The sequence below is a fragment of the Streptomyces sp. NPDC055099 genome (genome assembly GCF_053607685.1).
Window position 1 is genome coordinate 1 of sequence record NZ_JBSGUA010000021.1, and the last position, 54,047, is coordinate 54,047.

The window sequence follows — 54,047 nt, forward strand, 5'->3', positions numbered from 1 at the left end:
TCACACCCAAGTACCGGCGCGGCCCGTTCACCGACGAGATCCTGACGCGCTGCGAAGAGATCATGCGAGCCGTGTGCGCCGACTTCGAAACCGAGCTGGTGGAGTTCAACGGCGAGCGCGATCACGTCCACCTCCTCGTGCACTACCCGCCCAAGGTCGCCGTCTCCCGGCTGGTCGGCTCCCTCAAAGGCGTCTCCGCCCGCCGGCTCCGCCAGGAGTTCCCCGGCCACATCCGCAAATACCTGTGGGGCGCCCACTTCTGGTCCCCGTCCTACTTCGCCGCGTCCTGCGGCGGCGCACCCCTCGCGATCATCAAGGAGTACATCGAGAACCAGAAACGCCCCGGCTGAGGCCCACAGTGCAGACCCGTGCACCCGCGCGGGTCACCCCTATCTTGAGAAGCGCTTCCTCCCGGCCCTGAAGGCCCGGGGTTCCGCGCTAGATCAAGGCTGAAGGACGCCGCCATTCGGCCGCTACGGCGGAGTCATCGGCCCCGGATGTAACCGCACCCGCCGCGGCATCCTCACCACCCGAGCCACCCGCATCCCCCCGGAGTCACCCGCCCCGAAGTGGCCTTCACCCGCCCGCAGATGGACAACTACTGTGTCTCCTGCCCGGCCCAGACCACCGACCGGCTCCTGACCCTCAGGCCGCCACCACCGAGCAACTCCGCGACCCATAGGCCGAGATGGAGCCTGCCATCCCCTGCCGCCGAGCGCCGCGCACCTCCGTATCCCCCACACCTTGAGGAGCTCCCGCATGGACCAGCACCAGATCCTCGTCCTGGACGCCACCGGCAGCGACCGGCACGCGGAGGACGCCGAGTTACGCTCGCGCGGACCGGCCGCCCGCGTCGACGTCCTGGGGGTCGAGGCATGGGCCGTGACCGACCCGGCCCTGCTCAAACAGCTCCTGACCGATCCGCGGGTCTCCAAGGATCCCCGGCAGCACTGGCCACTGTTCCCCGACAAGATCCTCGGCACCTGGCCGCTCGCGCTGTGGGTGGCCGTCGACAACATGTTCACCGCCTTCGGAGGCGACCACCGGCGCCTGCGGCGTCTGGTCAGCCCGGCCTTCACCGCGCGCCGCATCGCCGCCCTGCAGCCGCGCATCGAGGCGATATCCCACACGCTGCTCGACGAGTTCGCCACCATCCCCGCCGGAGAAGCCACCGACCTGCGCGACCGTTTCGCCTATCCGCTTCCCATCCGGGTCATCAGCGAACTCATGGGGCTTCCCGACCACTCCCAGCCGGACTTCCGCCGTACCGTCGACGGCGTCTTCGACACCACGCTGAGCCCCGATCAGGCCGCCGACAACACCAAGGAGCTGTACGCGATCCTGGCGGACATGGTCGCGGCCAAGCGCGCCGAGCCCGGCGAGGACATGACCTCCGTACTCATCGCCACCCGCGACGACGCCGAGGGCGGGGACGGTTCCGCGCTGACCGAGCAGGAACTCCTCGACACCCTCCTCCTCGTGATCAGCGCGGGCTACGAGACCACCGTCAACCTCCTTGACCAGGCCATCGCGGCGCTGCTCAGCCACCCCGAACAGCTCGCCCTGATCCGTGAGGGCAAGAGCACGTGGACGGACGTCGTCGAGGAGACGCTGCGCTATGAGGCGCCCGTCGCACACCTGCCCATGCGGTTCGCGGTCGAGGACATCACGCTGGCGCAGGGCCTCACCATCCGTCAGGGCGAGGCCATCCTCGCCTCCTACGCGGCGGCGGGCCGGCACCCCGACCTCCACGGCCCGAGCGCCGACACCTTCGACCTGACCCGGGTCAGCAAGAGCCACCTCGCCTTCGGCCATGGCGTCCACGTCTGCCTCGGTGCCGCCCTGGCACGGATGGAGGCCGAGACCGCGCTGCGGGCGCTGTTCACCCGCTACCCGGATCTCGCCCTGGCCGCCCCCGCGTCCGCGCTGCGCCCCGGGGAGTCATTCATCTCCAACGGGCATCGGGAACTGCCGGTCATCCTCCGCCCCGCCGACAAGAACTGACGAACGATTCAGCCTCGGGTTCGGCATTTGGGGGAATGGGCGTGTCTGGAGTCCGGTCAGGGCGTTGACCAGCGCAGGCGCCAAAGAAGCGGGGTGCTCCGGCCGCGTGATGTCTGTTGAGGCTGGCTTGGCGCCTATTGCCTGATCGACCCCAAGGAGAAAGAAGTATGTCTGCCATGAAGAAGACGATGAGCGTGGTGCTGGCCACCGGTGGCCTCGTGATGGGCGCTGCTGGCCTGGCATCCGCTGACGCCGGTGCCCAGGGTGCTGCCGTGGGCTCGCCGGGCGTGCTCTCGGGCAACCAGGCTCAGGTCCCGATCCACATCCCGGTCAACGTGTGCGGCAACACCGTCGACGTCATCGGCCTGCTCAACCCGGCGTTCGGCAACACCTGCGTCAACCGCTGACCAGCCGCGTAACACCGTAAGAGCCCGCCGGCTCGACACGGCCCGAGCGAGCGTGCCACCGACCCTCCTTTTCGGTGGCACGCTCGCTTGTCTGTCTGCCGGCTCTCCCACGCCGGCTCACCCGACGCCGATCGAAGTGACCTCATAGACCGCGGCCGAGCTCATGGACAGGCCGCGGCAGGTGAGCTGGCACGGTGGTGTGCGGTGGGAGTGCACCTCGACGTCGATGGCCGCCGGGTGGGGCGGGCGGCCGGTGAAGCGGATGCGCCAGTGGTTGTCCTCGCGGGCCGTGTCGACGACCTCGTAGTCGTGCCGGCCCGCCGGGCCGAAGCGTTCCAGTACGGCTGAGAGAGCGGCCTGCTGCGGCGGGAAGAGGTCCGTGTAGCCGCGCAGATGCCGCGCGTCGATGCGGTCGGCCAAGTGCTCCTCGATCACCTCCACCGATGAGGCGGCGTCGAGATTGCCGTAGTAGACACCGTCGGGAGCCACGACGACGTTGGCCGCGAACCTGTCGCCACCGACATGGGTGCATTCCCACACCAGGTGTGGCCATCGCTCGCCCAGAGCAGCTGCCACCGGGCGGCCGCGCACGGCGCAGCAGGTGTCGTGCTGGCCGTGGGCGCAGACGAGGACGACGGGTGGGCAGCCGAGCTCTCCGGGAGTGTCGAGGGCATCGGCGATGTCCGACAGGTCCCGGTCGTGGCTCCAGGTGCCCCATCTCTGGCGGTGGGCACCGGAGTTCTCGTGGCGCAGCACCGCCCAGCGTTTCGGACCGTCGTGGTTGCGGCGCCCGGGACGCCTGATGAGCAGTACCCGTGCCCGTACCGCCTGGGCGGCGGAGAACACGAGATCCTTGGTGGAAGGGTCGAGGTCGAGGCCGTCGAAGCCGTTGGGCGGCCAGCCGCCCCGGTGCTCGATGAGGACCCAGACGGAGCCGTACGGTGCGGTGCCCGCGAGTGCATCGGCGCGTTTACGCGCGGCCTCAGCGCAGAAGAAGCGTTCTGCCGCTGTCACCGGGGCCACGTCACTGTTCCGCGGGCACCAGTACGCCCGCGCGCAGCAGTCTCTCGACGAGCTCGACGCCGAGAGCATCGGCGGTGCGGACCTCGCCGTCGAGCAGGCGGGCCACCGACGGCAGATCGGTTTCCGGGAAGTCCAGCCAGCCCACGCGCGTGACCAGACGCCGGCCCTCCAGCCGCGCTTCCAGCTCCCCGCGAAGCCTCACCCGTGAACGGGGTCCGAGGCCGTCGACGGCTTTGAGCTGGGCCAGCGGTCCCAGCGCCGCGGGCCGTCCCTGGCCCCGGCGGGTGCGGTGGAACAGGGGAGCGGGATCGGCCTTGGTGAGGGCGGCGACGAGGCGTTCACGGACGACGTCGATCTCGCCGTCCGGCCCGTTCACGCCCAGCGGCAAGGTGGCGCGCATGTGGGGGTCCTCGCGCAGTATCGCCAGCGCGGCCTGGGCGAGCTGTTCGGCCAGGGCGTGACGCGTCCAGCCGTGGATTCCCAGCGTCAGGTGGATCGAGACCTCACCCTGCGCCTGGGCGGCGTGCAGCCAGCCCCGCGGCAGGTAGAGGACGTCTCCGGGCTCCAGGACGGTGTCGATGCAGGGGACGCTCTTCGCCGCCTCGGCGACGGCGTCGCGGCGGTCGGTCCAGGGCTGATCGCGCAGCGGGTCGGGATGGACCGGCTCGCGGACCAGCCAGCGCTTGGTGCCCTCGATCTGCAGGACGAACACGTCGTGTACGTCGTAGTGGTCGTCGAAGCCGCGGTTCTGCGGCGGAGTGACGTAGGCGTTGGCCTGCACCGGATGGCCCAGCTCCGTGCTCAGCCGTGCGCTGAAGTCCGCGACCGGACCCCATGTGCGCTGCAGAGCTTGCAGGACCAGGGTGGCGCCGTCGGCGAACATGCGCCACAGAGCTGTGTCGTCCAGTTGGTCGCCGATGGTGGCGCCCACACCGGCGGGTGAGGTGAAGGACGACTCGGGGAGCGTGGCCCCGTCCTTGGCGACGCGGAGAAAGGGCGTACGCAGCCCGCGACGCGAGGTCAGTTCGTCCACGGCTTCCGCGGAGAACAGGTCGGAGAAGTCGCTCGCACGGCGGGTGAGCAGCGCGGTGCGCGCCCAGACGTCACGGGCGAACTCGTCCTGACGCAGGCCGGTCAGCCGTGTCTCCAGGAGTGACTTCAGGGATGGCTTCTGGGGTGGCTTCAGGACGCCGACACCTTCTGTGGCGTCGGCGTCCTGAAGCTCGGTCGCGGGGATGCTCAAGAGCCGCCGGCTCCGCCGTCGGCACCTCCGTCATGAACGCCCGGCGTGCCCGCGGCACCACCGTCCGCGGGACCCTCGGCCCCACCGTCAGCGCCACCGTCATGGACGCCCGGGGTACCGGCCGCACCGCCGTCCGCAGGGCCCTCGGCCCCACCATCGGCACCTCCGTCGTGGACGCCCGGCGTGCCCGCCGCACCGCCGTCCGCGGGACCCTCGGCCCCACCGTCAGCGCCACCGTCGTGGACGCCCGGCGTGCCCGCCGCACCGCCGTCCGCGGGACCCTCGTTCTGGTTCGGATCCTGCTCGGGGTTGGTCATCGTTCCTCCTGAGAATCGAACGGCTGGGATCGGGCACACCCTAGAGAGCCCTCTCTGCTGTCTCCAAGCAGAGCCCTCTCTGCTTTCACCAAGCTCGCTCACGCAATTCCGGTCGGCAACCTGAAGGAAGGACAGGACGGCCGGTTGGCGGGCCCCACACAGCACCGGCTCCGGGTAATGATTGCCACGTGGCGACGGACAAGAAGCAGTACACCGAAGACGGCCATTTCATCGTCATCAAAGGACGACGCTGGCGGGCCACCGACCCTCATCTGCCCGACGACGTCGAAAAGCGCCTGACGCACCACCTCATGGCGGCCCGCAGGGCTGTCGCCGCCGCGGGCGAGGACGAGGACGCACGGAAAGCGGCGCGCGCCCGCGTGCAGCTCGCCAAGACTGGGCTGGGGGAACGCGGCACCGCCTGGTGGGAGCAGTCCCCCGCCGAGCGGCGTGAGCGCTGGGAGGACTGCCTGCGCCGGCTGGAGGCAGACGGCAATTCCTGACTCAGGCCACGCGGAGGCGCCCTCCCTCGTTCTTGTGCGTATCAGGGGCGGCTTTCCACCTTCCAGTCGCCGCGGATCAGTGTGCGTACCCTCTCGCCGGCGAGCATCTCGTGCGGAAAGCCGGGTGTGGTGAGCGTCGACTACATCGTGCGGCTGGAGCAGGGACGCGGGCTGCGCCCCTCGGTGGACGTGGTGGAGGCGCTGTCCCGGGCACTTCGTCTGGCCCCTGATGAACGCGGCTACCTCTTCGACCTGACCCGACAGCGCCGCCGCGACACCGACAAGCCCGCCACCGTTGCCGCGCCACCGCTGACCCGGCTGGTCGCCGACCTGTCGCCGCTGCCGACCATGGTGATGAACCGCCGCTACGACATCCTGGCCTGGAACGCCGAAATGGCCCGGCTGTTGCTGGAAATCGACACCCTGCCGCCGGAGCGGCGCAATGCGATGTGGCTGTGCCTGGTGCGTCCGGAGATGCGGGAGTTCTACGTCGACCGCGAACGTGTCGTACGGGAGGGAATCGCCCACCTGCGCACTGCGTGGGCCGCGCATCCGGAGGATCAGGTGCTGGCCGACCTCATCTCCGAGTGCATGGCTCGCGACGAGGAATTCGCGCGGTTGTGGGCCGCGCGGGACGTGAAGGTCACCGGCCGCGGCAGCAAGGTGATGCGGCATCCCGTCGTCGGCGAGATCGCGGTGCATTTCGAGACGCTGCTGCCGCTCCAGGACCCGGACCAGCAGTTGGTGATCTACCGCGCCGCGGACGAGGAGAGCCGGTTGGCGCTGGACCGGGTTGTCGACTGCGGGGGCCTGGAGGACTGGTAGTCCCGGAGGACTGGGAGGGCTCGGAGGGCCGGGAGGACTGGGAGGGCTGAGGCCTGGGTGGAGACCAGGCTCAGCTCTATCCCTTCTATCCCTGCAGGCAGCCTCGCGTCACCCCGAGGGCTCGTCCGGCACCGGCTCTTCCGCGTGGCTCTCCAGGGCCCGGGACTCGCCGCGCCTGGCGGTGCCCCCTTCGTTCGTGTCGGGGACGTCGGACGTCTTGTCGCTGTCGCCGCCTTCGGCCTCCGCGGCGGCCTTGCCCACGTCGAGATCCCAGGCGTCCGGCTCACCCGTCGCCTGCTGGTCGGGGGTGTCCCTGGGTATGGGCGTGCTGCCGTCCTCGCCGGGGGAAGCCGGAATCCGATCGCTCACTGTGTCTCCTCCTTGGCCCTTCGGGTCCTGGCCCGAGCAAGTACCCGCAGACTGCGCGACGACACAACCCCGATTGGAGCACCCGCAACCGGGTAACCGGGAGTCACTTGGACGCCTTCGCAGTGTCACATGGTGGGAGAACCATGAGCGAGCGCACAGAGGGTCAGGCGACGGCGCGCGTGACGCCTGAGACAGTGACGCCTGAGACCAGCTCACCCGCACTGCACACTGCGCGCACCGCCCGCGCGTTGGCGCGCCACCGCGGCCATTCCCTGCGGTGGCTGGCGATCGGTGTCGTCGGTACCGCTGTGTGCGTGGTCGCGGCCTGGATGGGCGCATCCCGGGGCATCGAGTGGGTCGAAGGCGTGGGTGGTCGGCTGGCCACCGGCGGTGTCGTGTGCATCGGGGTGGGTGCGGGCGGCCTGTATGCCAATGCCCGGATGCGGCATTTCCTGAAGGCAGGCCCGTGGCTCTCCCGGCGCGCCCATCAGTTCCCGCCCCACCGCTGGAAGGGTGCCGGGGTCGTCCTGCGTGACTCGTCCGGCGAGTTGTGCCCGCTGCTCGTCCTCGCGACCCGGAAGCGGGCCCGGCAAGCCGTCGGGGAGCAAGACGGCTCGGTGTGGTGGTGCCCGGGCCCCGGAGGCCGCGGCGTCCTCGTCCACCCGGATGGGGACGAACTGCTGTACGCGCGGCCGCCCTTCACCTCCTGGGGCCGCAGAACGCGTATCGAGGACGCGCAGAAGGCGGGACTCGGCGCGTAGCCTCTCCGCGCCTCACCCCGGGCAGGCACGGAGTAATACGTACGGCCTGTCGCCCAACTCCGCGTGCCTGAGGGTGACTTGACGGGGTATCGGAGGATGCATGCAGCGAAATCTCTTCGATCCCGAGAATCTCATCCAACCCGCGTCGGCCCCCGGGCTCACGCAGGACAACGCCATGGCGGTGCGCTACGCCGTCAAGGGCGAGGCACGAGCTCGGCAGGGGACGATGGTCGCCTGGCGGGGCTCGCTGGAGTTCGAGCGGCAGGGCCAGGGCGTGGGCAACTTCCTCAAGCGCGCCGTGACCGGCGAGGGACTGGCCCTGATGACGATCAGCGGTGAGGGCGAGGCGTGGTTCGCTTCCGACGCGGCGCACTGTTTCCTGGTCGATGTGGACGAGGACCGCGGCCTCACCGTCAACGGCAAGAACGTCTTGTGCTTCGATGCCTCGCTGAACTACGACATCACCACGGTCAAGGGCGCCGGAATGGCAGGCGGCGGCCTGTTCAACTGCACGTTCACCGGCACCGGCCGCCTGGCATTGACCAGTGCGGGCATCCCGCTGGTTCTGCCTGTCACCCCGGACGCGCCCGTCTACGTGGACACCGACGCCGTCGTCGCCTGGAGCCCCCCGCTGCGCGCGTCGCTGCACCGTTCCCAGAGCGTCGGCTCGATGGTGAAGGGCGGCTCGGGCGAGGCCGTGCAGTTGAAGCTGGAGGGGGAAGGCATCGCGGTGGTCAACCCCGGCGAGCCCAAGCCTGCCCCGCCGTCCTGACGCAGTGAAGGTGGAGGGGGGCCGCCTCAAAAGGCGGCCCCCCTCGGCATGGCGTCAGGCGGCTCTTTTGTGCCCGGAGCCGGGACGGTGCCCGGATCTTCGTGGCTTCTGCCCATACAGAGGTGCGCCGGGCCCCGTAGAGACTGCCCGACAAGGGCCGCGGCTTGTCCCGGCGACGGGGTCCGCGTCCAAGGGCGAAGGGCACACCTACGGAGGACCGCACCATGAGCGCGCAGCAGCACCAGCAGTATGACGAGATCGGTGAGGCGTACGACGGGTTCAAGGCCCTGCCGCTCGAGCAGTACGCCGTAGTGCCCAGCTTCCTGGCGATGGTCGGCGAGGTGCGGGGCAAGGCGGTCCTCGACCTGGCCTCCGGCACCGGCTTCTACAGCCGGGAGTTCAAGCGGCGCGGCGCCACCGATGTCCTCGGCATCGACATCTCCGGTGAAATGGTCTCCGTGGCACAGCAGTTGGAGGAGCGCGATCCGCTGGGGGTGCGCTACGAGGTCGGTGACGTGGCCGAACTGCGGCCGCCCGGCCGCCGCTTCGACATCGCACTGGCCGTCCAGTTGCTCAACTACGCCTCGGACATCGCCACGACGGAACGCATGTGCCGCAACATCCACCGGAGCATGAAGCCGGGCGGCGAGCTGTTCTTGCTCAACCAGTCGCCCGACTTCCGCTTCGACGGGCCGGGCCCCGACAAGTACGGCTTCCGCACCGAACTCACCGGTGCGGAAGTGGAGACGGGGCGGCAGGTGCGGACCACGGCACTGCTCGACCCGGAACCGGTCTCGTTCATCGCCAACCTGCCGCGCCGCGAGGTCTACGAGAAATGCCTTCAGGCGGCCGGCTTCAGCGACCTGGCCTGGGTGTCCCTGACAGTCACGGAAGCCGGCCTGCGCGAGTGCGGCGCGGACTACTGGGCGGACTTCCACGCCAACCCTCCGCTGGAGACGCTGCGCTGCCGCGCCTGACGACCGGATGAGCAGAGGACCGGACGGCGGGGCGGCGGTTCAGGCCACGAGCAGGCGCAGGCCGAGTTCTGCCGCGTCGAGGGCGACGAGGTCGCGGTTGCGCTCGGCCCACCGGCCTGAGGCGAGGTCCTCGCGGAGACTGTCGACCGCCCGCTGCTCGGCCTCCGGGCCGACGCGGGTCCACACCGACACCGCCCGGCGCACATGTTCCTCCAGATACGCCTCGGGCCGGCGCCAGTACGCCTCGAAGAAGCCGTCGGCGCAGTCCCAGGGGACGAGCACCGGCTCCGCGCGGCCTCCGATGGCATGAGTCAGGTCGGCGAGCGAAGGCCAGTCGGAGAGGAGGCCGGCGAATTCGGGCAGGTAGTCGCGGGTGAGCCAGAACCGCTGACGCCAGCCGGTGACACTGGCGTCGTAGGTGAACACCACGACGCGGCGGGCCACGCGCCGCATCTCGCGCAGCCCCGCGATCGGGTCCTGCCAGTGATGCACGGTGCTGAAGGCCATCGCGGCGTCGAAGGACTGGTCCTCGAACGGCAGGCTCTCCGCGGCGGCGGCCACGCACGGCGCGGCGCCCGCGGGACGCTGTGCCCGCATGACCGCCGACGGTTCGACGGCGGTGACATCGCGGTCGGAGGGCTCGTACGAGCCGGTGCCGGCCCCGACGTTCAGTACCGTCCGCGCGTCGCCGAGCGCGTCCCAGACCCGCGCGGCGATGCGCGGCTCGGTACGCCGCGTCGCCGGGTAGGCGGACCCGATGGTGTCGTACAACTGCGGCCCGAACGCCTTCAGTTGTTCCTCGGGTGTCGTCCTGATCCCCATGGCGCGTGCCTCCAGTTCCCCGTCGATGGCCGTCAGCATGGCGGCAGCGCGGTCGCGCTGTTCCAGGAGCAGGCCGCGCAGTCGGCGCAGGCGCGCGATCGTGTCGGTGGCCGGGTCGTCGACCAGGTCCGCGATCTCGCGCAGTCCGAAGCCGAGCCGCCGGTAGGCGAGCACCTCCCGCAGTCGCTCCACGTCGGCCGCCGAATAGGTCCGGTAACCGGCCCCGGTCCGCGCGGACGGCTGCACGAGCCTGATCTCGTCGTAGTGATGCAGGGTGCGGACGTCACGCCGGCCAGATCCGCCACGCGCCCCACCGTCAGATGTTCTTCCACGGCACCGACCCTGCGGCATGACGCCACGTGAGGGTCAAGCACGTCCCGCCGAAAGGGCACCGCGACACAAAAGAGGGTGGGCCCCGACCGTCCCAGGTCGGGGCCCACCCTCGGGCACCTACGCCACCGCCCGTGGCGTCGTGCCGCTCTGTGCCGCCTTCAGGCATGTGCTGCTGTCAGGCATGTGCTGCTGTCAGGCTCGGGTCACCACCGGTACCAGCGGCCCCTGCGGCCGCCCCGTGCGGCGGGCTTCAGCACGAAGCCGAGCAGCCACACGACCAGCACGATGACCGCGATCCACCACAGCGCCTTCAACGCGAAACCCGCACCGAAGAGAAGCAGAGCCAGAAGAAGCACCAGAATCAGGGGAACCATTGTTATCAACCTCCAGTCCCTCTGGTGCTCCCAGATCTTCTCCGCAAACGCATAAAAGTTGCGTTTTCCACACAAAATGAAGGGCACGCGCCCGCAGTGCGGAGTACCCCCTTCCGCCACGGTCATGCGCACAGCCGTGACACCGGAGGGCCGCGTGATCCGATCGCGGTGATGATGTTTGCCGGGCGGCTGAGCGGCCAGGCGAACTGACAGCACATGATGTCGATGCCAAGGAGCGTGAGCGGAGCATGGCCACCAACGAGAAGGCCAAGGCAAAGTTCGAGCAGGCAACCGGTGCCGCCGCGGCGGCCGCCGGACGCGCCACGGGCAACGAAAGCCTTGCCGCCAAGGGCCGCGCCCAGCAGATGAAGGGCGACGCGCGCCAGGCCAAGGAGAAGACCAAGGACATGGGCAAGCACTGACGCGCCCACGCCAGAGATCGCCGTTGGGGCGGCCCCACACCTATGGGGGCCGCCCCAACGGCATGCCGTGCCGTGCCGTGCCCTGTCAGGTCAGGTCAGGTCAGGTCAGCCGCACGCTCGCTCACCAGTCGTGCACGGTTCCGTCCTGAAGCCTGTTGACCGGCAGATACGCCGCTTCGTAGGGGTGCGCGACCGCCAGCTCCTCGTCCAGTTCCACACCGATGCCGGGGGCCTCCCCCGGGTGCAGATGGCCGTCCGTGAACGTGTAGGCGTGCCGGAAGACTTCGTCGGTGAGGCGGGTGTGGCCGGAGTACTCCTGGATCCCGAAGTTGTGCACGGCGAGGTCCAGGTGCAGGGCTGCCGCCATTCCTACCGGGGAGATGTCCTCGGGGCCGTGCACCGCGGTCTTGATCTGGTACTGCGCGGCGAAGTCGAAGAGCTTGCGCAGGGGCGTGACGCCTCCGAAGTGGGTGACCGCGGAGCGCACGTAGTCGATCAGCTGCTCGGTGATCAGGGCCTGGTAGTCGTACACCGTGTTGAAGACCTCGCCGATGGCCAGCGGTGTCGAGGTGCGCCGCCGCACCAGACGCAGCGCCTCCTGATTCTCGGCCGGTGTGCAGTCCTCCAGCCAGAACGGCCGATACGGTTCCAGGTCCTTGCCGAGCCGGGCCGCCTGTACGGGGGTGAGCCGGTGGTGCGCGTCGTGCAGCAGCGGGAGTTCGGCGCCGAACTCCGCGCGCACCGCCTCGAAGACGGTGGGCGTGTGGCGCAGGTAGGCGTCGGTGTCCCAGTCCTCCACCAGAGGGCGGGCCTGCTGGTGCTGGACGGCTTCGCCGCCGTCGTCGGTGCCGTGCACGCCGTACACGGCCTTCAGGCCGGGGATGCCCGACTGGATGCGCACGGCGGGGTAGCCCTCGGCGAGTCTGGCCCTTACGGAGTCCAGGAGTTCGGGGATGTCGCGGCCGTTCGCGTGCCCGTAGGTACGGATGCGTTCGCGGCTCGCGCCGCCCAGGAGCTGATAGAGCGGCAGGCCCGCGGCCTTGGCCTTGATGTCCCACAGGGCGACGTCGACGGCGGCGATCGCGGCCATGGTGACGGGCCCGCGCCGCCAGTACGCCCCGCGGTACAGGTACTGCCAGGTGTCCTCGATCCGGTGTGCGTCGCGTCCGGTCAGGAGGGGCAGGACGTGGTCGTCGAGGTAGCTGACGACGGCGAGTTCACGGCCGTTGAGGGTGGCGTCGCCGAGTCCGGTGATGCCCTCGTCGGTGGTCAGCTTCAGGGTGACGAAGTTGCGGTCCGGCCTGGTGACGATGACTTTCGCGTCGACGATCTTCATGTGCGGACTCTTTCCGGCGGGTGGGAGTTGGGCGCTCAAGGTGGATCGAGCCGTTCTCAACGTCGATCGAACCGTTCTTGAGCCCCTCGCGCACGAAAAGGTCAGCACTCGTGCCCCGTCGCAGAAATTCCTTGCGACTGCGGCACGCCGCCCAGCGAGGTGGCGGCCGAGCGCGTCCGTCCGGTGGTCGCTCTCAGGACCGAGGAGTTGCCCGCTCCCATGACTCCGGCTGCCAGAGCCCCGCGCGCCGCAGCGACTGCGAGCAGTGCAGGTATATCTCGTCTATCTCGACCACGATCGCCAGCCGGGGCCGCTGACCCTTGACGGTCATCGAGTCGAAGAACGGGGCGTCCGTCAGGATGCGGGCGCGGCCGTTGATGCGCAGGATGTCGCCGCTGCCCGGCACCAGGTGCAGCAGGCCCACGTGCGGGTTCCGCAGGATGTTGCGGAAGCTGTCGCCGCGACGGTTGCCGGGCCGGTCGGGCAGGACGACGGTGCGCGCGTCGAGCGCCTGGACGAAACCCGGTGCGTCGCCTCGCGGGGACGTGTCGCAGTTGCCTTCCGCGTCCGACGTGGAGACGAGGCAGAACGGGGAGCGGGCCAAGATGCCCAGGTCACCCTCGGTCAGCTCGTCGTGGACCTTGTCGATGACGATCGGGTACGGCTCGCCGAGCAGCTCGGTCAGCTCGTCTTCCGAGCCGAGCTCCTGCCAGGCGTACGGCGCCGTGGCGCTACCGCTCAGGGGCGGAACGGCTGCGGGTGTCACGGCGTCGGGCACGGGTTTCCTCAAAGGTCGGCGGGCTGGCGGACGGACCGAAGATCCAACCAGTAAGGCGCACCTTACTTGAACGCAATTCCGCGGCTGAAAGTGGACCGACGGGCCGGTGCTCGCTCTGCCGCACGACGCGTTGACGGGGCGGCCATGGACGGCGCGCTCACCACGCCGCCCCCGCACCGACACCTGATCGCGTCGAAGCAGGCATGAATCCGCTCGGCCCTGCCTACTTTCTCCCTATGGGAAATGTGTCGCATGAACCCGTCGCGCCGGACGGCGCGAATCCACTGCGCCGACTCTCACTGGAGCAGCTACGGCGGCGTACGAGCATGAAGTGGCGGACCTACCCCGACGACGTGCTGCCGCTGTGGGTGGCCGAGATGGACGTCCCGTTGGCGGAGCCGGTCGCCGAGGCGATCACCGAGGCCGTGCGGCTCGGTGACACCGGCTATCCCGCCGGGACGGCCTACGCCGAGGCGCTGGCCGAGTTCGCCCTCAAGCGGTGGGCCTGGGACGGACCCGCCATCGAGCGTACGGCGATCGTGCCCGACGTGATGCTCGGCGCCGTCGAGATGCTCAAGCTGGTCTCCTCGCCCGGCGACCCCGTCATCGTCAACTCCCCCGTCTATCCGCCCTTCTACCAGTTCGTCGGCAACCTCGACCGGCCCGTCGTCGAGGCGCCGCTCGGCCCGGACCTGCGGGTCGACTTCGCCGTGCTGGAGGATGTGTTCCGGCGTGCGGTACGACGTGCCGCGCGGCCGGTGTATCTGCTGTGCAGCCCGCACAACCCGACAGGCACCGTGCACACCGCCGCCGAGTTGACGCGGATCGCGCACTTGGCGCGGGAGCACGGCGTACGCGTCGTGGTGGACGAGATCCATGCGCCGGTCGTGGCGGCCGGGGCGTCCTTCGCGCCCTTCCTGAGCGTGCCCGGAGCGGAGAACGGGCTGTCGTTGATGTCCGCGTCGAAGGCCTGGAACCTGGCCGGCATCAAGGCCGCCCTCGCCATCGCGGGACCCGAGGCCGCCGACGACCTCGCCCGCATGCCCGAAGAGGTCAGCCATGGCCCCAGCCATCTGGGCATCATCGCCCACACGGCAGCCCTGCGCGACGGAGGTGACTGGCTAGACGCCCTGCTCTCGGGCCTCGACGAGAACCGCCGGCTGCTGGCCGACCTGTTGGCGGAGCACCTGCCGTCCGTTGGTTACACGCCCGCGCAGGGCACCTTCCTGGCTTGGCTGGACTGCCGGGAGTTGGGCCTGGGCGATGACCCGGCCGAGGTTTTCCTGCGGCGCGGCCGCGTCGCCCTGAATTCCGGCAACACCTTTGGGACCGGCGGTCAGGGTTTCGTCCGTCTCAACCTGGCGGCCTCACCTGAGGTGCTCACCGAGGCGGTCCGGCGGATGGGCTCGGCGGTCACCTGAGGAACGGCGTCGCAGGTGATGCAACTGCCAATTCCCGCATGCCACATAGGTGCATACCTTTCGACTCATCACCCAGCACAATTTCGAACGCGGTATCGACTTGAGTGTGGGTGAGGGTCAGTTTTCCTTTGAGGTGTTTCGTCGGCGGACTCCAGAACGTAGCCTTCATGGCCCCACACATGAGTTACTGCAGTTGCAAGTTGGGCAGCCAACATTCAGGGGCACATCAGATGTGCCCCACATCAGGAGTGCTCAGTCGTGAGCACGATCCGCCATCCGCACGACCGCGTGCGCTCACGAAGAGGTCACTGTCATGTCAGACGTTCAGCCGGAAACCGCCGGAGTACAGGCCCAGTACGCCACCCGCGTGGCCGAGGATCTGGAGAGCAACCGCAAGGAACAAGAGCGCGTCGGGGCCGAGCTGGCAGCATTGCAGGCGCAGCTCCAGACGCTGGAGGACGACCACGCGGTGTTGCTGAGCATGCAGCAGGCGCTCGGCGCCTCCGGAACGCCGACGGCCACCGCGAAGGCGGCGGCGAGCCGCGCGTCAACCGGCAAGAAGGCTGTACCCGCCCCACGGGCAAGTGCGAACAATTCCGGTGCGGCCCGAACGAAGAAGCCCGCGGCCGCCAAGGCCAAGAGCACCGAGAAGGCCAAGGACAAGGCGGCCAAGAGCGCGCCCAAGGCAACCGCGAAGAAGTCCGCCGAAACGACGGCTGGGCCCACGCTGGTCGAGCTGATCGGCAACCACCTCAGCCGCCAGAAGGAGCCGCGCTCCGCCGCCGAGATCACCGGCGCGCTCTCCCAGGAGCTCCCGGACCGCACCATCAAGACCACCGTGGTGCGCACCACGGTGGAGGGTCTGGTCGCCAAGGGCCGTGCTCAGCGCACCAAGCAGGGTTCCTCGGTCTTCTACACCGCGGTGGCCCCGGCGGACGCGGCAGCCGCATCGCAGCCGGAGGGCGCCGAGGGCTGAGTCAGCTCCCGGCGCGGGCCCGCGCACGGCGACGTACGAGATCGGTCGCCGCGTCCGGCCAAGCGGCGTGCTCGAAGACGAAGCCCTCTTCGAGCAGCCGGCCCGGGATCACTCGGCGGCTCTTGAGGAGCAGTTCCGTGTCCGTGCGGATCACGAAGGCGCCGATCTCCGCCATCCACCTGGTGGCGGGAAGTCCCCACCGGACACCTGCCGCGGCCCGCAGCGCACGCATGAACGCGCGGTGCGGGAGTGGGCCGGGCGCGGCCAGGTTCACCGGGCCCGTGATGTCGTCGCGGGCGATCAGGAACTCCACCGCGCGCACGAAGTCCTGGTCGTGGATCCAGGAGAGGTACTGGGCTCCGCCCGCGACCGGCCCGCCCAGACCCAGCCTCGTCATCCGCAGCAGGACGTCGAAGACACCGCCCCGGTCGGGGCTCATCACCATGGCCGCGCGCAGAGCGACCTTGCGGGTGTGCGGGGTGTCGGCGTCCTGCTGGGCGCGCTCCCAGTTCTTGGCGATCCGGACGCTGTACTCCCAGTAGTCCGGGACGCCGGTCTCCGTACCGCCGATGACACCGGTCGCCTCGTCGTGCGGTGCGTCATGACGGTGCGCGTAGATGGTGGCGGTGCTCATCTGCAGCCAGAGCGCGGGCGGCTTGGCGGCTGCGGCGATGGCCGCGCCGACGGCTTCGGCGGACTGCACCCGCGAGTCCATCATGTCGCGCAGATTGGCCTCGGTGTAGCGACAGCTCACACTGCGCCCCGCCAGGTTGACCACGACATCACTGCCGTCGATTTCCGCGGTCCAGGGACCCGGTGTCCGCGCGTCCCAGCCCACGTGATGCTCACGCACGGGATTCCTGGTCAGTACGACGACCTCATGCCCCGCGGCGGTCATCGCCCGCTCCAGGACAGCTCCGACCTGCCCGGTCCCTCCGGCCAACACGACCTTCATCGGACTTCCCCCCTCGCTCGGTGAGCACTCCGCGAGCCTGAGCCTAGACCTGGCTCCAGCAGGCGCTGATGTGCGGGCCGGGGTCAGGGGCAACGAGCAAGACGCCCCGCCCGCGGGCTGGCTCACGGTCCGGCTCGCGCGCCTTGATCGACTTTCGCGGCGCGCATAGGCTCCCATGACCATGGAGATGGGGGAGCCGGGCCGCGGTCGCAGGCCGTGGCGCGAGCGGCCGTCCTGGCAACGTGCGTTCACGGCGTCACTGGCCACGGCAGCGGGGCTGGCCGCTCTGGGCGCCCTGCTGATCGTCCTGCCGGGCATGGTGGTCGACCACGACCTGGCCGGGGCGAGCGTGGCCGCGCAAGACCGGCTGAAGGCCGTGAACGACGTCCGTACGACCCTCCTGCAGGCCGTGGGCGGCATGGTCCTGCTGTTCGGCGCATACGCCACCTGGCGGCAACTGCGCGTCAGCCAGGACGGTTTGCGTGCCACCCAGGAAGGCCATGTCACCGACCGGTTCAGCACGGCCGTCGATCAGCTCGGCAGTGACAAGCTGCAAACACGCATCGGCGGACTCCACGCGCTGTGGCGGATCGCGGAGCACTCCGCCCGCGACCGGGAGGCTGTCATCTCCATCCAGGCCGCGTACTTGCGCACGCATCTGCCCTGGCCGCCCGCTGGACCGGAAGCTCCGCGGGCCGACGCGCCCATCAATGACGTGGTGCCGCTGGAGGTCCGCGCCGCCGACGCCCAGGTGGCGCTGACCGGGCTCGGCGTGTTGTTGCTGCAGCCCCGGGAGCATTCCTGGCTCAATCTCAGTGTCACGGACCTGCGCCGAGCCGACTGCGACGGGCTGTGGCTGCATGAGGTCAACCTCGACCGTTCCTGCATGGAGGCGGCAGGCCTGTACCACGCCAACCTGACGCAGGCGTCCCTCGTCGCGGTCAACCTGCGGCACGCCGACCTCACGACGGCGATCCTGCGCCGGGCCCGCTGCGTACTTGCCGATCTACGGGGCGCGCGCCTGGTCGAAACCGACCTGCGTGACGCGGACTTCACGGGAGCCGACCTACGCGAGGCGAACCTGCGCAAGGCCGACGCGGGCCACGCTGTCTTCCGTGGGGCCGACCTGCGGCTGGCCGACCTACGTGGCTCCGACCTGAGCACGGCCGACTTGCGACAGACACGGCTGACCGGTGCGATGGCCAGCGAACTCACGCGCTGGCCCGTCGGTTTCGACCACTGTGGCGCAGGCGTGATGGTCGCCGAGGATCCCGGGCCCGAGCCTCCTCCCCTGCTTCAGCCCCCGGGGATAACCACGCAGCACCCGCCCCTGCGGTCCATGACGTGAGCGAACCCCCGAAGCGTGGCCTCATGGCTCCCGCGTACAGAGTCAGGCCCGGACTCCGGCCCGGTCTGCTGTCGGCAGAACCTTCGTAGGGCGGGGCGCGGGGCCTGGGAGGCTGGGGTGATGGAGAAGCAAGTGGCTGTGCGGCGGCTCGATTTGGGGTACATCGTTCGACCGGCGGCGGAGGCCGGAACGGAGCGGCCGCGCGTGGAGCCCGTACTCGGATATCTGGTGCGGCACGAGCACGGGCTGCTCCTCTTCGACACCGGTGTCGGCGCCGCCGATCCCGGAACCGAGAGCCACTACCGGCCCCGGCGCAGACCGCTCGACGCCGCGCTCGCGGAGGCGGGCGTCGCCCCCGCCGATGTCTCCGTGGTGGTGAACTGCCATCTGCACTTCGACCACTGCGGCGGCAACCCACTGTTCGCCGGCACCCCCATCGTGGTGCAGGCGACGGAGCTGGCCGATGCCCGCAGAGATGGCTACACCATCGACGCGCTCGTCGACTTCCCCGGCGCCGCCTACAGGGAGCTCACCGGTGAAGCGGAGCTGTGGCCCGGCGTCTGGATCGTCCCCACCCCCGGCCATACCGAGGGGCATCAATCGCTGGTGATCCGGCGAGCCGACGGAACCGTCGTCCTGGCCGGCCAGGCACACGATTTCGCCTCCGACTTCGCCTCGGAACACATGGCTCACCGGGCGATCCGGGACGGCCTTGAGCCACCCCTGCCTGCCTACCGGCCCTGGATGGAACGGCTCACCGCATTCGACCCGCGCAGAGTGCTCTTCGCGCACGACTGCTCGGTGTGGGAGCCGACGTGAACCGCACACCGCGCCGTACAGCAGACCTCAGTGCTGGATCAGGCCGCCGACCGGGACAGGAGCGACGTGACCGGTGGCGGGCCGGGTCAGCGCCAAGGCGAGGCCGATGTCGACCAGCGATGACCGGCGCAGGCCGGCGACCTCGGGGATCGGGGTCCAGACCGACTCGGCGATCGCGCCGTTCGGTTCGGGGCGGAGTTGACCCGCGGTGATGCGCGCCTCGTAGAAGATGCCCAGGTTCTGATGATCCGGCCCGCCGGGGATCCGGCGCTCGGCCGCGGGGATGATTCGTGAGTCCACGCCCAGCAAGCTCTCCACCACCGCCTGGCAGCCGGTCTCCTCGGCGATCTCCCGGATGACCGCGTCGAACGGGTCCTCGCCGTGCTCGACCCGGCCGCCCGGAAGCGTCCACGTGGACTCACCATGAGGAGATACGTGACGGGCGAGCAGCACTCGTCCGTCCTCGACGCACACCGCGTATGCCGCCAGCCTGAAACTCATCCCTGCCATCCTTCCCGCCGGCCGCCTCTCGACGCCCACCCCGATGAGTTCCTGCCGCGCCACAGGTCTTCCCCTGACAGACACTGGGATCGAGCAAAGGAACAGCCGTGAACGATGATGTCTGGTCGATGGTCCACGCGGAGCGTGCGGCGCTGGTCGAGGATCTCACGCGCCTCGACGACAAGCAGTGGGATCATCCCTCCCTGTGCGCGGGGTGGACCGTGCACGACGTGGTCGCCCACCTGGTCGACACGGCTCGCACCACGCGCCTGGGTTTCGTGGGCGGCATGATCCGTGCGCGTTTCGACTTCGACCGGCAGAACACACGCGGGGTGCGGCGCGAGCGCGGCGCCACACCGCAGGAGACCTTGGAACGCCTGCGGCAGGTGGCCACGCGTACATCGGCGCCTCCGGCGCCCCTCGACACCCGGCTCGTCGAGGAGGTCGTCCACGGCGAGGACATTCGTCGCCCCCTGGGGCTCACCCACACCTACCTGCCGGAGGCCGTCATCAGATCACTGCGCCTCCAGGCTCGTACGTCGACGTCCTTCGGCGGGGCCAAGGAGAAGGTCGCCGGGCTGCAACTGGCACCCACCGACGCCGACTTGACACTCGGCGAAGGACCGCAGGTGCACGGAACCGCCCTCGCCCTGCTGCTGGCCATCTCCGGACGCAGGGAAGCACTGGCCGAGCTGGACGGCCCGGGCACCGCCACGCTGAGGGCAGCTGCCTGACCGCTGCCGTCCGCGAGCTGCTTCTACAGAGTCGGCGGGCCCTGTTCGACGCGGCGCAGTACAGGCTCGAACCGGTCGAGTCCGTCGCTGGTCTGAATCTGCCGCTCGTCCCACCAGGTGACTCCCGCCTCGGCCAGCGGGCCGATCAGGTCACGGGCCTTGGCCGCGTTCCCGCCCGGCGACGCGCCGCCGAGAACGATGTCGAAGGGCGTGCCGGACCGGTCCTCGCGCTGCTTCTCCAAGAACGCCACCAAGTCGTGGACCTGACTGATCGGCGGCACATGTCCGTGCTTGGCATCGGTGAACAGCGGGACCGCGCCGTCCCAGCGCGCGGCCCTGCGCATGGGCGGACGGTTCGGCCAGAAACCGGCGACCCAGATCGGCGGCCGGGGGCGTTGCGCCGTGGCCGGCAGCAGGGTCACGTCGCGTGCCTGGTAGTGGCGTCCGTCGTGGTGCACCGGCTCGCCCGACCAGTAGCGCCGCAACAGGTCCAGGCCCTCGTCGAGGCGCTCGGCAAGCACCTTCGGGTCAGTGGTGTCGCCGAAGCTCGCGTACTCGTCCTCGACGGGTCCGCCGAGGCCCGCGCCGAAGGTGACCCGCCCTCCGCTCAGGACGTCCAGGGTCGCCACCTGCCGGGCCAGCTGCTGCGGGCGCCGCCGCGCGACCGGCGTGACCAGCGTGCCCAGCCTGATCCGGGAGGTCGCGAGCGCGGCGGCGGTCAGCAGCATCCACGGGTCGCCGAAGGGCCTGCCCGCATGCTTGCGATGCAGCACGTGATCCCAGACGAACAGCCCGTCCCACCCCGCTTGTTCCGCCGCCACGGCCAACTTCGCCACGGTCCTGGGATCTGCGAAGTCACCGAAGTTCGGGATGTTCACCGAGAAGCGCATCCCCGCATCCTGCTCCAGGACACCACGACCGGCAACCGCGCGTGCGTCTCGCACCCGCGTCAGGAAAAGGCGTCCGCGAAGGCGGCGGTGGGCAGCGGCGGGAGGGTGTTTTCCCAGGCGATGTGAACTCCCAGCTCTACCTCCAGGAAGTCGAGGAAGGCGACGTCGGCTGCCTCCTCACCGGTGTAGGTGAACCCGGGTACCTGCTGCTCCGTCGCGGCTCCCCCCGGGCCCGCCGCCTCCCAAGGCTCGTAGTCGCTCAGCACCCGGCCGTCGCGAGCATGGCCTACCCGCTGCATGCCTGCGCCGGAGCTGAAGACGGTGTAGGCCCGGGTGCCCCGCGAGAGTGCTCCCAGGTGGTTGCGCGAGCGAGAGGTGAAGCTCTCGATGGCGTACGCCCAGCCCGGGACGGCCCCGGCCCGCACGATCACGTCCGGGTGCGACAGGAACCCGGCCTCGGTCAGCCGGGTCACCAGGTCTTCGTCCTCCCAGTCGAGGAATTCCAGGTCGCTGAGATGGCCGTCCTCCGGCCGCACCGACAACTCTGCGACCGCCAGGTCGGTCAGCTCGTGGATGTGGTGTGGCTTCGCTCCGATCCGCACCAGCAGTTCCCGCGGCGTGATGCCCTGGCACAGGGTGAAGGTGTAGCTCCCGTCGTACCCGTTCGCTATCCAGCGCAGTCCGTTGCCCACGTCTTGTCCTTCCGGCGGTTGATGACCCGTCACACAAGCTCGGCGAGCCGGTTCACCTGGTCGGGGTCGAGGCCGTAGCAGTAGAGCATGACCTCGTCGGCGCCCAGGTCGGCGTAGCGGGCGATGGCTTCGCGGATGGCGGGCGCGGTGGTGCACAGGCCGGCGACCATGCGGTCCGGTGTGCCGGTGAAGGCGTAGTAGGCGTGCATGTTCCTACGGGCGTCCTCGATCACCTCGTCCGGGCCGAGCGCGACGTTGATCTGGGCGACGATGCGCGGTTCGCCCTCGCGGTCGTACTGCTTCCAGAACTTGCGGGCGGTGTCGAACAGACCGCCTGCCCAGGCGGGCGGCGCGGCGGCGAGGAAGCCGTCGCCCCAGCGTGCGACGCGTTCGATCGCGGCGGGCTTGAAGCCGCCGAAGAGGACCTCGGGGCCGCCCGGCCTGGCGGGCGCGGGGCCGATCGGACCGATGCCGGCTCCGTACGGTTCGCCGGACCACAGGCGGCGCATGACCGCCATCTGCTCGTCGAGGCGTCGGCCGCGCGTGTGGAGGTCGATGCCGGTGACCTGGTGGTCGTCGTCGCGGCCACCGACGCCGAGGCCGAGGACCAGGCGCCCGCCGGACATCTGGTCCAGGGTGGCGGCCTGCTTGGCGAGGAGGGCGGTGTCGCGCAGCGGGGCGAGCAGGACCTCGGTCTGGACGCGGATGCGCGAGGTGGCGCCCGCGAGGAGAGCGAGGGCGACCAGGGGCTCGGGGTTGTCGTAGACGAGCCGGTCGAGCAGGCCGAGGGTGCTGAAGGGGCCCGCGTCGGCGCGCTGGGCCCAGGTGAGCAAGTTGGCGGGGTCGCCGATGGGCAGACCGATACCGACGTTCATGACGGAAGCCTCCGGAGGAAGGGTCGACAAAGAAACTGCCGCCTCCCCTGCACCTCAGCGAGGTGGGACGCTCCCGCTCTGCGGCGTGCTTCTGGGGAACGTCTCGTCGAAGTGGGTTCACTCTAGGGGCCGGTGGTGGGTGGGCCAAGCGAATTATGGAGACGAAGACCAAGACAGGGCCAGCCTCCATAATCCGCTTCACGCACCCCTGGCGAGCCGAACTCAGCGGCGGATGTCCGCGCCGGGGCCGAGCGGCAGGCCAAGGCCGTAGAAGAGGCCCAGGACCGCGAGCCAGGCGATCAGGAACGGGACCACGAACACCGAGAGTCTCGACAGGACCGTGCCGAGCTGCGCCCCTGGTTCGTAGCGGCGCAGGATGGTCAGCATCAGGAAGACGTACGGATTGAGCGGCGTGATCATCTGGGTCGCCGAGTCACCGATCCTGAACGCCGCCTGCGTGACGGCGGGTTCCATGCCGATGAGCATGAACGCGGGGACGAAGACCGGCGCGACCAGGGACCACAGGGCCGAGCCCGAGGTGACGAACAGGTTCAGGACGCAGACCAGGAGGACGAACAGGACCAGGCCCGTGAAGCCGGTCAGGCCCGCGGATTCAAGGAGGTTGGCGCCGTTGACCGCGAGCAGGGTTCCGACGTTGGACCAGTCGAAGACGCCGATGACCTGGGATATCACCAGGATCAGGACGATGTAGCCGGACATTCCGGTGATGGACTCGGCCATCATGCGGGGCGCGTCGTCGGCGCGCTTGAGTGTGCCGACGGTGCGGCCGTAGACGATGCCTGCCAGGACGAACGCGACGAACAGCAGAGGCACGATGCCGTTGAGGACCGGCGAGGGGACCAGTGCCCCGCCCTCGCCGCGCAGCGGTGAGCCCGGCAGCAGCCAGCAGGTGACCACGACGGCCGCGTACAGCAGGACGGCGATGCCCGAGCGCAGCAGGCCGGTGCGCTGCCTTGCGCTGACGGTGACCGTGACGGCGGGTTGTGGGGTGGCCTCGCCGCCCTCACTCCCCTCGCTCTGCGTCTCCGCCTCCGGGTCCGGTTGCGGCAGCCGGGGTTCCAGGACGCGGGAGATCAGGAAGCCGCCGATCAGGGCGAGGATGCAGCTGGCCGCGGCGGTGTAGAAGTAGTTGATGAGGATGTGGGTGGGGGCGCTCTCGCCGCCCGGCACGACCGCGGCGGCCTGCTGCGTGATGCCGGTGTAGAGCGCGTCGAGCGCGCCGATGGAGAAGCCCGCCGCGTAGCCCGCGCAGACGCAGGCGAAGCCGCCGATGAGGCCCGCGATGGGGTTGCGGCCCGCGTTCTTGAAGGCGAGTGCGGCAAGGGGCGGGATCACCAGGATCGCGACGTCGCTCATCAGGTGCGCCTGGCAGGACACGAAGGCGACCAGGTAGGGCAGCAGTCGCCTGGGGGCGCGCGCGATGGAGGCGCGTACGGCTGTCTCCAGGAGGCCCGTCTTCTCGGCCACGCCGACCGCGGCCATCATCAGCAGGACGGTGCCGAGCGAGGGGAAGCCGGTGAAGTTCGGGATGAAGTTTTCCAGCAGCCAGCGCACGCCCTCGCCGCTGAACAGGCCCTTGACCGCGAGGGTCTTGTCCTCACCGGGCACGGTGACGGCGGTGTCGGCGGCGGCGAGGACCGTCGAGACCGTGCCGATGATCAGGAACAGGCCGAGGAAGAGCAGCACGGGGTGCGGCAGCCTGTTGCCCGCGCGCTCGATGCCGTTCAGGACCTTGTCGAGCACGGAGCGCTGCGGCGCTCCGCCCGCCGGAGTCTTCGTGGGGGTGGCCGAGGTGCTCATCCGGCTGCTCCTTGCGATGGCGCGCCGCCGGCCGCGGGCACGGTCCGCGCCAGGCCGAGGGGGTCCTTGCGTACGGCGCCGCGCTGGGCGACGAGCACGATGCGGGCGGGGTCGGCGAGGACGGAGATGTCCGCGAGCGGATCGCCGTCGCACATCACCAGGTCACCGTGTTTGCCCGGTTCGAGGGTGCCGATCTCCGCGGCCAGGCCCAGGAGTTCGGCGGCGCTGCGGGTGCCCGCCTCGATGGCTTGTTCCGGGGTCATGCCCAGGGAGACGAGGTGGGAGAGCTCGCGCAGGTTGCGGCCGTGCGGCACCATCGCGGCGTCGGTGCCCATCGCGATCCGTACGCCGTCGGCGATGGCCGCCGCGATGTTCTCCCGGGTGATGCCGGACCAGCGGACCTTCTTCTCGTAGTGGAAGGGCTGCATGGTCGAGCGGTCGATGCCGTCGAACACCGTCGAGAGGGTCGGCACCACGAACGTGCCGTTCTCCCCTGCCAGTTCGCGGGCCTGCGCGGTGAGGCCGTAGCTGTGCTCGACGCTGCTCACGCCGCCGCGGATCGCGTTCATGATGCCCGCGGTGCCCTGGGCGTGGGCCGCCACGGGGCGGCCGCCGTGCCGGGCCACCTCGTCGACGACCGTGCGGATCTCCTCGACGGTCAGGCCCTCGTCGTCGGGCTGGTCGTAGGGGCTGCTCATGCCGCCGGTCGCACAGACCTTGATCACGTCGGCGCCGGAGCGGAGCAGGCGGCGCACCGCGACCCGCACCTCGTCGGGGGTGTCGGCGATCTCGCCCACCCCGGCGCTGGGGTCGAAGCCGCACTCCGTGTGGAAGTCCGCGTGGCCGCCGGTGTGGCTGAGGATGCGGACCGCCGTGTGCAGCCGGGGGCCGTTGGTGAGGCCCGCGGCGACCGCGTCCCGGTAGCCGGCCGGCAGCCCGCCCAGGTCACGGGCGGTGGTGATGCCCGCCTCCAGGGTGATCCGCAGGCGTTCGGCGGTGCGGAAGGTCTCCAGGGTCTGGTCGCTCTCGTGGCGGCGGACCATCTGCCGGGGCGATTCGATGGCGAGGTGGACATGGGTGTCGATGAAGCCCGGCAGGACCGTGCGTCCCGCCGCGTCCACGGTGCGGGCCCGGGCGGGCGCCTGCGGTGCGGTGGCGGCGGGGCCCGCGTGGACGATCGTGCCGTCCTCGTCGATGTCGATGACGGCGTCCGTGACGGGCGCCGCGCCGGTGCCGTCCACGAGGCGGGCTCGGATGATGCGCAAGGAGGAGAACTGTGCGTGGCTCATGGCCGACGATCCTCGGTATCAGGGATCACGACTATGTAAAATCGCCGGAATCCTTCAGCACGACGCCTTCTACGCAGGATTCGGCACACCTCATGGACACGCGGGAGAAGCACACCACGCCGGGCCCGGACACCCAGGGCGCGCAGCGCACGCACGCCCTGGACGAACTCGACCTCGCCGTCGTGCACGGCCTGCAGATCCAGCCCCGAGTGCCCTGGGTGCGGTTGGGCGAGGTCCTTGAGGTCGACGCGGTGACCGTCGCCCGCCGCTGGGAGCGCATGGTGAACGCGGGCGTGGCCTGGGTCGACGGTTACCTCTCGCCCGGCCACGACGAGGGTGTCTACGCCCAGATCGAGATCGACATGCACGGGCGCCTGAGCGAGGACACCATCGGCCGGCTCGCCCGCGATCCGCAGGTGCTGAGCCTCAAGCAGACGTCGGGCGGGCGTGATCTGCTCGCGATCGTCGGTGCCGCCGATCTCGACGGTCTCGCCCGGCTCACCGGCGACCGAGTGTCGCAGTTGCCCGGCGTGCGCGCCGTACGCAGCCACGTCATCACCGCGGCCCCCTTCGAGGGAGCCTCCTGGCGGCTGCGCAGCCTCACCCGCCGGCAGCGCGCCGCCCTGACCGTGGACCGGCCGGCGATGCCCGACGAACCTCTGCGGCCCCTGGACCGCCGGATCGCTCTGGCGCTCGGCGTCGACGGCCGGATGCCGCTGACGGAACTGGCCGCGGCCGTGGGCGCCTCCGCCGCCACCGTCCGGCGCAGGCTCCGCGTCCTGATCGGTACGGGGCGGCTCTCGCTGCGTTGCGCGCTGGCCAGGCCGCTGACCGGTTTCCCGGTCTCGGTCGTCTACTTCGGGTCGGTGCCCGCCCAGCATCTCGACGAGACGGTGAGCGCGCTGCGCACCCTGCCCGGTCTGCGCATGTGCAGCATCACCGCGGGCGCGCACAACCTGGTGCTGGACATCTGGCTGCCGACGCTGTCCGAGGTCCACACCACCGAGGCGCTGCTCAACAGCCGCCTGGCGCACCTGGATCTGCGCATCACGGAGCGCGCCGTGGTGCTGCGCACGGTCAAGCATGTGGGGCGGGTCCTTGACCGCAGAGGGCACAGCGTGGGGTCGGCTCCGCTCAACTACTGGGACATATAAGGGCGTTCGTGCCCGCCGTGCTGGTACCGGTCGTAGTGTTCGTACGCCTCACGGGCGTCGGGGACGAAGTCCTCGTGGCGCACCAAGTCAGCCAGTTCGCGCTCCGTCATCCAGGCGTGCCACGCGACCTCCGAGGGATCTGGTCGCACCGGCTCCGTGACCACGACCTCGTGCAGGCCGAGCCAGTACGGGCTGATCACCCCCGCGCAGCAGAACTTGAGCACGAACCGTGGCTGCCCCTGAACGCCGAGCTCTTCCGCGAGTTCCCGCGCGGCGGCCTCCTCGTAGGACTCCCCGGCGTCCGCGGCCCCGCCCATCATCCAGTTGAACTGGCCCGGGAAGCGGGACATGTCGTCGGGGCGGCGGTGCACGAAGATGCGCCCGGCCGGGTCACGGCACACGATGGTCGCCACCCGGTGCAGCCACTTGTGCCGTATCGCCTCAGCCCTGTCCACGACGGCCAGCACTTCGTCCCGCTCGTCGACGCGATCCACCCATTCACTCATGCCCCACACGATCGCAGGGCGAACAGCCGGGTGAGCGGGTGGAAGCAGTAGCGGCCGGGGGCACGGGACTCCAGGAACTGCACGTCGACCAGTTGCTCCAGGATCACCTCGGTCTCCGAGGGCGCCCCGCCGGTCGTCGCCGCAGCCCGCGGCACCGTCAACTCGCCCTGTACGGCGGCCAGCAGGGGAAGCGCGAGCGCTGCCGCCCGGCCGGTGGGGCCGCGGGTCAGGAGTTCCCGGTGGCCCGCTTCGAGGGCCGCGTGCATGTCCAGGTCCGCGAAGGACAGCTCGGCCAGGCGGCGCTCGGGGTCGGTCAGGCGGTCGGCGAGTTCGCGTACCGGCCACCGGGGCCGTGCCGCCAGGCGGGCGCCCGCGATGCGCAGGGCCAGCGGCAGGTGATCGCAGTGGCGCGCGATCGCCTCGGCGGCGGCACACTCGCCCTTCAGGCGCCCCGCTCCCGCCCACAGGCCGAGCACCTCGATGGACGCCGCCGGCGGCAGTGGCGTCACGTGGAGGTGGACGGCGCCGTTCAGGGCGGCGAGGACACCACGGCTGGTGACCAGGACCGCGCAGCCGTGCGCGGCGGGCAGGAGGGGACGCACCTGGGCGGCGTCCAGGGCGTTGTCGAGGACGATCAGCACCTGCCGCTCGGTGAGCAGCGTGCGGTAGGCCGCCGCCGCGTCCGCCGCGCTTCCCGGATACGGCCGCGGCGCACCCAGGGCGGCGAGGAAGCGCCTGAGCACGACGTCGGCCGGAACCGGGTGCTGGTCGCGGCGTGAGCCCCGCAGGTCCGCGTAGAGCTGGCCGTCGGGAAACCGCTCACCGAGTCGATGGGCCGCGTGCACGGCGAGCGCGGACTTGCCGACGCCGCCGGGGCCGTCGAGGGCGACCACGAGTGGCCCCTTGCCCCGCGCGGCCGGGCGCAGCACGCCCAGTACGTCCAGCTCCCCTGTCCGGCCGGGGAGTTCGGGAATGTCCGCGGGCAACTGGCGCGGCACCGGCGGCAAACAGGCGGCGCCCGCCTTCCCGGATGGACCCGCGCGGCCGTTGGCGCCCGTACGGGAGCGGCGCGCCTCCTCCACCCGGTCGCGGGCGGTGGCGAGTTGGCGCAGTTCGTGCCCGGTGGCGCCGAGCAGCTGGACCAGGGCGTCGAAGCGGTCCGTCGGCGGCAGGGTCTTGCCCGCGAAGTAGTCGCCGATCACCCCGTGCGCCCATCCCGTGCGCGCCGCCAGCTGCCGATAGGTGATCTGCGCGCCCCCGTCCCTGCGCGCGGCGCGCCTGCGCAACTGGCGCAGCAGCGCGGCCAGCGCATCAGCCGTGTCCACGGAATCGACCGGGCCGACGTCTGCCGTCGCCTCCCGCGATCCCCCGTCCGGCGGGTGTCCCGCCGCCCCCGTTCCCGCTGGCATGGATCGCATCCTCCGTACCGGCCCGCACCGGGCGAGGCCGTATGGCCGCCGCCTGGCCGAAGCCATCCGGACCTGTCCGGCGGTGCCCGATTTCGAGGATCTCCTCCCGGAACGCGGGCGAGCATCCAGCTACCGCTCGGATCCCGCGCACCGGCGACCGGGCACCACACCGGCTGTCACTACGGCATTCGTGAAACGCCGTCCGCCGGTTTGGTGCGGCTTCCCGTCGGACGCCGGAGGACGGGCGTGGCAACACCGTACGACCGACATCGGACAACCAAGGAGGCACGACCTATATGAGTAGGGTCTGCAACAAAGCCCCCAGCCTGCCGGATGGCAGCGTGGCCGAACAGTCCCTGTACGAGCGCGTGGACGGCCCCATCGCCACCGGCTCGGCCCACTTCATGCGGGCGGGCAGCGAGCTGCACCTGATGCACTCCGACCTGGAGCTCAACGACATGCGCCAGGCCGCCCTGCGGGTGCGCTGCGCTGCCGCCGCCGTGCGGGCCGCGCTGGTGGAGTACCGCGCCTCGCACCGCGTCGCCCAGGAGCTGGGCTTCTACCCGGTCCACGACGAGCGGCTGCGGGTCGCGGGCGGCGGGGCCGCCCCGGTGCGCGAGACGCTCGGCGCGGCCCGGGAGGCGGACCTGGTCCAGCTGGACCAGGTTGCCGTCGAGGCCATCGCGCTGCGTTACGAAGAGGGCGGCGACGAAGCGGCGTTCGGCCACTTCGTGTCCGAGCTGACCGGGTTCGCGGCGGGACTCGAGGGCTTCGCGGCCCACGCGTCCGAGGCGGGTGCCGCGGACTGGCAGCGCGTGGCCTGGCAGTTGCTCACCGGGTTCGACCGCATCCGTATCTACGGTCAGGCCCTGGCCGTCATCAACATCCTCGGCATGACCCCCAGCGCCGTCGCCGTCGCCGGTGCCGGCCAGGAAAGGAGGAACGGGATATGAGCGCCGTCTGCAACAAGCTCCTCAGTCTCAGTGAGGAGGACCTGCGCAACAAGAAGCAGCTCGCGCTGGCTGCGGGCACCGAACTGAACGCGGCCACCAGCGAGCTGTGCCGGGCCCTCGAACTCGCCGAGCACGGCGACGGGGTGGCCGGTGCCGCCGTGTACGCCGCGGCGGCACAGGACCGGCTGGGCGGCGCCGCGAGGATGCTGGAGCAGGTGGCCGACATCCTCGCGACGGGCACCCTCACCAAGGAGACCGCGGCCTGGTACAGCAGGCTCGACTACGACCGGCTCTACCGCTCGGGCGTCAGCCTGGGTCAGGTGCCGCAGTCGGCCGAGCTGTGGGAGGCGTTCACCCGGCAGGCCAGGACCGGTGGCCCGCTCGGCATCGCCAACGACATGCGTGACCGCACGCTCGCGGTGGCCGCCCTGATCGGTGAGTGGCTGCAGCGGATCGACGTCCCGGCGGCGGACACCGCGCTGCCGCGGATCCAGTCCGCGATGGCGGACCTGGCCGCGTACGCCCAACTCGTCGCCTTCGCCAACAAGGTGGAGCCGCGGGACCCGGCGTGGGTGATCGCGCAGGACGCTGCCGCGTAACCAGTGGCGGGTAGGACGAGGGAGCGCCGGCCCGGGCCGGCGCTCCCTCTCGTGTGCCCGCGGTCCCTGTGGCCGGGGCTCGCGTGTATGCGGTGGGCCGCCTGTCACCGGTAGGCGCGCGCCTGGAGGTCGTACATCTGGGCGTAGAGGCCGCCTCGCGACAGGAGTTCCTCGTGGCCGCCCGTCTCGGCGACGCGGCCCTGGTCGAGTACGACGATGAGGTCGGCGCCGCGTACGGTCGAGAAACGGTGGGTCACCAGCAGCGTGACCGTGTCCGGATGCCCGCCGTCCGGCCGCGGACGCCGCGCGGCCTCGATGTAGCGCTCGAAGATGACGTGTTCGGTTTCCGCGTCCAGGGACGCGGTCGGCTCGTCCAGGACACGCAGCAAGGGCTCCGGACGCATCAGCGCCCGCGCGAGCGCCAGTTTCTGCCACTGGCCCGTCGACAAGTCGACCCCGCGCTCCCAGCGGCCGCCGAGCTGTGTGTCGAGGCCGTCGGGCAGCGTGCCGGGCAGGTCGGTCGCGCCGGCGCGGTCCACGGCGTCGGCGATCGCCCGCGGGTCGGCGATCCGTGACAGGTCGCCGACGCCGACGGTCTCGCGGAGGGCCAGTTCGTAGCGCACGAAGTCCTCGAACGCGGCGCCGATGTGCTCGCGCCACCGCTCCGGGGCGAAGGCGTCGAGAGGAACCCCGTCGACCGTGATCCGGCCCCGCGTCGGCTCGTACATCCGGCACAACAGTTTGACCAGCGTGGACTTCCCTGAGCCGTTCTCGCCGACCAGGGCCACCACTCCCCCGGCGGGCAGCCGCAGTTCGACATCGTGCAGCGTGGTCACCGCGGTGCCGGGATAGCGGAAGGTCACCCCCTCGACGGTGATGTCATGGCGCAGCCTCGGCGGCACCGGTGTCCAATCCGCGTCGGTCGCCGTGGGCGCCAAGCTCGCCTGTTCGGCGTACGTCCGTAGCCAGCGCAACCGCTCGGCGCTCTGCAGGAGTTCGACGACGGCACCCGTGGCCTGCACGAGCCCGCCGACATGTCCGGTGAAGCGTCCGGCCAGGACGACGGCGAGCAGGACGGCGCCGAGGCCCGTCTGCCCGGTCACCGCGAGATGCACGACGAAGGCGACCGCGCCGATCAGACCAAGGGTGTTGAGCAGTCCGGCCACACACCCGATCGCGGCGAACCGCCACTGCGCCCGGCTCGTCACGCTGTCCGCCCGGCCACGCAACTCGCCCACCCTGGACCACAGTTCGGGCCCCGCGTCGAAGACGCGCAGTTCCTTGCCCGCGTCCGGCGAGGTCGCGAGGCGGGCCAGGCGTGCGGCCAGCCGGTAGTCGGCCGCCGTGGTCTCCTGTGCGCGGGCGATGACACCTCGGGCGGCGATCTGCAGGCGCAGGGCGAGCGCGCCGATGAGCGGGAGCACGAGCAGGGCCGGGTGGACGGTGGCCAGCAGGGCGGCGGTCACCAGGAAGCCGCCGAGCTGTTCGAGCAGGTTGAGCACCCAGTTGAGCAGGGCGCCCATGGCCAGGGTGCGGTCTCGCAGCAGGTGGAGCCGGTCCTGGAACGCGGGAGACTCCTGGTGGCGCAGGCCGGGTATCCCCGCGGCCAGCCGTGCCAGGAGCCGGTCGAAGGCGAAGCCGACCCGTTCGCTGAGCCCGATCCTGGCGCCGATCGCCGCCAGTTCGACCGCCTCCCACACGCCGAGGCTCACCACCAGCAGAAGGGCCGCCGACACCGTGGATTCCAGCAGTCCCTGCTGGGCTCCCTCGGCCATGGACCTCAGCCACAGGGCTTGCAGGGCCGCGAGTCCGGCCGCGGCGGGTACGAGCAGCAAGCCGAGTACGGCGAGTTTCCAGGACTCACGGAAGGACTCGACGACCAGGGTGCGCAGCGCGTCGAGCACGCCGCGCCGGCCACGTGGGGCGCCTTCGGGAAGGTCGGGGTCGTCGGTGCTTTTCGGCAGGGCGCCTTTTGGCAGCGCGCCTTTTGGCAGCGCGTGATCCGCCGGTCGCGTGCTCGGCCGGGGCGGCGGCGCGGACCCGCCGGGTTCACGAACGGCGGTCTCCGTGTCGCCGTCGACGAAACGCTCGGCCTGGAGCCGGTACATCCGGGCGTACTTGCCGCCCAGCGCCATCAAGGCGTCGTGCGAGCCGCTCTCCACGATCCGCCCGCCGTCCATGACATGGATGAGGTCGGCCTTGCGTACGCCCGAGAAGCGGTGCGAGACCAGGATCGTGGTGGCCTCCCCGCTCACCGTCAGGAAACGGTCGAAGAAGTCGGCCTCCGCCCGCGCGTCGAGATGCGCGGTGGGCTCGTCCAGCACGAGCACGGCTCCCGACCGTGCGGCCAGCAGCGCGCGGGCGAGCGCGACCCGCTGCCACTGACCGGCGGACAGGTCGGCGCCGCCCGCGAACTGCCGGGACAGCACGGTGTCCCAGCCCGCGCCGAGCCTGCCGGGCAGTTCGGCGCCGTCGGCCAGTTCCAGGGCGCGCTTGAGGGCAGCCGCGTCGGCGCCGACGCCGGGCGCACCCATCGCCACGTTGTCGCGCAGCGTCAGCGGATATTTCACGAAGTCCTGGAAGACCACGGAGATGCCTCGCCGCCACTGCCGCGCGTCGTACGCGCGCAGGTCCGCGCCGTCCGCCGTGATGCGCCCGGCGTCGGGCTCGTACAGCCGGGCGAGGAGTTTGATCAGCGTCGTCTTGCCGGAACCGTTCGCCCCGACGATCGCCACGGACGAACCGGCGGGGATCGTCAGGTCGAGGCCGCGCAGCACGGGCTGCTCCGTGCCGGGGTAGGTGAAGTCCACGGATTCGAAGGTGATGCCGTGCCGCACGGCCGGAACCCGGCCGTCGCAGTGGCCATTCTCGGCCGCCCCATGGCCGTTGACGCGAGCCCGGCGGGCCCACCCGTCGCCGTTCCCAAAGGCGCTCCCCCGACCGCGGACCACCCCGGCCCCGCTGTCGGCCGTTCCCCGTGCCTCCAGCGCCACGAGCGACCGCAGCCCGAGCAACGCGTCGCGCACCATGAGGTCGTCGTCGCCGACCCAGCCCAGCGCGGGCAGGGCGAGCGCGGCCTGGGCGCTGATCACGAGCTCGGTCAGCCCCAGGTCGCCCCGCGCGGCGGCATAGGCCGCGTATCCCAGGACCAGCCCCTCCCCCAGCACCACGAAACCCACCGCGCCATAGGCCCGCCGCGCGGCCGTCCCGCGGGTGGACCAGACCTTGGCCATGCCCGACCGCCACACGGCCGTCATCCGCTCGGCGAGCCAGTCGCCGAGCCCGAAGACCCGTACCTCCTTGGCCGGTTCGGGATCCAGCGCGAGCGAGCGCAGATAGGCCGCCTTGCGGATCACCGCGCTCGCCGCCTCCATGCTGCCGTGCACCTGACGCGACAAGCGCAGATACGAGCGATACGTCAGCACCGCCGCGAGCCCCAGCAGGAGCGGTGCCCACCACGCCAGCGGCGCCAACAGGACGAGCAGACCGACCCCTTCGAGGCGCGGGCGCACGATCTCCGGGAGCAGGGAGGCGAGTTGGTCCGGCCGGGTGCCCTGCTCGGTGGCCAGGCGCAGGGTGTCGGCGTACCCAGGCTCCTCCAGGTGTCCGATGCCGTCCGGGCCGGTCCCCGCCGCGATGGCCCGGTCCTCCACCACACTGGCCGCCCGTAGTCGCAGCACCGCCGCGAGCCCGCTCTCCAGGGCGCGCAGCCCCGTGCGCAGGAGGGTCAGCGCGCCGAACACGGTGAGGGCGACCAGCGCGCTCTGGGCCTGTTCTGATCCGGCGCCCGCTTCCACGGCTCCGGGCAGCGCGCCCACGAGCCGTCCGGTCGCGACCACGATGAGGGGGCCCGTGAGCGCCCCGCAGACCACGGTCGCGGCGAGCGCGAGCGTATGCCGGGGGCCGGCCCGCCACAACAGCCGCACTGCGGCCGTCCATTCCTGACACGTCCGCATTCCGGCCTCCTGAGCCGCGTACCGCCGTCGGAAGCCCGATGCTCACAGAGGAGCCGTGCACCCCGGCGACGGTCCCGGTCGTCACCGGACAGTGCCGGTCACCTGCCGGGCCACCTGCGCATCACCCCACGGATCGGCTTGAGCGGCTTGCCAAATATATAGACCGGTCTATTCTCTCGGCATGAAGGAAACTGGGTACGACGGCCATGACACGGGCTCTGGCGACCGGCACGCACTCGTACTGGGCGCGAGCGGCTTCATCGGACGCCACTTGGTGCTCGCGCTCGGCCGGAGCGGAGTCAGGGTGAGTGCGGGCAGCCGGAGCGCGGAGTCCTACGCACGCCTGGTGGGGTGGTTGTCGGAGCACGGGCACGATCAGGCACCGGCCGACCTGAGGGTTGCTTTCACCGCGGCGTCGCTGATCCTCCCGCGCGAGGGCGAGTTCGACGACCTCACCGAGATCTACAACTGCGCGGGCGCCTACCGGTTCGGGATGTCGGTGGACGAGGCCCATCGCGCCAACGTGGACAGCGTCCGTGCGGTCGTCACGTTCGCGGCGCGCCTGCCGAATCTGCGCCGCCTGGTGCAGGTCTCCGGCTATCGCGTGGGCGGGCAGCCGCCCGTCCTGTGGGACGAAGAGCAACGCCGGGAGAAGTACCGGGCTTTGGGCGCCTACGAAGCGTCCCGGGCCGAGGCGGACGCCGCTTTCCAGGCGGACGCGGACCGGTTGGGGGTTCCCTGGAGCATCGTCAACCCGTCCAGCGTGATCGGGGACAGCGTCACCGGGGAGTCGGACCAGTACCTGGGGCTTGCCTCCAACCTGAAAGACATCTGGCAGGGCTCACTGCCGGCGCTGCCGGGAAACGGGCAGACGTTCGTCCCCGTGGTCGCGGCGGACCACCTCGCCCGGTTCATGACGTTGCTCCCGACGGACGCGGAGACCCGACGCAGCGCGTACTGGCCGCTGGCCGACGACACGCCCGCCTTGCCCGACCTGCTCACGCTCGTCGCGGAGCGCTACGGCGTCAAGGCACCCCGGGCACGCATCCCGGTGCCGCTGCTCAAGCGGCTGCCCCGACGGCTCACCCAGGCTGATCCGGAGACCCTGACCTTCCTGTCCGCCGACCGCTACCCGACCGGACCGGCCCGGGCCTTCGCCGCCCGGCACGGACTCACCATGCCGGACACCGTCACGACGATCCACCGCTGGGCCGACCATCTGGCAGCCCGCCGCTTCGGCGAAGCCCCGGCAGGCGACAGGCGGTTCACCGCACACGGCGGCATACGGACCTTCGAACTCGGCGAGGCGGGAGCCCCGACGGTGGTGCTGCCCGGCCTGCCGGTCAACGCCGACACCTGGGCCCCGGTCGTCACATCGCTCGGGCATGCCCGCGCCGTCGACCTGCCCGGCCTGGGCATGAGCGCGGGACGCCCTCACGACTGGCCGGCCTGGCTGAGCGCACTGGTGACTCAGACCGGCGCCCGGCACCTCGTGGGCCACTCCATCGGCGGCGCGGCAGCCGTGGAAGCCGCGACCGCCCACCCCGAAGCGGTGGCCCAACTCACGCTCGTGTCACCGTTCTTCCTCCAGGCACCCCCGCCCCGCAGCACCAAATGGACACCCCTGACCCGCCGGCACCTGAGCCGGACGACCTCGCAGGCGTTGTCCAGGAGACTGACCGGCACCACGGACCAAGCGGACGCGCTGCGATCCGCTGTCGCGGACCTGCGCCGCGGCTCCGTCGCCACCAACACCGCCCGGCTGCTGGCCCGCACCTCGCACCCGCACCGGCGCGCGGACCTCCAGGCCAAACTGCAGCGCTATGCGGGACGTGTCCACCTCATCATCGGCTCCCGTGATCCGCTCACACCGCAGGGCCAGGCCCTGTTGGCCGCTCTCCCGCGGGCCGCCGTCACGGTGCTCGACGGCGCGGGTCACCACCCCCAGCTCACACACCCGGAAGAGGTGGCCCGGGCCATCGCTCAGAGCCTGGAGTGACCCTGACGCCGGCTCAGGTGGCGGCCCCGGTCACCACGCACTGACGACCGGCGCGCCGGGATCGTACTGCTGCCAGGCCTCGTTGAGGCGCGTGAGGCGGCTCGCGGCGGCGACGCCGTGCAGGGACCCGACCCTGCCGTCGCTGACTTCGCACGACACGGCGCCCACGACCCGGCCCTCGATCACCGCCACCACGGCCGGGGAGCCGTTGACCAGCGCGACATGCAGCGCGGGGGAACCACCTGCCAGCCGCCGCTTGGCGGGCGTGGGCTTGAAACCGGCCGCCACGAAGGAGGCGACGCGCTCGCGCGTCTTGTACCGCAGCAGCCGCCTGGCCAGTCCGGCGCCGTCCGAGACAGCGGTCACGTCGGCGGTGAGCATCTCCACCAGCCGCTCGGTGCGCCCCGATGTCGCGGCGACAAGGAACTCCTCCACGATGCGGCGCGCGGACGCGGGGTCCACCTCGTCGCTGCCGCGGCGCTCGGCGCTGACCCGGCGCCGGGCCCGGTGGACATGCTGCTGGCTCGCGGCCTCGGTGATGTCGAGGATCCCGGCGATCTCGGCGTGGGCGTACGAGAAGGCCTCACGCAGGACGTACGCCGCCCGCTCGACGGGTGAGAGGCGCTCCATGAGGGTCAGCACGGCCAACGAGACCGATTCGCGCTGCTCGAAGGTGTCCGCCGGGCCGAGCATCGGGTCGCCCTCCAGGAGCGGCTCGGGCAGCCAGGCACCGGCCACCCGCTCGTGGCGCGCCTGCGCCGAGCGGAGCCGGTCGAGGCACAGGTTGGTGACGACCTTGGTCAGCCACGCCTCCGGCACCCCGATCCGTTCACGGTCGGCCGCCTGCCAGCGCAAGAACGCGTCCTGTACGGCGTCCTCGGCGTCGGCGGCCGAACCGAGCAGACGGTACGCGAGCGAGGCCAGCCGCCCCCGGCTGGCCTCGAACCGATCGATGGCTGCACTGTCCATGCGGAACAACCTATGCGGTGGCCCTCACCGGCACCTGGCCGGGCACGGCGCTCAGGCGGCGCCTGCGCTTCGGCATGCCGAAGGTGGGGTGGACGATGCCCCATCCGGCGCCCTTGAGGACGCCCGACTTGAGCCGCGCGGCGGTCTTGCCGCCCAGGTACCAGGACTTCGAGCTGGCTTCGCCGTCCACCATCTGGAAGATCGCGTCCCGCCGTCCCAGGCTGATGTGGTTGCCGTAGTACTTCAGCCCGACGGTCGGGACGTCGCCGCCGGTCAGGCGCGCGATGATCGCGGCCGTCGCCTGCATGTTGGTGAAACCGGCCGAGGCGCAGGACATCGGCAGCGGCCGGCCGTTCTCGCCGATCGCGTAGGCGCAGTCACCGGCGGCGTAGACCTCGGGGTGCGAGACCGAGCGCATGGTGCGGTCGACGACGATCTGGCCGGTGTCGGCGACCTCCAGGCCGCTCGCGGCCGCGATGGGGTGCACGGCGAACCCGGCGGCCCACACCGTCACTTGGGCCGGGATGGACGTGCCGTCGGCGGCGAGCGCCCGTGCCGGTTCGACGGCTTCGATGTCGGTGTGCTCGTGGACGGTGATGCCGAGCCGGTCGAAGGCCTGGCGCAGGTGGCGGCGGGCCTTCGGGGAGAGCCAGTCGCCCAGTTCGCCGCGGGCCGCGAGGGCGACGTCGAGGTCCGGCCGCGACTCGGCGAACTCGGTGGCGGTCTCGATGCCGGTCAGCCCCTCGCCGGCGACCAGGACGGTGCCGCCTGCGCTCAGGCCCGCCAGGCGCTCGCGCAGTCGCAGCGCCGAGGTCCGGCCGGTGACATCGAAGGCGTGCTCGGCCACGCCGGGGACACCGTGGTGGGCGACGGAGCTGCCGAGCGCGTACAGAAGCGTGTCGTACGCGATCTCCCCCTCGCCGTCCTCGCCGCTCACCGCGACGGTCCTGCGCTCGGGGTCGACACCGGTCACCCGCGCGAGGCGCAGCCGCACCCCGGTGCCCGCGAAGATGTCGGCGAGCTTGCGGACGGCGAGGTCCTGACCGGTCGCGAGCTGGTGCAGCCGCATCCGTTCGACGAAGTCGGGCTGGGCGTTGACGACGGTGATCTCGATGTCGGCGGGTGACAGCCGGCGGGCCAGGTTCCCGGCGGCGAAGGCCCCGGCGTATCCGGCGCCGAGGACGACGATGCGGTGCTTCATGGCGTTGCTCCTGTCTCGTTCGCGCGTGCCCCTTGAACGAGATGGCGCCGCGATTGCTGACAGGAGCCGACTGTGACGTGGGTCACCTCGACGTGGTGCCGGTGATCGAGGCGGTGTCCGGCGCGGGAACGGGCCGGCAACTCGCGCTCAGGGATCGATGCAGAGGAGCGTGATGGCGGAGGCGAGGGTGCCGAGGAGGCTGAGCGCCCAGTACTGGGCGGGCGAGAGCCGGGTCCTGCGGGCGAAGGGGCGGTTGACGGCCCACCAGAGGAAGCCGCAGGCGGCGACGGGGAGTCCGAAGCCGATGAGGACGATGCCGAGGCCGTCGTTCTCCTCCGGTGCGGGGCGCACCCAGGTCGCGCCGATGTAGTAGAGCATGAAGAGCGGGACGAGGGCCGGGCCGCCGAGCAGCAGGTTGATGCCGAACGCGGTGTACCACCGTCCGATCATGACTCCCTCACCCCCGTGATCATCCCTTGGGGACAGTAGCCGACGGCGGCTGCGCTCAGGGCAGCGGTGCCTGACAGGCGGCGCCCCGGCGGGTGCCGGTCAGCTGCCGGTGAGGCCGCGGCGGCTCGCGTTGACTCCGGCCTGAAAGCGCGAGTCGGCCTCCAGTGCCGTCATCAACTCGGCGACCCTCCTGCGATAGGTCCGTACGGACATGCCGACGCGGCGCGCGCCCACGGCGTCGGTGAGTCCGTCCGCGAGTGCGCGCAGCACGGCGAGCGAGTCGGCGTCCAGGCCCTCGGTCTCGCGCCGCAGATAGTCCGCGAGAGGCGTCCCGGCGTCCCACGTGGCACGCATCAGCGCGTGTACGCCCCCGACGAGGGCCGGTGCGGAGGTGATGGTGAACTCCCGGCCGCGGGCCCCACTGCGCCCGGCAAGGATCATCACCCTGCGGTCCAGGATGATCGTCTCGTGGGGCAGCGTCGCGGCGCGGACCCGTACCTGCCCACCGGCCGCCGCGACGGCGAACAGGTGCAGCCGCTGTTCCTCGTCGGACAGTACGGCGGGGGTGTAGAGCTTGCGCACGACCATGCCCTCGGCGGTCCGCGGGCCGAGGCGGCGCGCGATCGTCGCCCTGGCCTCGGGCCGCGACCAGGTGTGCAGGTCGTTGGCCGCGCAGAAGAACTCCCGCGTCGTCTCGTTGAACAGCTGGGCGGTCCGCGCCACGAGCTCCTCCTCGCCGTGCACCGTCAGCGTCGTTTGGTCGGTCACCCTCCCAGTCTTCCTCACGATCGTGGCAACAGGTTGCCATCCGGTCCGTCGACGGCCCTGACAGGTTGAGGCTGGAAACATGACCACACAGATCACGGCCGCTGCGAGCGGCCAGTTCACCCTCGGCGGCGACCTCCGCGTCAACCGGCTGGGCTTTGGCGCGATGCGGCTGGCGGCGGGCACGTTCGCCGGACCGGCACGCGATCCCCGGACCGGTGTCGAGGTGCTGCGGCAGGCGGTCGACGCGGGGGTCGACCACATCGACACGGCCGGTTTCTACGCGCGCGGCGACGTGAGCGCCAACGACCTGATCCGCGAGGCGCTCGCGCCCTACCCCGCCGATCTGCTGATCGCCACCAAGGTGGGCCCGCTGCGCGGCCCGGACGGCATGCCCACCGGCCAGGCCGGCCCCGAGCAGTTGCGGGAGCTGGTGACAGAGGACCTGCGTGCCCTCGGGCTCGACCGATTCGACCTCGTCTACCTGCGGGTCGGCGGCATGAGTGAGCCGGGGGGCGAGAGCGTCGCCGAGCGGTTCGCGGCGCTGGCGGAACTGCGCCGGGAGGGGCTGATCCGTCACCTGGGGGTCAGCAATGTCGATGTGACACAACTCGACGAGGCGCGCGGCATCGCGCCCGTGGTCGCGGTGCAGAACCAGTACCACGTGCATCGCCCCGACGATGCGGCCGTACTGGCGCGCTGCGAGGAACACGGCATGGCCTACGTGCCGTTCTTCCCGCTCGGCGGCGGCTTGGACCCGATCGAGCACGGCCGCCTCGCGGACGTGGCCAAGCGGCACGGCGCGACGACCGCGCAGGTCGCACTCGCCTGGCTGCTCGCCGGCTCACCGAACATGCTGGCCATCCCCGGCACCGGCTCCCCCGCCCACCTCACCGAGAACATCGAGGCGGCGGGCCTGCACCTCGACGCGGCCGACCTCGCTGAGCTGAGGGGCTGAGGGTACGGACACGGGGCGCGAGCGGCGGGCGGGCGGGCGAGGCGCGCTCTCGCCCTCGCTCACCCCGTGGCCGCTCGGCGCTTCCTCAGTGCCTCGCCGAGCGCCGTACGGACCGGGCTCGGCAGCGGTTCGCCCTCGGTCGTGGCGATCAGCTCCTCCGCCACCGCGCGCAGTTTCGTGTTGGAGTGCTGCGACACCTCGACCAGGATCTCCCACGCCTCGTCCGCGGTGCACGGACCCAGCGTCATCAGCATCCCCCGCGCCTGGTCGATGGACGGGTGGGACTCCATGGCGCGATGAAGATCGTTGACCTCCGTGCGCAGCGCCTTGATTTCGGCGACCTCGTCCGCGCACTCGTCGTTGGCCTGTTGTTCGGTGTCATCCCGAGGCTTCAGGGCCGATGTGTTGAGAGAGTCCGGTGAGGAAGCCACCTGCTCTGCCTCTCGTCTACTCGGGCTGCCTCTGTCCGGCCGGCAGAACCGCTGATGAGCCGAGCATCGCAGATTCTCCACATCTATGGCCATGGTTTGCGGTTCTGTGCATGCGGCGGCGCCGGTGGCTGTCTGTCCCAACCAACCGGCGCCTACGTCGCACAGCGCTGTGCTTACGTGGAGATCGGGTAGCCACCTGCGTTGATCTCAAACGGGCGCGGTATTCGTCGCCGCGCCGGGGCACAGGACGGCTGGATCCGGCTCAGCGCTGGCGTGCGGGGCGTACGACGATCTCGTTGACGTCGATGTCGGCCGGTTGCGCCAGGGCGTAGGAGACGGCGGCCGCGATGGCGTCGGGTCCCATCGCGTGCGCACGGTAGCTGCGCATGGCCTCGGCGGCGCCGGCCTCGGTGATGGTGTGGGCCAGCTCGGATTCGACCACGCCGGGCGAGATGGTGGTGACCCGGATCGAGGGGTCCACTTCCTGGCGCAGGCCCTCGGTGATCGCCCAGGCCGCGTACTTGGTGCCGCAGTAGACGGCAGCGGTGGGAACGACCTCGTGGGCGCCGATGCTCGCGACCGTGACGAAGTGCCCCGATCCCTGTCCGTCGAACACGGGCAGGGCCGCGGCGATGCCGTGCAGCAGGCCGCGCACGTTCACGTCGATCATCCGGTCCCACTCGTCGACGAGCAGGGAGTCCAGCCGCGACAGGGGCATCACGCCGGCGTTGTTGATGAGGACGTCGACGCGGCCGTGGCGGTCGCGGGCGCCCTGGACGAAGGCCGCGACGTCCGCGCGGTCCGTCACGTCCAGTTGCACCGGCTCCAGGGCGCCGCCGGAGCGGGCTGCCGCTTCGGCCGTGCTCTTGGCCAGTTCCCGCAGGCGGTCGGTGCGGCGCGCGCCGGCCACCACCAGGTGTCCCTCGGTCACCAGACGTGCGGCGACGGCCGCTCCGATGCCGCTGCTCGCGCCGGTGACGAGGATGACCTTGCGGTCGGTGGGCGCGGTGTTTTCCGGGTGTTGTGTGGTCATGTCGTCGAGGCTGGCCCGGCCACGGCGTGGGTGGGAGAGGCGGCGTTCTCCTGGGTGCGGCGCACCCAGGAAGCGCGGCGGGCGCGGACCTAGCATGGGCGCATGGCACGCTCTGAGCTCGGCGCATACCTGACCGCCCGGCGCGCCCTCGTCACTCCGGCCGAGGTGAATCTCCCCGTCACCGGACACCGCCGGGTGTCGGGGCTGCGGCGCGAGGAGGTGGCCCTGCTCGCCGGGGTCAGCGCCGATTACTACGTACGCCTGGAGCAGGGACGGGAGCGCTCGCCCTCCGCGCAGGTTCTCGATGCCCTGGCCACCGCCCTGCGCCTGGACGAGGACGGGCGGCTGCACCTGTTCCGGGTGGCCGGGGTCGGTCCCCGTGTCAGGGCGGCGGCCGTGGCGGACCGGGTCGAGCCGAGTCTGCTGGCCCTCATGGACGCCTGGCCGCACAATCCGGCCGTCGTCTACAACCGGGCGTACGACGTTCTCGCCTCGAACACCATCGCCGACGCGCTCTTTCACGGCTGGGCGCACTCGCGCAACCTCCTGCACGTCGTGTTCACCGATCCCGCCGCCCGCGCCTTCTACCGCGACTGGTACGACGTCGCGCGCAACTCCGTGGCCGGTTTCCGGCTCGGCCACGGCGTCGCACCCGACGATCCGCGGGTTCGGCAGGTGCTGGGTGAACTTCTGGAGCGCAGCCCGGAGTTCGCCGAGCTCTGGGCCCGGCACGACGCCCGGGGCAAGGCGTTGGAACGCAAGCGCTTCGCGCATCGCGAGGTCGGGCCGCTGACGCTGACCATGCAGACGTTCGACGTCCGCTCGGCCCCCGGCCAGGAGCTCGTCGTCTACCACGCCGAACCGGCCTCCCCCAGCAGCGAGGCGCTCGCGCTGCTGGGCTCACTGGCTGCGACCACGCGTCAGGAGCCCTGAGCCGGCACTCTGGCGCACACCATCAGAACACCGGTTCTTTTAGGGGGAGACCGTCTCAACAGCGCCCCCCGGGGCGCGGATGCACGCTAGCGTCGCGGCAACGCACTGTTGGGCGGGAGGGGCAGGGATGCGACGCTCGGCCGGGCATTTCGCGCTGCTGCAACGGGTGGCTGACGTACAGCGCGGCACCGATGGATGGGCCACGGCGGGGCCCGGACTCGATGAACGCACCACGAGTCCCCTGGTGAAACTCGGGCTGGCCCGGGTGGCGCCACGCGAGGAACAGGCAGAGCTGTCGGCGAAGGCGGGCCGGCCCGTCCTGTGGGCGGTGCAGCTGACGGCCGACGGCTGGGACGCACTGCTCTACGCGCAGGCACGCGCCACTGACCCAGCCGTCGAGGAACCAGCGCCGGGGCTGCAGCAGGTGGGCCTGCGCCGCTCGGAGTTGGACGCCCTGAGGCGGTTCATCGACTTGCGCGGACGACTGCACCACGGGCCCGCACCGGGCCTGCGGTCGGCGGTGGAGGCGGCCCGCTTCAACGCCGCGTCCAACAGGTGGGTCGTGTATGTCAGCGGCGAGCAGATGCAGTCGATGGCCCGCGCGTTCTTCCTCGAACGGCTCGGCGGATCGGCGGCACCGGCCAACCGGTTCGCCCGTGTGTACGGGGTGAGCTACCCGCCCCCCGCGCCCCTCCTCGTCCCTGAGCTCAAAGGGGAGCGAGAAGCATGAGGATCTCGTCGCGGTCGTCGTCCGGGGCGAGCCGGAGGGCGGCCGGCCACCGGCCGACTTCCCGCCAGCCCAGGCGTCCGTAGAAGTCCTCGAGGCCGACGTCGCCGCGGGCGGCGAGGCGGAGCTGCTCCAGACCCATCTCGTCCCGGGCGATCCTTCGTACTTCCCGCATGAGGGCGAGTCCGATGCCGCGTCCGCGTACGACGGTGCGGGTCTGGACGTGGTGCAGGGTGCCCCAGTGCGCGATCAGCTCGAACCGGTCGCGGCGGACGTTGAGCCAGCCCACGAGTGCGCCGTCCGCCGTTGCCGTCAGGAGCCGGCTGGTGTCGGGGGACAGCCCGTCGATGATGCCGTCGAGGGCCGGAGTCACGGTGGCGGTGTCGACCGGAGGAAACGGAAAGCCGGCCGCGCCGCCCGCGTTGGTGACCTCGACCCAGCACTCGACAAGAGCGCGGCGGACTCGGGGGGTGACGTCACCGGATGTGGTGAGCTGCTGGAAGGTGAGCGAATCTGCGGCCATCCCGAGATCATGGCACCCGCCACTGACACCCCCCTCGGACACAATGTTCCCGTGGGCGGCGCCCCGGTGAGGCAGCCGCACGAGGAAGAAGGAGAGATCGGCATGGCGATTCAGCGGATGGACAACGTCGGCATCGTCGTCGAGGACCTCGACGCCGCCATCGCGTTCTTCGTGGAACTCGGTCTGGAGCTGGAGGGCAGGGCGGAGGTCCAGGGCCCCTTCGCCGACCAGTGCACCGGACTCGACGGCGTCCACTGCGACATCGCGATGGTCCGGACCCCGGACGGCCTCAGCCGGCTCGAGCTGGCGAAGTACCGCACGCCCGCGGCGATCAGCGCCGGGCCACGCAATCAGCCGCACAACATCCTGGGCACGCACCGCGTGATGTTCGCGGTCGACGATCTAGAGGACACCGTCGCCCGCCTGCGCCTCCACGGCGGCGAACTCGTCGGTGGGATCGCCCGGTTCGAGGACAGCTATCTGCTCTGCTACGTCCGCGGCCCGGAGGGCATCATCGTCGGACTGGCCGAGCAGCTGCCCTGAGGCCCGTTCGCCGCGACGCCATAGGCTGGCGCCCGGACGGACGACGGAAGAAGGAGGCGGCCTCTCATGGGCGGGGATGTTCTGCGCTGGAGCCAGTACCGCAGCATGCCGTGGAAGAACGGCGGCGGTGTGACGAGGGAGGTCGCGTCAGGCACGGTGCCGGCACCCGTCGCCACGGAGGAACCGGCGCGGGAACCCGCGCAGGAACCCGCGGACGGGTTCGACTGGCGGGTGAGCATCGCGGACGTCGATGCGGGCGGCCCCTTCTCGCCGTTTCCCGGGATCGACCGTGTGATCACCCTGGTCGAGGGCGAAGGCATGGTGCTGACAGTGGACGGCGCCTCGCAGCTGGTGGAGCCGCTGAGCCCCTTCGCCTTCCCCGGTGACGCGACGACGGACTGCCTGCTGAAGGCGGGCGCGGTACGCGACATGAACGTGATGACCCGCAGGGGCCGGGCGACGGCACAGGTGCGGATGCTCACCGTGGCTGCCGCGCGGGGTGCGGAGATGGTGTGCGCCGAGGACGAGACGCTGCTCGTCATGGCCGTCACCGAGGGGATCAGCCTCGGCGCTCAGGACGGGCGGGACATCGCGCTCAGCCGTCTCGACTGCGTACGTCACCAAGGTGCCGGAGCGTTGAGCCTGAGGGGCGAGGGCACTGTGGCCGGCGTCAGGATCAGCGCGACGCGCTGACGGTGGGAGCCGACTGCTGTGTGGTCAGGCGTCGACGACGCGCAGCGTCTCGATGCCGTCCCAGCCGCGTGCGGTGAGCCTTTCCTGCAGCGCCAGTTGGGGGGCGGCACGGATGACGAGGCCCTGAGGGGGCTGGAGGTTGTTGGCGAGGGCCACGAGGATCTCCAGGGCACTGTTGGCCAGGTAGTGAACCCCGGTCAGGTCGATGGTGATCTCTTGGGTGCTGCGGCTCTGTGCGGTCAGGGCCATGGCGAGCGCACCTTTGTGCGCGCCCAGGACCTCCCCGTACAGGCACACGCCCTCGGCGGCGGTCGAGGGCACGATGAGGAGCAGGTCGTCGGCGAAGTAGCCACGCATGAGTAGTCCCGGATGCCGTGCACCGGCAGAGATACAACGGAACTCGAAGGAGAAGGGTCCGCCCTGGAGGGAAACGATGCGTCTCGCGGTGCCTGGTGACGGGTTCAGAGCCCCGTAGGTTCAGCCGCTGACGGGTGAGGGCCCCAACCCGGGCCCGAAAGATCGCCGGAAGACCGCTGCCGCGCTGACGGCGAGCAGAGCTTCCACGGACTATGTCAACAGAGTACTCGCGTAAGGGCCCTGGGCGACAGACCCCCAACACATCCGGATATTTCACGGTGGTGCGGCGCATGGACTCCGCGCCGCCTTGTCGCTCTGGAGTGCGGGATATATAGGCTGCTCATGTGGCCAGTACAGAGGAATCAGCGATCAGCGGCAGTGCGGCGTCGGATGAGGCGCCGGCTCCTGTGCCGACGGATCTGCAGTCGTTCGCGGTGCAGCTGCGGCGCATGAACGGCGAGCTCAACCGCCTGATCCATGGTTTCGCCGCCGGCCACGGCCTGCACGCCACGGACGTGCAGGCCCTCGCGGCGATCCTGGATTCGAGTGATCCGCTCACTCCGGGGCGACTGCGCGATCATCTGGGGTTGACGTCGGGCGCCGTCACCGCGTGCCTGGACCGGCTCGAACGGGCGGGACACATCCGCCGATCGCGTGACAGCGAGGACCGCCGTGTGGTGCATCTGCACTACGCACCCCAAGCCAAATCGGCTGCGCGCACCTTCTTCCAGCCTCTCGCCGCGGCGACCGATAACGCGCGCGTGCGGTTCAGCGACGACGAACTCGACGTGGTGGTGCGCTTCTTGGCCGCCATGAACGAGGAGCTCTCCGAGCTGCGCGGTCGCCAGCGCTAGCTCCACCCGCCACCGCGGGCGGCCTTCGCCCGCCCGCGCCGTGACCTCGTCCGGGTGACGGACGTTTCTCTGGTGCACCCGCTGGGCACCCGTGACGGACCAGATGATTCAATCATTGAGATACTTATCTATTGAAGCATCGTGTTCGCAAGGAGATCCATGTCCACACGTACGCGCCTGGCACGCTGGCTGGTCCCCGTCGTTCTTCTCGTCGCCTGGCTCGGCATCGGCGGGACACTCGGGCCGTACGCCGGAAAGCTCGGGGAGGTCGCCACGAACGACCAGGCCGCCTTCCTGCCGCAGAATGCCGAGTCCACCCAAGTCATCGACGCCCAACGCACGTTCAGGCAGGACGAGACCCTGCCCGCGATCGTCGTGTGGACCGCGGAGGATGACGCGCGCTCCGGCGGCATCGACCGGTCACAGAAGGCCGACGCCACCCGGGCACTGGCCTCCCTGAAGGACGCCGAGGGAACCGCCGGACCCCCGTCCCCCGCCGTGCTCTCCAAGGACGGCCAAGCCCTGCAAGGGGTCGTGCCCCTGCGGACCGACCTCGGCGACCAGCTGGAAACCACCTTGGCGGACGTCAAGAAGGCGGCGGACCAGGTGCCCGGGACAGAGGTCCAGGTCGCCGGGCCCGCGGCCAGCCAGGCCGATCTGTCCGACGCGTTCGGGGGCATCGACGGCCTGCTGCTCGGGGTCGCCCTGATCACCGTCCTGGTGATCCTGCTGCTCGTCTACCGCAGCCTGCTGCTCCCGCTGGTGATCATCATCGGGGCCGTCTTCGCCCTCGGTCTCGCCTGCGGAATCGTCTACGTGCTCGCCGACCACGACGTCGTACGCGTCGACGGCCAGGTCCAGGGAATCCTGTCCATCCTGGTCATCGGCGCCGCCACCGACTACGCCCTGCTGCTCACCGCGCGCTTCCGCGAGGAACTCGCCGTCAGCCGCGACAGGATCACCGCCATGCGCTCGGCACTGCGCCGCTCGCTCGGCCCCATCGTCGCGAGCGGGGCGACTGTCGCACTCGGACTGCTCGCCCTCCTGCTGAGCGACCTCACCAACAACCGCGCGCTCGGGCCCGTCGGAGCCATCGGCATCGTCTGCGCCGTACTCAGCACGCTGACCTTCCTGCCCGCGGTCCTCATCCTCCTGGGGCGCGTGGCGTACTGGCCCGCCAAGCCCAGGTCGGCAACGGAGAAGTCCGCCGGACAGGGCGTGTGGAAGCGCATCGCCGCGCTCGTCGACCGGGCACCGCGCAAGGTCTGGGCCGCCACTCTCCTGGGCCTGCTGGTCTGCGCCGCCTTCGTCCCCTCGCTCCAGTCCAAGGGCGTGCCCCTGAACGAGATCTTCGTCAACGACGCGCCCTCGGTGGCCGCGCAGAAGACGCTCGGCAAGCACTTCCCCGGCGGCTCGGGCAACCCGGCCGTCGTGATCGCGGACGCGGACAGGGCCGAGCAGGTCACCACCGCGGTCGAGCGCACCAAGGGGGTGTCCTCTGCCGCCGCCGTGGGCGAGTCCGGCCGGCCCGGCGCGCGCCCCCTCGTCGTCGACGGCCGCGTACGGATCGACGCCACGCTGGAGGACGCCGCCGACAGCGACGCCGCGAAGGCCACGGTGGCACGACTGCGCGAGGCCGTGCACGCGGTGGACGGCGCCGACGGACTCGTCGGGGGCTACACCGCCCAGCAGTACGACACCCAGCGGACCGCCGAGGACGACCGCATGCTCATCGTCCCCGTGGTCCTGGCGATCATCCTCGTCATCCTGATCGGACTGCTCAGGTCGCTGCTCATGCCAGTGCTGCTGGTGGCGACGGTGGCACTCAACTTCCTTGCCACCCTGGGCGTTTCGGCCCTGGTCTTCCAGCACGTCCTGGGCTTCAGCGGCACCGACTCCTCCGTACCGCTCTACGGTTTCGTGTTCCTGGTGGCGCTCGGCGTGGACTACAACATCTTCCTGATGTCCCGGGTCCGCGAGGAATCGCTGCGCCACGGGACGCGCGAAGGAGTGCTGCGCGGACTGACCGCGACTGGCGGTGTCATCACATCGGCCGGAGTGGTCCTCGCGGCCACCTTCGCGGCCCTCGGCATCATCCCGCTGGCCTTCCTCGTCCAGATCGCGTTCATCGTCGCCTTCGGCGTCCTGCTGGACACCCTGGTCGTACGGTCGCTCCTGGTGCCGGCGCTCGTGCGCGACATCGGCCCGAAGGCGTGGTGGCCGGGGGCCCTCAGCCGTACGTCAGGTACCCGCTGACACCGGCGAGTCGCTCTGATCGCCCACCGATTCCCGCGTCGCGGACTTCGGGATCGGCTTGTCGTGCCGCAGGGCGTCCCACACCCGGTGTGAGGCCTTCTTCAGCGGCAGGACCCGTCCCGCGTCCTGGGAGTCATAGGTGACGGGCATCGTGACCATGTCGGTGCGCTCGGGGCTGATGTTCTTCAGCTCCTTGGCCAGACCGAGGAGCTTGTCCGCGGAGGCCAGCTCGGAGTCCGCGCTGATGGTCTTGGTCGCGGTGTCCGCCAGGTCGTAGGACTTGGCGGGGCTGCCCAGCGGGTCGACGGTGTCGGCACGGTGGATCAGCGCCTTGATGAACGCCTGCTGGAGCTGGATGCGGCCCAGGTCGCTTCCGTCACCCACGCCGTGCCGGGTGCGGACGAGCTCCAGGGCCTGCTTGCCCTTGAGCGTGTGCTTGCCCGCGCTCAGGGCGAGCCCGCTGTTGGGGTCGTGGATGGCCTTGCGGGTGGTGATGTCCACGCCGCCGAGCTCGTCTATGAGCTTCTGGAAGCCCTTGAAGTCGACCTCGAGGTAGTGGTTCATGCGCACGCCCGACATCTTCTCGACCGTCTTCACGGTGCAGGCGGGGCCGCCCACCTGGTAGGACGAGTTGAACATGGCCTGCCGCGCGCCGGGCGCCGTGCCGCCGTGCGGCTTGGCGCACTGGGGCCGCTTGACCATCGTGTCGCGCGGAATGCTGACGACCGAGGCCTTCTTGTGGGTCTTGTCGACGTGCAGGACCATCGCCGTGTCGGCGCGGGCCCCGCTGATGCCGCTGCCGTAGCGGCCGTGGGTTCCCGCCCGGGAGTCGGACCCGAGCAGGAGGATGTTCATCGAGCCGTCCTTCTGCTCGCTGGGCCGGTCCTTGCCCAGGGCGGCGTTCACGTCCGTGCCCTGGATGTTGCCGTTGAGGTGCTGCCAGGCGTAGGCGGCACCTCCTCCGCCGATCAGGACCAGTCCCAGTGCACCCCATGTGGCGTAACGCAGGGTCTTCTTCTTCGGCTTGCGCCGGGAGCGCCGCACCCGCGGGGGCCCGTAGCCGGGCACCGCGGGGCCGTCGGCCGTGTGCGCCTGCTGCTCGTTGCTGCTCTCGTGCGGCATGCGCTGCCCCTTCTCTTTGACCGCTGGCTCAGTGGGTTCCTCGTCCGGTGGCTCAGTAGGCGGAGTCGACGTTGTCGATCGAGCCGTACTTGTCGGCGGCGTAGTTCGCGGCCGCGGTGATGTTGGCGACCGGGTCCGTCAGGTTGTTCGGCGTGCCCGACACGTGGTACGCGTCGAAGGTGGGCTGGATCACCTGGAGGAGGCCCTTGGAGGGGGTGCCGTTCTGCGCGTTCACGTCCCAGCCGTTCTGGGCGTTCGGGTCACCGGCGGACTCGCGCATGATGTTGCGGTGCAGACCCTCGTAGGAGCCGGGGATGCCCTTGGACTTCATGATGTCCAGGGACTCCTTGATCCAGCCGTCGAGGTTGTCAGCGTAGTTCTTGTCGGCGGCGGCGGCCTGGGAGACCTTCTTGCTCGCGGCGGCCGGCTCGGCGGCCTGGGCCTGCGTGGGGACCAGCGTGAGGGCGGCGGCCGCGGCACCTGCGGTGGCGATACCTGCGACGGAGATCTTGCGCAGTCGGGTGATGCGGCCGGGCTTGGTCTGCGTCTGAGTAATGGCCATGCGGGGGTAACTCTCCAATGCGAAGTTGTTGGGGAGGGGCTCGGTCGAGGCGGGTGATTTCACCCGATCGATCCCGGCTCTCCGGAACTTCAGCAAGGGTTAGCGGCGGCCATGGCTGGGCGCAATGATGTGACGTACTACCCCGGTACGCAGGACGCCCTGGTCAGAGGCCGCTCAGTCGACTCCCGGCCCGCTGCGGGCGCCCCCGGCCCGCTACTACCGTCGTTAGCATGTGACGTGGCTCCTATGGGTGGGCTCACAGCCTGAGCGGTGTTTGACCGGAACGTGGAGCGTGGAAATGCCGTCGCGAGGGTAGACACGCCGAATCGGCCCCCTGACCCACGCATGCTCGGCAAAAGCGCAGGTCAGGCGGCCTTCATCGGGGGCGAAGCCCCCGCCGGGGCACCTCGGCTACCGGGAGGCGGCGAGCCAGTCCTCGTAGTGCGTGGGGGCCAGGCGCGCGCCGGGGCCCGCGATCAGCACGTCACCCTCGACGGCCGCGAACATGCCCGCCTTCTCGTCGGTGACGACCGTGCGGGTGTCCTGCTGGGCCGACAGCGTCAGGCGGCCGAGCTCGTCGAGCGGGAAGACATCGGGGCCCGCGACGTCGAGCGTGCCGTTGAGCGGCGCGGCGGTGGTGACGTCGGCGAGGGCCTGCACCACCTCGGCCGTCGCGATGGGCTGGACGCGCGTGGCGGGCAGCCGGACACTCCGGTCGTCGGCGGTCCAGGTCATGACGGCGTCCATGAACTCGAAGAACTGCGTGGCACGCACGATCGAGTAGGCGGCGGGGCCCTGCCGCAGCAGGTCCTCCTGGAGGGTCTTCGCCCGGTAGTAGTCCAGCTGCGGCACCTGGTCGACGCCGATGATGGAGAGGATGACCTGGTGGCGGACGCCCGCGCGCTCCCCCGCCGCCAGCAGGTTCCCCATGGTGGTGCGGAAGAAGTCCAGGGAGGCTTCGTCGAACGTGGGCGAGTTCGACACGTTGACGACCGTGTCCGCGCCCTTGAGTGCCTCGTCGAGGCCCGCGCCGGTGAGCAGGTCGACTCCGGTCGACAGGGATGAGGCGACCACTTCGTGCCCTGCCTCGCGCAGCCGGGAGACGAGCTGGGAACCGATCAGTCCGGTGCCGCCGATGACCGTGATGTTCATGATCGAACCCTCCTGTGAACCGAGCGCGCCTGGCGACGCTAACTCGGATATCTGATGTCCGAGATATTACTCGGATATCCTGTGTCCGAGTCAACTGGGAGGGCGCATGAAACTGTCCGGCGGCGTGGAATGGGCACTGCACTGCTGTGTGGTGCTGACCGCGGCAACCGAGCCGGTCCCGGCCGCGCGTCTCGCGCAGCTGCACGACGTCTCGCCCAGCTATCTGGCCAAGCAGATGCAGGCCCTGTCCCGGGCGGAGCTGGTGAAATCCGTGCAGGGCAAGACCGGCGGATACGTGCTGACCAGGGCGGCGGCCGACATCTCGGTCCTGGACGTGGTGCAGGCCGTCGACGGGGCGAGCCCGGCGTTCACGTGCACCGAGATCCGTCAGCGGGGCCCTTTCGGGACGCCCCCGCAGGACTGCACCAGGCCCTGCCCCATCGCCCGCGCCATGAGCGCGGCCGATGCCGCCTGGCGGGCGTCACTTCAGGCCGTGTCCATCGCCGATCTGGTCGGCTCGGTGCGACAGGACAGCGGACCCGAAGCCCTGCCCGCCATCGGGAGCTGGCTCAACGCGGCGACCGGCTCCGAGAGCTGAGCGACATATCCGGGCGCGGCGTCGGCCCGGCGTCCTGCCCCCTGCGCCACTCCACTTCCTCGGCGGTCAGCGGCGCCTGGATGCTGTACACGTCTCCGACGCGCAGCTTGTCCGGCGTGCTGTACTCGCCGTAGGTGCCGATGACGCACACGGCCACCCGGGAATCGGGCTGCCAGAAGGTGCGGAAGTACGGTGCGTTCGCCGGGAGTTCGGGGATTTCGAGCAGCGGCACCCCGCGCCGGTCCAGCAGGCGTCGCAGCTTGTCGAACCGGAGCCGCGGCGTGAAGCGCCCGTACCGGGCCCGCAGCGCCCCGTCGACCAGGGTGCGGTCCCGGTGGGCGAGCCGGTGCACCTGCAGGGTGAAGTGGTGGCCCGACCAGGGGTCTTCGGCCGAGGCGCGGTCCCAGAAGAACTCGGCGAGGCCGTAGTCACGGCACATGCTGCGGCGCCCGAAGACGTTCTCGGCGAAATCCGGCCCCAGCACCCCGGTGACCCGGTCGGGTGAGCTCGTGGGGCCCACGCCGAGCACGGTGCCGGTGGTGACGACGTCGACGTAGAACGCCAGAGAGTGCGGGGTCACAGCCTGATCCTCGATGCGGTGCGGTTCGGTGCGGCACGGCGTCCGCCGTGACCTGCGGCGCAGCGCCGTGCTCGCGCTCACCGGATTTCACCGGGAAGCGCGAGCACCTTCCGTCCCCGCCTACAGGCGCGGGGTCGCGTCCCGGTTGCCCGCGGCCCTGAGCCCGGCGACCGTGAGCGCCACGACCAGCAGTGCGGCCAGCGTAGCGGCCACCGCCGTCAGCGTCGGAATCGGTGCTGTCACCCCGTCGGGCCGCAACACATAGGCCAGCGTCGTGGAGTTGACCCGGTCGTCCACCAGGTGACCGAGGGTCAGCGCGCCGGCGATCAACGTGCTCACCACGGCCACGACCGGCGACGCGGTCAGGCACAGCGCCACGCCCGCGAGCGCGCAGACGACGGACACCCCGAGCGCGGCGAAGAGGCCGACGGTCGAGGCGTCCGACCAGTTCACCGGGAAGTGCGCCGCGGCACAGAGCAGGAGCAGCACGCCCGCCGTCCGGCGCAGCCACAGCAAGGGCGCCTTGTCCTGCACCGCCGCGGCCTCCGCGTCCTGCGCGGGTGCGGCGGCCGGGGCCTGCGCGGGGTGACCCGCCTCGGCGCCGGTGGGCGGCTCGAGCGGCGCGGCCGGGGCCTTGGCCGCGAGGTTGTCGGCTTCCTTGTGCTCCCTGAGGCTGCCGATCAACTGCATCAGGTCCTCGACGGACCTGGTCGTGCCCGCGGCGTGCACCGCCTCGGCGCTGGTGTGCGCGTCGTGCGGCGGGCGGGACAGCAGGTGGACGAGACGGCTCACCTCCGGGACGGGCCGTTCCTCGGCGGCGTGCCGAATGGCCTCGTCCATGTGGTCGGCCGGGTGCTCGGGCGGGCCGAGCAGCTCCACCAGGCGGGTGACGTCGTCGACGGAGCGGGCCACGGCTGCCAGGCGAAGCACCGAGGCGGCGGTTGTCACGCCGTCAGGCGACTGCTCCAGGAGGGTGACGAGGTCGACGACGTCGTCCAGGGGCCTGGACACCACGGCGACCCGTATGAGCTCTTCCACCGCGTCGTCGTGAACGCCGGGCGCCTCCAGTTCCAGGGCCTCGTCGTCGATGCCGGGCGCCCCTCGCGGGGGCCCGTCGTCGTCGGCGTACTCGGCTCGCTCCGGCGGCACGTCCTCGGTGTCGTGGTCGAGTTCCTGC

The 54,047-nt window shown here is 70.8% G+C and carries 56 protein-coding genes and 1 pseudogene (1 of these 57 running past the window's edge); 27 read left to right on the forward strand and 30 right to left on the reverse strand.

Translation table 11 applies throughout. The annotated features are described in order from the left end of the window. The 3 genes from tnpA to ACWFRU_RS36315 all read left to right on the forward strand — a co-directional run. Positions 1-350 (forward strand): IS200/IS605 family transposase (tnpA, locus tag ACWFRU_RS36305; RefSeq protein WP_453692361.1); only part of this gene is annotated, 350 nt, incomplete at its 5' end. Positions 351-759: 409 nt separating this feature from the next. Next, positions 760-2,004, forward strand: coding sequence for a cytochrome P450 family protein (locus ACWFRU_RS36310; RefSeq protein ID WP_453692362.1), 1,245 nt, complete (start codon positions 760-762; stop codon positions 2,002-2,004). 176 nt (positions 2,005-2,180) lie between these two features. Beyond that, on the forward strand, positions 2,181-2,411 hold the full coding sequence (locus ACWFRU_RS36315; protein ID WP_453692469.1) for a chaplin: 231 nt from the start codon (positions 2,181-2,183) through the stop codon (positions 2,409-2,411). A gap of 117 nt (positions 2,412-2,528) precedes the next feature. Here ACWFRU_RS36315 and ACWFRU_RS36320 read toward each other — a convergent pair whose 3' ends face one another. Both ACWFRU_RS36320 and ACWFRU_RS36325 read right to left on the reverse strand, forming a co-directional pair. Continuing rightward, entirely contained in the window at positions 2,529-3,425 is an 897-nt protein-coding gene (locus ACWFRU_RS36320) for a sucrase ferredoxin (RefSeq protein WP_453692363.1), read from the reverse strand. A gap of 10 nt (positions 3,426-3,435) precedes the next feature. Further along, positions 3,436-4,620, reverse strand: coding sequence for a cupin domain-containing protein (locus ACWFRU_RS36325; RefSeq protein ID WP_453692470.1), 1,185 nt, complete (start codon positions 4,618-4,620; stop codon positions 3,436-3,438). Positions 4,621-4,709: 89 nt separating this feature from the next. Here ACWFRU_RS36325 and ACWFRU_RS36330 point away from each other — a divergent pair, with 89 nt between their 5' ends. The 3 genes from ACWFRU_RS36330 (at position 4,710) to ACWFRU_RS36340 (ending at position 6,322) form a co-directional block, all read left to right on the forward strand. After that, positions 4,710-5,006 (forward strand): hypothetical protein, encoded by a 297-nt coding sequence (locus ACWFRU_RS36330; protein WP_453692364.1) that lies wholly within the window; start codon positions 4,710-4,712, stop codon positions 5,004-5,006. Positions 5,007-5,182: 176 nt separating this feature from the next. Further along, positions 5,183-5,497, forward strand: coding sequence for a hypothetical protein (locus ACWFRU_RS36335; RefSeq protein ID WP_453692365.1), 315 nt, complete (start codon positions 5,183-5,185; stop codon positions 5,495-5,497). A gap of 129 nt (positions 5,498-5,626) precedes the next feature. Then, positions 5,627-6,322: a helix-turn-helix transcriptional regulator gene (locus ACWFRU_RS36340; protein WP_453692366.1), complete on the forward strand. Its 696-nt coding sequence runs from the start codon at positions 5,627-5,629 to the stop codon at positions 6,320-6,322. Between the two features lie 108 nt (positions 6,323-6,430). Here the strand turns inward: ACWFRU_RS36340 and ACWFRU_RS36345 are convergent, their stop codons facing one another. Continuing rightward, entirely contained in the window at positions 6,431-6,691 is a 261-nt protein-coding gene (locus ACWFRU_RS36345; RefSeq protein WP_453692367.1) for a hypothetical protein, read from the reverse strand. 143 nt (positions 6,692-6,834) lie between these two features. On the opposite strand from ACWFRU_RS36345, the gene ACWFRU_RS36350 reads away from it, so the two are divergent. The 3 genes from ACWFRU_RS36350 (at position 6,835) to ACWFRU_RS36360 (ending at position 9,201) form a co-directional block, all read left to right on the forward strand. After that, positions 6,835-7,452, forward strand: a complete 618-nt coding sequence (locus ACWFRU_RS36350; RefSeq protein WP_453692368.1) for a hypothetical protein — start codon at positions 6,835-6,837, stop codon at positions 7,450-7,452. A 100-nt stretch (positions 7,453-7,552) separates the two neighbouring features. After that, the gene (locus ACWFRU_RS36355; RefSeq protein WP_453692369.1) at positions 7,553-8,224 is read left to right on the forward strand and encodes an AIM24 family protein; all 672 of its coding nucleotides are present in this window, start codon (positions 7,553-7,555) and stop codon (positions 8,222-8,224) included. A 224-nt stretch (positions 8,225-8,448) separates the two neighbouring features. Continuing rightward, positions 8,449-9,201, forward strand: a complete 753-nt coding sequence (locus ACWFRU_RS36360) for a class I SAM-dependent methyltransferase (protein ID WP_453692370.1) — start codon at positions 8,449-8,451, stop codon at positions 9,199-9,201. Between the two features lie 39 nt (positions 9,202-9,240). Here the strand turns inward: ACWFRU_RS36360 and ACWFRU_RS36365 are convergent. Together ACWFRU_RS36365 and ACWFRU_RS36370 are read right to left on the reverse strand one after the other, a co-directional pair. Next, a pseudogene (locus ACWFRU_RS36365) lies at positions 9,241-10,328 on the reverse strand (MerR family transcriptional regulator). A 231-nt stretch (positions 10,329-10,559) separates the two neighbouring features. After that, positions 10,560-10,730 carry a hydrophobic protein gene (locus ACWFRU_RS36370; RefSeq protein ID WP_363212975.1) on the reverse strand — a complete coding sequence of 57 codons (171 nt, stop codon included), beginning with the start codon at positions 10,728-10,730 and terminating at the stop codon, positions 10,560-10,562. A gap of 248 nt (positions 10,731-10,978) precedes the next feature. Between ACWFRU_RS36370 and ACWFRU_RS36375 the strand changes: the two genes are divergently transcribed. Next, positions 10,979-11,152, forward strand: a complete 174-nt coding sequence (locus ACWFRU_RS36375) for a CsbD family protein (protein WP_363212974.1) — start codon at positions 10,979-10,981, stop codon at positions 11,150-11,152. A gap of 121 nt (positions 11,153-11,273) precedes the next feature. Here ACWFRU_RS36375 and manD read toward each other — a convergent pair whose 3' ends face one another. Both manD and ACWFRU_RS36385 read right to left on the reverse strand, forming a co-directional pair. Further along, positions 11,274-12,488 carry a D-mannonate dehydratase ManD gene (gene manD / locus ACWFRU_RS36380; protein WP_453692371.1) on the reverse strand — a complete coding sequence of 405 codons (1,215 nt, stop codon included), beginning with the start codon at positions 12,486-12,488 and terminating at the stop codon, positions 11,274-11,276. A 193-nt stretch (positions 12,489-12,681) separates the two neighbouring features. Continuing rightward, positions 12,682-13,266 carry an MSMEG_1061 family FMN-dependent PPOX-type flavoprotein gene (locus ACWFRU_RS36385; RefSeq protein WP_453692372.1) on the reverse strand — a complete coding sequence of 195 codons (585 nt, stop codon included), beginning with the start codon at positions 13,264-13,266 and terminating at the stop codon, positions 12,682-12,684. A 236-nt stretch (positions 13,267-13,502) separates the two neighbouring features. Between ACWFRU_RS36385 and ACWFRU_RS36390 the strand changes: the two genes are divergently transcribed. Both ACWFRU_RS36390 and ACWFRU_RS36395 read left to right on the forward strand, forming a co-directional pair. Next, entirely contained in the window at positions 13,503-14,687 is a 1,185-nt protein-coding gene (locus ACWFRU_RS36390; RefSeq protein ID WP_453692373.1) for a MalY/PatB family protein, read from the forward strand. Positions 14,688-15,000: 313 nt separating this feature from the next. After that, entirely contained in the window at positions 15,001-15,663 is a 663-nt protein-coding gene (locus tag ACWFRU_RS36395; protein WP_453692374.1) for a BlaI/MecI/CopY family transcriptional regulator, read from the forward strand. A gap of 1 nt (position 15,664) precedes the next feature. Here ACWFRU_RS36395 and ACWFRU_RS36400 read toward each other — a convergent pair whose 3' ends face one another. Continuing rightward, entirely contained in the window at positions 15,665-16,618 is a 954-nt protein-coding gene (locus ACWFRU_RS36400) for a TIGR01777 family oxidoreductase (RefSeq protein ID WP_453692375.1), read from the reverse strand. Positions 16,619-16,799: 181 nt separating this feature from the next. On the opposite strand from ACWFRU_RS36400, the gene ACWFRU_RS36405 reads away from it, so the two are divergent. Both ACWFRU_RS36405 and ACWFRU_RS36410 read left to right on the forward strand, forming a co-directional pair. Continuing rightward, the gene (locus tag ACWFRU_RS36405) at positions 16,800-17,966 is read left to right on the forward strand and encodes a pentapeptide repeat-containing protein (protein ID WP_453692471.1); all 1,167 of its coding nucleotides are present in this window, start codon (positions 16,800-16,802) and stop codon (positions 17,964-17,966) included. A 120-nt stretch (positions 17,967-18,086) separates the two neighbouring features. Next, positions 18,087-18,785, forward strand: a complete 699-nt coding sequence (locus ACWFRU_RS36410) for an N-acyl homoserine lactonase family protein (RefSeq protein ID WP_453692376.1) — start codon at positions 18,087-18,089, stop codon at positions 18,783-18,785. 27 nt (positions 18,786-18,812) lie between these two features. On the opposite strand, the gene ACWFRU_RS36415 is transcribed toward ACWFRU_RS36410, so the two are convergent. Continuing rightward, positions 18,813-19,286 (reverse strand): NUDIX hydrolase, encoded by a 474-nt coding sequence (locus tag ACWFRU_RS36415; protein WP_453692377.1) that lies wholly within the window; start codon positions 19,284-19,286, stop codon positions 18,813-18,815. A gap of 128 nt (positions 19,287-19,414) precedes the next feature. Here ACWFRU_RS36415 and ACWFRU_RS36420 point away from each other — a divergent pair, with 128 nt between their 5' ends. Next, the gene (locus ACWFRU_RS36420; protein ID WP_453692472.1) at positions 19,415-20,020 is read left to right on the forward strand and encodes a maleylpyruvate isomerase family mycothiol-dependent enzyme; all 606 of its coding nucleotides are present in this window, start codon (positions 19,415-19,417) and stop codon (positions 20,018-20,020) included. A 23-nt stretch (positions 20,021-20,043) separates the two neighbouring features. On the opposite strand, the gene ACWFRU_RS36425 is transcribed toward ACWFRU_RS36420, so the two are convergent. The 5 genes from ACWFRU_RS36425 to ACWFRU_RS36445 form a co-directional block, all read right to left on the reverse strand. Beyond that, on the reverse strand, positions 20,044-20,910 hold the full coding sequence (locus tag ACWFRU_RS36425) for an LLM class flavin-dependent oxidoreductase (protein ID WP_453692378.1): 867 nt from the start codon (positions 20,908-20,910) through the stop codon (positions 20,044-20,046). A gap of 59 nt (positions 20,911-20,969) precedes the next feature. Continuing rightward, complete coding sequence (locus tag ACWFRU_RS36430) at positions 20,970-21,602, reverse strand: DUF6461 domain-containing protein (protein WP_453692379.1); 633 nt, start codon at positions 21,600-21,602, stop codon at positions 20,970-20,972. 29 nt (positions 21,603-21,631) lie between these two features. Continuing rightward, positions 21,632-22,477: an LLM class flavin-dependent oxidoreductase gene (locus ACWFRU_RS36435; protein ID WP_453692380.1), complete on the reverse strand. Its 846-nt coding sequence runs from the start codon at positions 22,475-22,477 to the stop codon at positions 21,632-21,634. Between the two features lie 222 nt (positions 22,478-22,699). Further along, entirely contained in the window at positions 22,700-24,298 is a 1,599-nt protein-coding gene (locus tag ACWFRU_RS36440) for an AbgT family transporter (RefSeq protein ID WP_453692381.1), read from the reverse strand. Next, positions 24,295-25,587, reverse strand: a complete 1,293-nt coding sequence (locus ACWFRU_RS36445; RefSeq protein ID WP_453692382.1) for an amidohydrolase family protein — start codon at positions 25,585-25,587, stop codon at positions 24,295-24,297. The genes ACWFRU_RS36440 and ACWFRU_RS36445 overlap by 4 nt, the downstream gene beginning before the upstream one ends. Positions 25,588-25,679: 92 nt before the next feature. Between ACWFRU_RS36445 and ACWFRU_RS36450 the strand changes: the two genes are divergently transcribed. After that, positions 25,680-26,741, forward strand: a complete 1,062-nt coding sequence (locus tag ACWFRU_RS36450) for an Lrp/AsnC family transcriptional regulator (RefSeq protein ID WP_453692383.1) — start codon at positions 25,680-25,682, stop codon at positions 26,739-26,741. Here ACWFRU_RS36450 and ACWFRU_RS36455 read toward each other — a convergent pair. Beyond that, complete coding sequence (locus ACWFRU_RS36455) at positions 26,726-27,247, reverse strand: NUDIX hydrolase (RefSeq protein WP_453692384.1); 522 nt, start codon at positions 27,245-27,247, stop codon at positions 26,726-26,728. The two genes, ACWFRU_RS36450 and ACWFRU_RS36455, sit on opposite strands and share 16 nt — an antisense overlap. Continuing rightward, complete coding sequence (locus ACWFRU_RS36460) at positions 27,244-28,656, reverse strand: helix-turn-helix domain-containing protein (protein ID WP_453692385.1); 1,413 nt, start codon at positions 28,654-28,656, stop codon at positions 27,244-27,246. Before ACWFRU_RS36460 ends, ACWFRU_RS36455 begins: the two co-directional genes overlap by 4 nt. A gap of 296 nt (positions 28,657-28,952) precedes the next feature. On the opposite strand from ACWFRU_RS36460, the gene ACWFRU_RS36465 reads away from it, so the two are divergent. Next, a complete protein-coding gene (locus tag ACWFRU_RS36465; RefSeq protein ID WP_453692386.1) occupies positions 28,953-29,609 on the forward strand; it encodes a hypothetical protein in 657 nt (218 codons plus the stop codon). Further along, positions 29,606-30,208 carry a hypothetical protein gene (locus ACWFRU_RS36470; protein WP_453692387.1) on the forward strand — a complete coding sequence of 201 codons (603 nt, stop codon included), beginning with the start codon at positions 29,606-29,608 and terminating at the stop codon, positions 30,206-30,208. Before ACWFRU_RS36465 ends, ACWFRU_RS36470 begins: the two co-directional genes overlap by 4 nt. 104 nt (positions 30,209-30,312) lie before the next feature. Here the strand turns inward: ACWFRU_RS36470 and ACWFRU_RS36475 are convergent, their stop codons facing one another. Beyond that, positions 30,313-34,164 (reverse strand): ATP-binding cassette domain-containing protein, encoded by a 3,852-nt coding sequence (locus ACWFRU_RS36475; RefSeq protein WP_453692388.1) that lies wholly within the window; start codon positions 34,162-34,164, stop codon positions 30,313-30,315. A gap of 181 nt (positions 34,165-34,345) precedes the next feature. On the opposite strand from ACWFRU_RS36475, the gene ACWFRU_RS36480 reads away from it, so the two are divergent. Further along, positions 34,346-36,163: an alpha/beta fold hydrolase gene (locus ACWFRU_RS36480; RefSeq protein WP_453692389.1), complete on the forward strand. Its 1,818-nt coding sequence runs from the start codon at positions 34,346-34,348 to the stop codon at positions 36,161-36,163. Between the two features lie 30 nt (positions 36,164-36,193). Here ACWFRU_RS36480 and ACWFRU_RS36485 read toward each other — a convergent pair whose 3' ends face one another. The 4 genes from ACWFRU_RS36485 to ACWFRU_RS36500 form a co-directional block, all read right to left on the reverse strand. Next, positions 36,194-37,132, reverse strand: coding sequence for a sigma-70 family RNA polymerase sigma factor (locus ACWFRU_RS36485; RefSeq protein WP_453692390.1), 939 nt, complete (start codon positions 37,130-37,132; stop codon positions 36,194-36,196). Between the two features lie 10 nt (positions 37,133-37,142). Continuing rightward, complete coding sequence (locus tag ACWFRU_RS36490; protein ID WP_453692391.1) at positions 37,143-38,333, reverse strand: NAD(P)/FAD-dependent oxidoreductase; 1,191 nt, start codon at positions 38,331-38,333, stop codon at positions 37,143-37,145. A 147-nt stretch (positions 38,334-38,480) separates the two neighbouring features. After that, the gene (locus tag ACWFRU_RS36495) at positions 38,481-38,783 is read right to left on the reverse strand and encodes a hypothetical protein (RefSeq protein WP_453692392.1); all 303 of its coding nucleotides are present in this window, start codon (positions 38,781-38,783) and stop codon (positions 38,481-38,483) included. Between the two features lie 99 nt (positions 38,784-38,882). Continuing rightward, positions 38,883-39,551 (reverse strand): DNA-binding response regulator, encoded by a 669-nt coding sequence (locus ACWFRU_RS36500; protein WP_453692393.1) that lies wholly within the window; start codon positions 39,549-39,551, stop codon positions 38,883-38,885. 79 nt (positions 39,552-39,630) lie between these two features. Between ACWFRU_RS36500 and ACWFRU_RS36505 the strand changes: the two genes are divergently transcribed. Beyond that, positions 39,631-40,506: an oxidoreductase gene (locus tag ACWFRU_RS36505; RefSeq protein ID WP_453692394.1), complete on the forward strand. Its 876-nt coding sequence runs from the start codon at positions 39,631-39,633 to the stop codon at positions 40,504-40,506. Positions 40,507-40,565: 59 nt separating this feature from the next. Here ACWFRU_RS36505 and ACWFRU_RS36510 read toward each other — a convergent pair whose 3' ends face one another. Beyond that, positions 40,566-40,937 (reverse strand): ANTAR domain-containing protein, encoded by a 372-nt coding sequence (locus tag ACWFRU_RS36510; RefSeq protein WP_453692395.1) that lies wholly within the window; start codon positions 40,935-40,937, stop codon positions 40,566-40,568. A gap of 262 nt (positions 40,938-41,199) precedes the next feature. Then, a complete protein-coding gene (locus ACWFRU_RS36515) occupies positions 41,200-41,970 on the reverse strand; it encodes an SDR family oxidoreductase (protein ID WP_453692396.1) in 771 nt (256 codons plus the stop codon). Positions 41,971-42,072: 102 nt separating this feature from the next. Here ACWFRU_RS36515 and ACWFRU_RS36520 point away from each other — a divergent pair, with 102 nt between their 5' ends. Together ACWFRU_RS36520 and ACWFRU_RS36525 are read left to right on the forward strand one after the other, a co-directional pair. Then, complete coding sequence (locus tag ACWFRU_RS36520; protein ID WP_453692397.1) at positions 42,073-42,903, forward strand: helix-turn-helix domain-containing protein; 831 nt, start codon at positions 42,073-42,075, stop codon at positions 42,901-42,903. Between the two features lie 127 nt (positions 42,904-43,030). Further along, positions 43,031-43,633, forward strand: coding sequence for a DUF6417 family protein (locus ACWFRU_RS36525; RefSeq protein WP_453692398.1), 603 nt, complete (start codon positions 43,031-43,033; stop codon positions 43,631-43,633). Here the strand turns inward: ACWFRU_RS36525 and ACWFRU_RS36530 are convergent. Further along, entirely contained in the window at positions 43,611-44,153 is a 543-nt protein-coding gene (locus ACWFRU_RS36530; RefSeq protein ID WP_453692399.1) for a GNAT family N-acetyltransferase, read from the reverse strand. The two genes, ACWFRU_RS36525 and ACWFRU_RS36530, sit on opposite strands and share 23 nt — an antisense overlap. Before the next feature lie 102 nt (positions 44,154-44,255). On the opposite strand from ACWFRU_RS36530, the gene ACWFRU_RS36535 reads away from it, so the two are divergent. Next, the gene (locus ACWFRU_RS36535) at positions 44,256-44,696 is read left to right on the forward strand and encodes a VOC family protein (RefSeq protein WP_453692400.1); all 441 of its coding nucleotides are present in this window, start codon (positions 44,256-44,258) and stop codon (positions 44,694-44,696) included. A gap of 66 nt (positions 44,697-44,762) precedes the next feature. Continuing rightward, complete coding sequence (locus tag ACWFRU_RS36540; protein ID WP_453692401.1) at positions 44,763-45,389, forward strand: HutD/Ves family protein; 627 nt, start codon at positions 44,763-44,765, stop codon at positions 45,387-45,389. A gap of 24 nt (positions 45,390-45,413) precedes the next feature. Here the strand turns inward: ACWFRU_RS36540 and ACWFRU_RS36545 are convergent, their stop codons facing one another. Next, a complete protein-coding gene (locus tag ACWFRU_RS36545; RefSeq protein WP_453692402.1) occupies positions 45,414-45,746 on the reverse strand; it encodes a hypothetical protein in 333 nt (110 codons plus the stop codon). 368 nt (positions 45,747-46,114) lie between these two features. Between ACWFRU_RS36545 and ACWFRU_RS36550 the strand changes: the two genes are divergently transcribed. After that, positions 46,115-46,600 carry a MarR family winged helix-turn-helix transcriptional regulator gene (locus tag ACWFRU_RS36550; protein WP_453692473.1) on the forward strand — a complete coding sequence of 162 codons (486 nt, stop codon included), beginning with the start codon at positions 46,115-46,117 and terminating at the stop codon, positions 46,598-46,600. A gap of 159 nt (positions 46,601-46,759) precedes the next feature. Beyond that, complete coding sequence (locus ACWFRU_RS36555) at positions 46,760-48,856, forward strand: MMPL family transporter (RefSeq protein ID WP_453692403.1); 2,097 nt, start codon at positions 46,760-46,762, stop codon at positions 48,854-48,856. Here the strand turns inward: ACWFRU_RS36555 and ACWFRU_RS36560 are convergent. From ACWFRU_RS36560 to ACWFRU_RS36570, 3 genes are all read right to left on the reverse strand, one after another. Continuing rightward, positions 48,842-49,978, reverse strand: coding sequence for an LCP family protein (locus tag ACWFRU_RS36560; protein WP_453692404.1), 1,137 nt, complete (start codon positions 49,976-49,978; stop codon positions 48,842-48,844). The genes ACWFRU_RS36555 and ACWFRU_RS36560 overlap by 15 nt on opposite strands. Positions 49,979-50,030: 52 nt before the next feature. Beyond that, positions 50,031-50,540 (reverse strand): transglycosylase SLT domain-containing protein, encoded by a 510-nt coding sequence (locus tag ACWFRU_RS36565; protein WP_453692405.1) that lies wholly within the window; start codon positions 50,538-50,540, stop codon positions 50,031-50,033. A 411-nt stretch (positions 50,541-50,951) separates the two neighbouring features. Then, the gene (locus ACWFRU_RS36570; RefSeq protein WP_453692406.1) at positions 50,952-51,692 is read right to left on the reverse strand and encodes an SDR family oxidoreductase; all 741 of its coding nucleotides are present in this window, start codon (positions 51,690-51,692) and stop codon (positions 50,952-50,954) included. Positions 51,693-51,798: 106 nt separating this feature from the next. Here ACWFRU_RS36570 and ACWFRU_RS36575 point away from each other — a divergent pair, with 106 nt between their 5' ends. Beyond that, complete coding sequence (locus tag ACWFRU_RS36575; RefSeq protein ID WP_453692407.1) at positions 51,799-52,290, forward strand: RrF2 family transcriptional regulator; 492 nt, start codon at positions 51,799-51,801, stop codon at positions 52,288-52,290. Here ACWFRU_RS36575 and ACWFRU_RS36580 read toward each other — a convergent pair. Together ACWFRU_RS36580 and ACWFRU_RS36585 are read right to left on the reverse strand one after the other, a co-directional pair. Continuing rightward, positions 52,262-52,870 carry a hypothetical protein gene (locus tag ACWFRU_RS36580; RefSeq protein ID WP_453692408.1) on the reverse strand — a complete coding sequence of 203 codons (609 nt, stop codon included), beginning with the start codon at positions 52,868-52,870 and terminating at the stop codon, positions 52,262-52,264. The two genes, ACWFRU_RS36575 and ACWFRU_RS36580, sit on opposite strands and share 29 nt — an antisense overlap. 120 nt (positions 52,871-52,990) lie before the next feature. Further along, a protein-coding gene (locus ACWFRU_RS36585) for a hypothetical protein (RefSeq protein WP_453692409.1) crosses the window boundary here: on the reverse strand, positions 52,991-54,047 show its 3' portion. The gene runs 71 nt beyond the window's last position; only the last 1,057 of its 1,128 coding nucleotides appear in the window; its start codon lies off the right edge, out of view; it ends in the stop codon at positions 52,991-52,993.

What these genes read in the sequence shown, in the direction of transcription:
- ACWFRU_RS36490 (WP_453692391.1), bottom strand. Translation starts at nt 38,333, where the DNA reads ATGAAGCACCGCATCGTCGTCCTCGGCGCCGGATACGCCGGGGCCTTC.
- ACWFRU_RS36405 (WP_453692471.1), top strand. Translation starts at nt 16,800, where the DNA reads ATGGAGATGGGGGAGCCGGGCCGCGGTCGCAGGCCGTGGCGCGAGCGG.
- ACWFRU_RS36435 (WP_453692380.1), bottom strand. Translation starts at nt 22,477, where the DNA reads ATGAACGTCGGTATCGGTCTGCCCATCGGCGACCCCGCCAACTTGCTC.
- ACWFRU_RS36495 (WP_453692392.1), bottom strand. Translation starts at nt 38,783, where the DNA reads ATGATCGGACGGTGGTACACCGCGTTCGGCATCAACCTGCTGCTCGGC.
- ACWFRU_RS36575 (WP_453692407.1), top strand. Translation starts at nt 51,799, where the DNA reads ATGAAACTGTCCGGCGGCGTGGAATGGGCACTGCACTGCTGTGTGGTG.
- ACWFRU_RS36375 (WP_363212974.1), top strand. Translation starts at nt 10,979, where the DNA reads ATGGCCACCAACGAGAAGGCCAAGGCAAAGTTCGAGCAGGCAACCGGT.
- ACWFRU_RS36530 (WP_453692399.1), bottom strand. Translation starts at nt 44,153, where the DNA reads ATGGCCGCAGATTCGCTCACCTTCCAGCAGCTCACCACATCCGGTGAC.
- ACWFRU_RS36545 (WP_453692402.1), bottom strand. Translation starts at nt 45,746, where the DNA reads ATGCGTGGCTACTTCGCCGACGACCTGCTCCTCATCGTGCCCTCGACC.
- ACWFRU_RS36355 (WP_453692369.1), top strand. Translation starts at nt 7,553, where the DNA reads ATGCAGCGAAATCTCTTCGATCCCGAGAATCTCATCCAACCCGCGTCG.
- ACWFRU_RS36370 (WP_363212975.1), bottom strand. Translation starts at nt 10,730, where the DNA reads ATGGTTCCCCTGATTCTGGTGCTTCTTCTGGCTCTGCTTCTCTTCGGT.
- ACWFRU_RS36440 (WP_453692381.1), bottom strand. Translation starts at nt 24,298, where the DNA reads ATGAGCACCTCGGCCACCCCCACGAAGACTCCGGCGGGCGGAGCGCCG.
- ACWFRU_RS36410 (WP_453692376.1), top strand. Translation starts at nt 18,087, where the DNA reads ATGGAGAAGCAAGTGGCTGTGCGGCGGCTCGATTTGGGGTACATCGTT.
- ACWFRU_RS36420 (WP_453692472.1), top strand. Translation starts at nt 19,415, where the DNA reads ATGGTCCACGCGGAGCGTGCGGCGCTGGTCGAGGATCTCACGCGCCTC.
- ACWFRU_RS36315 (WP_453692469.1), top strand. Translation starts at nt 2,181, where the DNA reads ATGAAGAAGACGATGAGCGTGGTGCTGGCCACCGGTGGCCTCGTGATG.
- ACWFRU_RS36535 (WP_453692400.1), top strand. Translation starts at nt 44,256, where the DNA reads ATGGCGATTCAGCGGATGGACAACGTCGGCATCGTCGTCGAGGACCTC.
- ACWFRU_RS36515 (WP_453692396.1), bottom strand. Translation starts at nt 41,970, where the DNA reads ATGACCACACAACACCCGGAAAACACCGCGCCCACCGACCGCAAGGTC.
- ACWFRU_RS36485 (WP_453692390.1), bottom strand. Translation starts at nt 37,132, where the DNA reads ATGGACAGTGCAGCCATCGATCGGTTCGAGGCCAGCCGGGGGCGGCTG.
- ACWFRU_RS36560 (WP_453692404.1), bottom strand. Translation starts at nt 49,978, where the DNA reads ATGCCGCACGAGAGCAGCAACGAGCAGCAGGCGCACACGGCCGACGGC.
- ACWFRU_RS36350 (WP_453692368.1), top strand. Translation starts at nt 6,835, where the DNA reads ATGAGCGAGCGCACAGAGGGTCAGGCGACGGCGCGCGTGACGCCTGAG.
- ACWFRU_RS36520 (WP_453692397.1), top strand. Translation starts at nt 42,073, where the DNA reads ATGGCACGCTCTGAGCTCGGCGCATACCTGACCGCCCGGCGCGCCCTC.
- ACWFRU_RS36460 (WP_453692385.1), bottom strand. Translation starts at nt 28,656, where the DNA reads ATGCCAGCGGGAACGGGGGCGGCGGGACACCCGCCGGACGGGGGATCG.
- manD (WP_453692371.1), bottom strand. Translation starts at nt 12,488, where the DNA reads ATGAAGATCGTCGACGCGAAAGTCATCGTCACCAGGCCGGACCGCAAC.
- ACWFRU_RS36360 (WP_453692370.1), top strand. Translation starts at nt 8,449, where the DNA reads ATGAGCGCGCAGCAGCACCAGCAGTATGACGAGATCGGTGAGGCGTAC.
- ACWFRU_RS36445 (WP_453692382.1), bottom strand. Translation starts at nt 25,587, where the DNA reads ATGAGCCACGCACAGTTCTCCTCCTTGCGCATCATCCGAGCCCGCCTC.
- ACWFRU_RS36330 (WP_453692364.1), top strand. Translation starts at nt 4,710, where the DNA reads ATGAACGCCCGGCGTGCCCGCGGCACCACCGTCCGCGGGACCCTCGGC.
- ACWFRU_RS36505 (WP_453692394.1), top strand. Translation starts at nt 39,631, where the DNA reads ATGACCACACAGATCACGGCCGCTGCGAGCGGCCAGTTCACCCTCGGC.
- ACWFRU_RS36565 (WP_453692405.1), bottom strand. Translation starts at nt 50,540, where the DNA reads ATGGCCATTACTCAGACGCAGACCAAGCCCGGCCGCATCACCCGACTG.
- ACWFRU_RS36310 (WP_453692362.1), top strand. Translation starts at nt 760, where the DNA reads ATGGACCAGCACCAGATCCTCGTCCTGGACGCCACCGGCAGCGACCGG.
- ACWFRU_RS36455 (WP_453692384.1), bottom strand. Translation starts at nt 27,247, where the DNA reads ATGAGTGAATGGGTGGATCGCGTCGACGAGCGGGACGAAGTGCTGGCC.
- ACWFRU_RS36525 (WP_453692398.1), top strand. Translation starts at nt 43,031, where the DNA reads ATGCGACGCTCGGCCGGGCATTTCGCGCTGCTGCAACGGGTGGCTGAC.
- ACWFRU_RS36475 (WP_453692388.1), bottom strand. Translation starts at nt 34,164, where the DNA reads ATGCGGACGTGTCAGGAATGGACGGCCGCAGTGCGGCTGTTGTGGCGG.
- ACWFRU_RS36555 (WP_453692403.1), top strand. Translation starts at nt 46,760, where the DNA reads ATGTCCACACGTACGCGCCTGGCACGCTGGCTGGTCCCCGTCGTTCTT.
- ACWFRU_RS36480 (WP_453692389.1), top strand. Translation starts at nt 34,346, where the DNA reads ATGAAGGAAACTGGGTACGACGGCCATGACACGGGCTCTGGCGACCGG.
- ACWFRU_RS36570 (WP_453692406.1), bottom strand. Translation starts at nt 51,692, where the DNA reads ATGAACATCACGGTCATCGGCGGCACCGGACTGATCGGTTCCCAGCTC.
- ACWFRU_RS36400 (WP_453692375.1), bottom strand. Translation starts at nt 16,618, where the DNA reads ATGAAGGTCGTGTTGGCCGGAGGGACCGGGCAGGTCGGAGCTGTCCTG.
- ACWFRU_RS36390 (WP_453692373.1), top strand. Translation starts at nt 13,503, where the DNA reads ATGGGAAATGTGTCGCATGAACCCGTCGCGCCGGACGGCGCGAATCCA.
- ACWFRU_RS36395 (WP_453692374.1), top strand. Translation starts at nt 15,001, where the DNA reads ATGTCAGACGTTCAGCCGGAAACCGCCGGAGTACAGGCCCAGTACGCC.
- ACWFRU_RS36465 (WP_453692386.1), top strand. Translation starts at nt 28,953, where the DNA reads ATGAGTAGGGTCTGCAACAAAGCCCCCAGCCTGCCGGATGGCAGCGTG.
- ACWFRU_RS36450 (WP_453692383.1), top strand. Translation starts at nt 25,680, where the DNA reads ATGGACACGCGGGAGAAGCACACCACGCCGGGCCCGGACACCCAGGGC.
- ACWFRU_RS36425 (WP_453692378.1), bottom strand. Translation starts at nt 20,910, where the DNA reads ATGCGCTTCTCGGTGAACATCCCGAACTTCGGTGACTTCGCAGATCCC.
- ACWFRU_RS36415 (WP_453692377.1), bottom strand. Translation starts at nt 19,286, where the DNA reads ATGAGTTTCAGGCTGGCGGCATACGCGGTGTGCGTCGAGGACGGACGA.
- ACWFRU_RS36470 (WP_453692387.1), top strand. Translation starts at nt 29,606, where the DNA reads ATGAGCGCCGTCTGCAACAAGCTCCTCAGTCTCAGTGAGGAGGACCTG.
- ACWFRU_RS36540 (WP_453692401.1), top strand. Translation starts at nt 44,763, where the DNA reads ATGGGCGGGGATGTTCTGCGCTGGAGCCAGTACCGCAGCATGCCGTGG.